Annotated in this window: 41 protein-coding genes (3 of these 41 cut by a window edge); 26 read left to right on the forward strand and 15 right to left on the reverse strand. The window is 43.3% G+C overall.

The features are described from left to right. From AC2A4J_RS09335 to AC2A4J_RS09355, 5 genes are all read left to right on the forward strand, one after another. Nucleotides 1–6,401: the 3' portion of a beta strand repeat-containing protein gene (locus AC2A4J_RS09335; RefSeq protein ID WP_484175799.1), read on the forward strand. It extends 5,200 nt beyond the left edge of the window; the window shows 6,401 of its 11,601 coding nt (coding positions 5,201–11,601); its start codon lies off the left edge, out of view; it ends in the stop codon at nucleotides 6,399–6,401. Nucleotides 6,402–6,484: 83 nt separating this feature from the next. Next, nucleotides 6,485–8,617, forward strand: coding sequence for a tetratricopeptide repeat-containing sulfotransferase family protein (locus AC2A4J_RS09340; RefSeq protein WP_484175800.1), 2,133 nt, complete (start codon nucleotides 6,485–6,487; stop codon nucleotides 8,615–8,617). Between the two features lie 62 nt (nucleotides 8,618–8,679). Continuing rightward, nucleotides 8,680–9,900: a TolC family protein gene (locus AC2A4J_RS09345; protein ID WP_484175801.1), complete on the forward strand. Its 1,221-nt coding sequence runs from the start codon at nucleotides 8,680–8,682 to the stop codon at nucleotides 9,898–9,900. Nucleotides 9,901–9,923: 23 nt separating this feature from the next. After that, nucleotides 9,924–12,101, forward strand: a complete 2,178-nt coding sequence (locus tag AC2A4J_RS09350) for an ATP-binding cassette domain-containing protein (protein ID WP_484175802.1) — start codon at nucleotides 9,924–9,926, stop codon at nucleotides 12,099–12,101. Beyond that, nucleotides 12,091–13,302, forward strand: a complete 1,212-nt coding sequence (locus tag AC2A4J_RS09355) for a beta-barrel domain-containing protein (protein WP_484175803.1) — start codon at nucleotides 12,091–12,093, stop codon at nucleotides 13,300–13,302. The genes AC2A4J_RS09350 and AC2A4J_RS09355 overlap by 11 nt, the downstream gene beginning before the upstream one ends. A 35-nt stretch (nucleotides 13,303–13,337) precedes the next feature. Here AC2A4J_RS09355 and AC2A4J_RS09360 read toward each other — a convergent pair whose 3' ends face one another. Continuing rightward, a complete protein-coding gene (locus AC2A4J_RS09360; RefSeq protein ID WP_484175804.1) occupies nucleotides 13,338–14,327 on the reverse strand; it encodes a 2-hydroxyacid dehydrogenase in 990 nt (329 codons plus the stop codon). Between the two features lie 257 nt (nucleotides 14,328–14,584). Here AC2A4J_RS09360 and AC2A4J_RS09365 point away from each other — a divergent pair, with 257 nt between their 5' ends. Then, nucleotides 14,585–18,919, forward strand: coding sequence for a PAS domain S-box protein (locus AC2A4J_RS09365; protein WP_484175805.1), 4,335 nt, complete (start codon nucleotides 14,585–14,587; stop codon nucleotides 18,917–18,919). A gap of 104 nt (nucleotides 18,920–19,023) precedes the next feature. Here the strand turns inward: AC2A4J_RS09365 and AC2A4J_RS09370 are convergent, their stop codons facing one another. The 5 genes from AC2A4J_RS09370 to AC2A4J_RS09390 form a co-directional block, all read right to left on the reverse strand. Next, on the reverse strand, nucleotides 19,024–19,482 hold the full coding sequence (locus AC2A4J_RS09370) for a MarR family winged helix-turn-helix transcriptional regulator (protein WP_255825602.1): 459 nt from the start codon (nucleotides 19,480–19,482) through the stop codon (nucleotides 19,024–19,026). 131 nt (nucleotides 19,483–19,613) lie between these two features. After that, the gene (locus tag AC2A4J_RS09375) at nucleotides 19,614–20,933 is read right to left on the reverse strand and encodes a TRAP transporter large permease (RefSeq protein ID WP_484175806.1); all 1,320 of its coding nucleotides are present in this window, start codon (nucleotides 20,931–20,933) and stop codon (nucleotides 19,614–19,616) included. Beyond that, entirely contained in the window at nucleotides 20,926–21,429 is a 504-nt protein-coding gene (locus tag AC2A4J_RS09380; protein ID WP_255825600.1) for a TRAP transporter small permease, read from the reverse strand. Before AC2A4J_RS09380 ends, AC2A4J_RS09375 begins: the two co-directional genes overlap by 8 nt. A 33-nt stretch (nucleotides 21,430–21,462) precedes the next feature. After that, nucleotides 21,463–22,500 (reverse strand): TRAP transporter substrate-binding protein, encoded by a 1,038-nt coding sequence (locus tag AC2A4J_RS09385; RefSeq protein WP_484175807.1) that lies wholly within the window; start codon nucleotides 22,498–22,500, stop codon nucleotides 21,463–21,465. 345 nt (nucleotides 22,501–22,845) lie between these two features. Continuing rightward, nucleotides 22,846–23,880, reverse strand: a complete 1,035-nt coding sequence (locus AC2A4J_RS09390) for a TRAP transporter substrate-binding protein (protein WP_255825598.1) — start codon at nucleotides 23,878–23,880, stop codon at nucleotides 22,846–22,848. Nucleotides 23,881–24,229: 349 nt separating this feature from the next. Here AC2A4J_RS09390 and AC2A4J_RS09395 point away from each other — a divergent pair, with 349 nt between their 5' ends. The 10 genes from AC2A4J_RS09395 (at nucleotide 24,230) to AC2A4J_RS09440 (ending at nucleotide 36,505) form a co-directional block, all read left to right on the forward strand. Then, nucleotides 24,230–25,798, forward strand: coding sequence for an acyl CoA:acetate/3-ketoacid CoA transferase (locus AC2A4J_RS09395; protein WP_484175808.1), 1,569 nt, complete (start codon nucleotides 24,230–24,232; stop codon nucleotides 25,796–25,798). Between the two features lie 31 nt (nucleotides 25,799–25,829). Next, the gene (locus AC2A4J_RS09400) at nucleotides 25,830–27,032 is read left to right on the forward strand and encodes a thiolase family protein (protein ID WP_484175809.1); all 1,203 of its coding nucleotides are present in this window, start codon (nucleotides 25,830–25,832) and stop codon (nucleotides 27,030–27,032) included. A gap of 72 nt (nucleotides 27,033–27,104) precedes the next feature. After that, nucleotides 27,105–27,863, forward strand: a complete 759-nt coding sequence (locus tag AC2A4J_RS09405; RefSeq protein WP_114411901.1) for a crotonase/enoyl-CoA hydratase family protein — start codon at nucleotides 27,105–27,107, stop codon at nucleotides 27,861–27,863. Nucleotides 27,864–27,913: 50 nt separating this feature from the next. Then, complete coding sequence (locus AC2A4J_RS09410; protein ID WP_484175810.1) at nucleotides 27,914–28,681, forward strand: 3-hydroxyacyl-CoA dehydrogenase; 768 nt, start codon at nucleotides 27,914–27,916, stop codon at nucleotides 28,679–28,681. A 13-nt stretch (nucleotides 28,682–28,694) separates the two neighbouring features. Then, the gene (locus tag AC2A4J_RS09415) at nucleotides 28,695–30,443 is read left to right on the forward strand and encodes an acyl-CoA dehydrogenase family protein (protein ID WP_484175811.1); all 1,749 of its coding nucleotides are present in this window, start codon (nucleotides 28,695–28,697) and stop codon (nucleotides 30,441–30,443) included. 134 nt (nucleotides 30,444–30,577) lie between these two features. Next, complete coding sequence (locus AC2A4J_RS09420) at nucleotides 30,578–32,431, forward strand: feruloyl-CoA synthase (protein WP_114411904.1); 1,854 nt, start codon at nucleotides 30,578–30,580, stop codon at nucleotides 32,429–32,431. Between the two features lie 11 nt (nucleotides 32,432–32,442). Further along, nucleotides 32,443–32,859: an acyl-CoA thioesterase gene (locus tag AC2A4J_RS09425; RefSeq protein ID WP_205114110.1), complete on the forward strand. Its 417-nt coding sequence runs from the start codon at nucleotides 32,443–32,445 to the stop codon at nucleotides 32,857–32,859. Between the two features lie 20 nt (nucleotides 32,860–32,879). Then, the gene (locus tag AC2A4J_RS09430) at nucleotides 32,880–33,629 is read left to right on the forward strand and encodes an electron transfer flavoprotein subunit beta/FixA family protein (RefSeq protein ID WP_255825592.1); all 750 of its coding nucleotides are present in this window, start codon (nucleotides 32,880–32,882) and stop codon (nucleotides 33,627–33,629) included. Further along, nucleotides 33,629–34,561, forward strand: coding sequence for an electron transfer flavoprotein subunit alpha/FixB family protein (locus AC2A4J_RS09435; protein WP_484175812.1), 933 nt, complete (start codon nucleotides 33,629–33,631; stop codon nucleotides 34,559–34,561). Before AC2A4J_RS09430 ends, AC2A4J_RS09435 begins: the two co-directional genes overlap by 1 nt. Nucleotides 34,562–35,050: 489 nt before the next feature. Next, complete coding sequence (locus AC2A4J_RS09440) at nucleotides 35,051–36,505, forward strand: TrkH family potassium uptake protein (RefSeq protein WP_484175813.1); 1,455 nt, start codon at nucleotides 35,051–35,053, stop codon at nucleotides 36,503–36,505. A 19-nt stretch (nucleotides 36,506–36,524) separates the two neighbouring features. On the opposite strand, the gene fdhD is transcribed toward AC2A4J_RS09440, so the two are convergent. Beyond that, nucleotides 36,525–37,367 (reverse strand): formate dehydrogenase accessory sulfurtransferase FdhD, encoded by an 843-nt coding sequence (gene fdhD, locus AC2A4J_RS09445; protein WP_255825584.1) that lies wholly within the window; start codon nucleotides 37,365–37,367, stop codon nucleotides 36,525–36,527. A 424-nt stretch (nucleotides 37,368–37,791) separates the two neighbouring features. Between fdhD and AC2A4J_RS09450 the strand changes: the two genes are divergently transcribed. Continuing rightward, the gene (locus AC2A4J_RS09450; protein WP_484175814.1) at nucleotides 37,792–39,243 is read left to right on the forward strand and encodes a peptidoglycan DD-metalloendopeptidase family protein; all 1,452 of its coding nucleotides are present in this window, start codon (nucleotides 37,792–37,794) and stop codon (nucleotides 39,241–39,243) included. Nucleotides 39,244–39,360: 117 nt separating this feature from the next. Here AC2A4J_RS09450 and AC2A4J_RS09455 read toward each other — a convergent pair whose 3' ends face one another. Further along, nucleotides 39,361–41,484: a TRAP transporter permease gene (locus AC2A4J_RS09455; protein WP_484175815.1), complete on the reverse strand. Its 2,124-nt coding sequence runs from the start codon at nucleotides 41,482–41,484 to the stop codon at nucleotides 39,361–39,363. Between the two features lie 96 nt (nucleotides 41,485–41,580). Beyond that, nucleotides 41,581–42,609: a TAXI family TRAP transporter solute-binding subunit gene (locus tag AC2A4J_RS09460; RefSeq protein WP_255825579.1), complete on the reverse strand. Its 1,029-nt coding sequence runs from the start codon at nucleotides 42,607–42,609 to the stop codon at nucleotides 41,581–41,583. 280 nt (nucleotides 42,610–42,889) lie between these two features. On the opposite strand from AC2A4J_RS09460, the gene AC2A4J_RS09465 reads away from it, so the two are divergent. The 4 genes from AC2A4J_RS09465 to AC2A4J_RS09480 all read left to right on the forward strand — a co-directional run bounded on the left by AC2A4J_RS09465 (nucleotide 42,890) and on the right by AC2A4J_RS09480 (nucleotide 47,079). Beyond that, nucleotides 42,890–43,522 carry an HAD family hydrolase gene (locus tag AC2A4J_RS09465; RefSeq protein WP_484175816.1) on the forward strand — a complete coding sequence of 211 codons (633 nt, stop codon included), beginning with the start codon at nucleotides 42,890–42,892 and terminating at the stop codon, nucleotides 43,520–43,522. 77 nt (nucleotides 43,523–43,599) lie between these two features. Further along, the gene (locus AC2A4J_RS09470) at nucleotides 43,600–44,340 is read left to right on the forward strand and encodes a class I SAM-dependent methyltransferase (protein ID WP_484175817.1); all 741 of its coding nucleotides are present in this window, start codon (nucleotides 43,600–43,602) and stop codon (nucleotides 44,338–44,340) included. 99 nt (nucleotides 44,341–44,439) lie between these two features. Next, nucleotides 44,440–46,398 carry an acetate--CoA ligase gene (gene acs / locus AC2A4J_RS09475; RefSeq protein WP_255825573.1) on the forward strand — a complete coding sequence of 653 codons (1,959 nt, stop codon included), beginning with the start codon at nucleotides 44,440–44,442 and terminating at the stop codon, nucleotides 46,396–46,398. A 27-nt stretch (nucleotides 46,399–46,425) separates the two neighbouring features. Beyond that, on the forward strand, nucleotides 46,426–47,079 hold the full coding sequence (locus AC2A4J_RS09480; RefSeq protein WP_484175818.1) for a LuxR C-terminal-related transcriptional regulator: 654 nt from the start codon (nucleotides 46,426–46,428) through the stop codon (nucleotides 47,077–47,079). Here AC2A4J_RS09480 and yidD read toward each other — a convergent pair. After that, a complete protein-coding gene (gene yidD, locus AC2A4J_RS09485; protein WP_255825569.1) occupies nucleotides 47,076–47,330 on the reverse strand; it encodes a membrane protein insertion efficiency factor YidD in 255 nt (84 codons plus the stop codon). The two genes, AC2A4J_RS09480 and yidD, sit on opposite strands and share 4 nt — an antisense overlap. A 112-nt stretch (nucleotides 47,331–47,442) precedes the next feature. On the opposite strand from yidD, the gene AC2A4J_RS09490 reads away from it, so the two are divergent. From AC2A4J_RS09490 to AC2A4J_RS09500, 3 genes are read left to right on the forward strand one after another with little or no spacing between them, the layout of a single operon-like run. Next, complete coding sequence (locus AC2A4J_RS09490; protein ID WP_484175819.1) at nucleotides 47,443–48,309, forward strand: prephenate dehydratase; 867 nt, start codon at nucleotides 47,443–47,445, stop codon at nucleotides 48,307–48,309. A gap of 5 nt (nucleotides 48,310–48,314) precedes the next feature. Then, nucleotides 48,315–50,360, forward strand: a complete 2,046-nt coding sequence (locus AC2A4J_RS09495; RefSeq protein ID WP_484175820.1) for a TonB-dependent receptor plug domain-containing protein — start codon at nucleotides 48,315–48,317, stop codon at nucleotides 50,358–50,360. A gap of 17 nt (nucleotides 50,361–50,377) precedes the next feature. After that, entirely contained in the window at nucleotides 50,378–51,280 is a 903-nt protein-coding gene (locus AC2A4J_RS09500; RefSeq protein ID WP_484175821.1) for a hypothetical protein, read from the forward strand. 3 nt (nucleotides 51,281–51,283) lie between these two features. On the opposite strand, the gene AC2A4J_RS09505 is transcribed toward AC2A4J_RS09500, so the two are convergent. Further along, nucleotides 51,284–52,045 (reverse strand): alpha/beta fold hydrolase, encoded by a 762-nt coding sequence (locus AC2A4J_RS09505; RefSeq protein ID WP_484175822.1) that lies wholly within the window; start codon nucleotides 52,043–52,045, stop codon nucleotides 51,284–51,286. A gap of 85 nt (nucleotides 52,046–52,130) precedes the next feature. Between AC2A4J_RS09505 and AC2A4J_RS09510 the strand changes: the two genes are divergently transcribed. After that, a complete protein-coding gene (locus tag AC2A4J_RS09510; RefSeq protein WP_484175823.1) occupies nucleotides 52,131–52,736 on the forward strand; it encodes a CDP-alcohol phosphatidyltransferase family protein in 606 nt (201 codons plus the stop codon). Between the two features lie 16 nt (nucleotides 52,737–52,752). Here AC2A4J_RS09510 and yfaE read toward each other — a convergent pair whose 3' ends face one another. The 4 genes from yfaE to AC2A4J_RS09530 form a co-directional block, all read right to left on the reverse strand. Further along, nucleotides 52,753–53,049 (reverse strand): class I ribonucleotide reductase maintenance protein YfaE, encoded by a 297-nt coding sequence (yfaE, locus tag AC2A4J_RS09515; protein ID WP_484175824.1) that lies wholly within the window; start codon nucleotides 53,047–53,049, stop codon nucleotides 52,753–52,755. Next, nucleotides 53,033–54,166 carry a class Ia ribonucleoside-diphosphate reductase subunit beta gene (gene nrdB, locus AC2A4J_RS09520; RefSeq protein ID WP_484175825.1) on the reverse strand — a complete coding sequence of 378 codons (1,134 nt, stop codon included), beginning with the start codon at nucleotides 54,164–54,166 and terminating at the stop codon, nucleotides 53,033–53,035. The genes yfaE and nrdB overlap by 17 nt, the downstream gene beginning before the upstream one ends. A gap of 164 nt (nucleotides 54,167–54,330) precedes the next feature. Beyond that, on the reverse strand, nucleotides 54,331–56,595 hold the full coding sequence (gene nrdA, locus AC2A4J_RS09525; RefSeq protein ID WP_484175826.1) for a class 1a ribonucleoside-diphosphate reductase subunit alpha: 2,265 nt from the start codon (nucleotides 56,593–56,595) through the stop codon (nucleotides 54,331–54,333). Between the two features lie 299 nt (nucleotides 56,596–56,894). Then, nucleotides 56,895–57,671, reverse strand: the 3' portion of a protein-coding gene (locus AC2A4J_RS09530) for a heparan-alpha-glucosaminide N-acetyltransferase (RefSeq protein WP_484175827.1). The gene runs 3 nt beyond the window's last position; only the last 777 of its 780 coding nucleotides appear in the window; its start codon lies beyond the right edge, outside the window; its stop codon occupies nucleotides 56,895–56,897. After that, nucleotides 57,644–57,671, forward strand: the 5' portion of a protein-coding gene (locus AC2A4J_RS09535; protein ID WP_484175828.1) for an alpha-ketoglutarate-dependent dioxygenase AlkB family protein. Its footprint extends 530 nt past the window's final position; 28 of the gene's 558 nt are visible here — the first part of the coding sequence; it begins with the start codon at nucleotides 57,644–57,646; its stop codon lies beyond the right edge, outside the window. The genes AC2A4J_RS09530 and AC2A4J_RS09535 overlap by 31 nt on opposite strands.

A 57,671-nucleotide genomic window follows, 5' to 3' on the forward strand; every position in this document is an offset into this window, starting at 1 on the left:
CATACGGCGCTGGTTCAATTCAAGTTAAACAAACTGATTTGGCAGGCAATGAGAGTCTTGTCTATCAAAATAGCAGTGCGATCACGACTGATACGCTGCCTCTGGATGCACCTTCCTTTAGCTTAAACAGCGATTCAGGTTCTAGCGCAGTCGATAATATTACCAATGATTTGCTTATTAATGTTGAGTTATCGGAAGACGCTGTCAGCTGGCAGTACAGCACGGACACCGGTTTGACTTGGCAAGAGGGGACTGGAACGAGCTTTGAATTGGCTGCTAATACCACCTATGCCGTAGGCGATATTCAAGTTCAACAATTAGACGCGGCGGGGAATGTTAGTGCTTCAGCCTTGAACGAAGCGACTATTGAAATAGACACTTCTGCAATCACACCGACCTTCGCCTTAAATCTAGATTCTGGATTGAGTGATTCAGATGGTGTCACCAATGATGTCCTAGTGAATTTTGATTCTAATGGCGAGACAAGCACACAAAGCTGGTCGTACAGTTTAGATGCTGGAGAAACATGGGCTGAGGGTATGGGATCAAGCTTCTCGCTTGCTGACAATACCACTTACGCTATTGGTGACATCCAAGTGAAGCAAGTAGATGCGGCGGGAAATGAGTCGGTCGTTGGGTCTAACGATTCAGAGATAGTGACAGATTCTATTGCACCTGCAACGCCAAGTTTTGCTCTGCATGCTGACACGGGCGACTCGGATAGTGACTTTATTACTAGCGATACCACTATTGATGTGACCTTGTCTGATGATGCTGTTAGCTGGGAATACTCATTAGACAGCGGCGTTACGTGGGTAGTAGGTTCTGGCACCAGTTTCGAAATGGGCACTTTACAAACCTATGAAATTGGTCAAATTCAAGTTCGCCAATTAGACCTTGCAGGTAATGTTAGTGTGGCAGCTAGCAACGAAGTGGTGTTTGAGTCCGACTCTTTACCTGCTCCAGAAGTGGTATTAGCTGAAGATACTGGTTTGTCAGACAGTGACAACATCACTAGCAGTCTCATCATGAATGTTACTGTGGATGTGAATGCAACCAGCTGGCAATACAGTCTGGATGGCGGAGCGACTTGGGTTGATGGAGAAGGAAGCAGTTTTGAGCTGGATGCGAATACGACCTATGCGGCAGAAAGCATTCAGGTAAAGCAGTTTGACGCTGATGACAATGAAAGTGCGATCTTCAGTAATGACAGTGATGTAACGACAGACACAGAATCTCAATTGGAAGGAGACATTTATCTCGCATCGGATAGCAGTATTGATACGGTTATCGCTGAAGGAGATGACAAGCACTATGACGTAGAGCGGTATCGTCTTGGTGAGAATGGCGATTTTGTGGTTTCTTGGATCAAAGATGACGAAGATGCAGGTGACACTTTATTGATGGTTCAACGGTATAACGCCGATGGTTCAGAAATGAGCTTGCCGTTTGCGGTCTCTATTCCTATAGAAAGTGCAGAATATCATTATTACAGCATCGAAGACATTACTCCTGTGGGTGCTGATGGTGCCGTTGTCATCACATGGGTTGGCGAAACCTATAACGAGGACGAAGACTATTACGATGAGACGAATCTGTATTTTCAGATGTTTGATGCCGATGGACGACCTGTTGGTGATTTCCAGCAAACCACGGCAACAGATGAATGGATCAGAGACTCGCAAATTATATCGTTAGCGGATACAGACCAATTTATACAGTCTTGGACTGAGGATACAGCCGATGACACAGTTGCTTATTTGCAGTTGTTTGATGCGACAACAGGGGAAGAGGGGGCGTTGCTAACGTTCGAAACTAGCGTCGTCGCGAGTGTACTTCCGACAGGAAATAATGGCGAGTTCATAGTGTTATGGAATGAAGTGGTTAGCTTTGAGGATGCCTCTGCCATTGTCAAAGCACAGACTTATTCATCGGATGGGACTCCAATCGGCTCAACCATTGTACTGAACCCAGAAGCGGGTGAATACAGCGATGGTATGCGTCTACTTGGCGAAGATGGTGCCTTTATTGCCTTGATGATTAACGAGCAAGACATGACCATGAGTCTGCAATTGGTCAATGACAATGGCAGCTTAGGTGCGCGAGTGGACCTGAGTGAATTCAGCGATTTAGTGGACTTGGAAGTAGGCATTGCCGTACTAAATTCAGACAATGATTTTGCTGTCACTTGGATTGGTGTGAATGAGGCGGATGAGCCCGTTATTTACACCCAATCCTTTATGGCGGATGGAACGCCGCAAAACGATCCGATTGCCTTGCCATTCGAATTTGATGCTGATAAAGATTATGACTTGTTTATCGAATCTGTCAGTGCTGAAACAGACGAAGGGTATTTCATTACAGCCGACTATTATGCCGAAACAGGCGAGGGCGATGACTTTATTGCTGGTGGTGTGTATTTCGTTGATGGTAATGACGTTACAGAAATTGCAGTTAGCGAAGAAAACGACGAATGGGCTTATTTTGACATTCGTGTGCTGAATGATAATAAGGATGTGTTGATCTTTAAAGAAGGTCACGACGACGAAACATGGGAAGCGGATTCTTGGGTGCAAATTTACAACCCAGATGGCACAGAAAAAACAGAGAAGATTGAATTCACTGGCAACATCAATGACGTTGTGTGGACACAGCTAAACAGTGACGGTGACTTCTTTATCTCTTGGGTCGAATACAATGGTTACTATGATGACGACAGCGCGAGTTGGGTTAATGAAACCACCCATCATTTACAAATGTTCAATGCAGATGGCACATCGATTACACCAATAGATATTGAACAGGGAGATGATTTACCAGTATCGGTGGCTGAAGCTGGGGCAGCTTACCTTGTTAGTCTTTCAGACTCCGCCTCCATTACGACATTGTCAGATATTTTAGCGTTAGAAGAAGGCAGCTGGAGCAGTGTCGAAGTTGGTGCAGATACTGACCATGCTTTGAGTACAGATGGACTTCCTGCTGGTCAATATGTTGTGTACGCCACGGATGTTGCTGGCAATATTACGCTAAACACAACGGTTGTTACGATCAGTACTGAGTTACTCGCTGAACCAGACGTTGAATTAAATGAAGACACTGGAACGTACGATGACGATGAAATCACCAATGATACGCAGGTCAATGTCACCTTAACGGATGACGCTGTGCGTTGGGAATATTCTCTAGATCATGGTTCAACCTGGACAGAAGGGGAAGGAACGTCTTTTAATCTGACAGAAAATACCACCTTCAATTACTACGATATCCAGATTAGACAGTATGACACTGATGGTAATGTCAGCGAGATTGCCACTAACTCGGATGGCTATGTTGTCACAGATAACATCATTTCTGACCCTCAAATTGAAGTCGTCGGCAACTCAGTTTTGGTGACATTAGATGATGATCAAAATGAATGGTATTACTCCCTTGTTGGTGGAGGAGAAGATGAAAACAACTGGACTCAAGGCGTTGGCGATAGCTTTACATTAGCACCGAACACCACTTATAACGCAGGCGATATTGTTGTCTATGTTGAAGATATTGCAAGCAATGAAGCTGAATTTGTGTACCAACAACAAGTGGTGACTGGTGACGCCTATGAAGCACCAAGCTTCGAATTATTTGAAGACTCAGGCTTTTCCGACAGTGATGGCGTAACCAGTGAAGGTTCCTTGAACGTACAGTTATCTGATGATGCAGTGGCGTTTGAGTACTCCTTAAATGGTGGTGAGACTTGGCAGTTTGGTTCAGGTGCCTATGTGTTGCTTGGTGAGGTTGAATTCGCCATTAGTGATTTTGAAGCCTATCAATATGACGCAGAGGGCAATGAGTCCGAATTGATACTGGATTATGGTGATGATGAATATGTGGACTTTGCTATTGGTTTTGACCTGTTAGAAGATACCGTACGTTGGAACTATTCTATTGATGGTGGCGAAACTTTCACTGAGGTCGCTTGGGCTGATGCCGATGGTCGTTTTATCGATTTAGATTATGACGAGGAATACGCCATTGACGATATCCAAGTTCGACAAATCAGATCAACGGGCGAAGTCAGCGCCATTGCGACCAATGATCAGGTCATTATTACCGATGAAGACAGCCCCTATGACCGTGTTTTGGCAAGTAATGAATCACCTTACGATGACATTATTGAAGAGTCTGGCTTTGATAAGCTGGATGGTGGCTTAGGCGACGCCACAGTTGCCAGTTTGGATGAACAAAGAAGCATTCAGCTTGGTGACACTGGAACGTACGTGTCTATGTGGTACCTCAATTCAGAGTCCGAAGACGTTAATTCTCAGTTAGTGGTTCAAATGTTGGATGCAAATGGTGAACCCACTTCAGACTACATGCGAATAGAGCATGAGAACATCACCGAATATCTGGATCTGATGGCGGCGATACCATTAGCAGACACTGGGTCTTTTGTGGTGACCTGGGAACAGTACGACGACGAGTCCGATATCTCTGATTATTACTACCAAATCTTCGATGAAAATGGTGCGGTTGGCGACCTGCAAAGTTTAGAAAACTACGTGGGTTATTACGGGCAATTTACAGATTCTTTTATCCTTCCTGTTGGCAGTGAAGGTAACTTCGTGGTGACCGACAATTATTATGATGAAGACCAAAGTGTCAGAATGTTAACCGCGACACTAATGAATGCGGATGGCGAGGTAATTGTTGAAATTACAAACTCAGATGACACTGGTGACGAATATCAAGCCCACGTTAAAGCAGTAGGCGAAGACGGAAGTTTTATTGTCGTTGGCAAGAAAGATGTCCAGTTGTACTCGGCTGCAGGTGAAGCTATAGGTGAATCCTTGCCAACACTTCAAGATAGCCCAAGTAATTATTTTGAGTATGAAGGCGCAGTGGCTATTGGCGATACCGGCTCTTATGTTGTGGTGACTTCTGCATATCAATATGACAGCTATGTAGATGACGATAACTATGAAAGGTATCCGGTTGTATTTGCTCAGGTATTTACTGCTGAAGGTGCGTACCAAGGCGAAAGTATAGAGATTGCTACTGGCGGTCTAAATCTAGGAATGCATCACTCTCGCTCAGCGGTTGAGTGGATCGGCGGAGATAAAGTCGTTGTTGTTTGGACCGAGAGAGATAGAGAAACTGGTGGCCCAGGATCAAATATAACCTACCTGCAAACGATTAATACCAGCGATGGCACCTTGTCCGGTGAAGCGATTGCGCCTTTTGAAAGCATTGGTGAAGAGGAAGAGATCTCGGTTCGAATCGCTGACATTATGCCGGTTGGTGAGCAGGGTGCATATGTACTATCAGGTCGTGTGGAGTATGCTGACTCAGGCGATAGAGAGTATTATGCCAAGTTTGTAACGGCGGATGGGGATGTTGTAAATCTGGATGATGTTGGTCTTTCTGCGGATAGCAATCCTCGCTTTACAGTTGAGTCGGTCGGAGACGAAGGTGCGTTTGTTGTTGCTTGGAATCAAACCAACCAAGACGGCTGGGGCGTCAGTGTTCAGTTGTACAATGTGGATGGTGAAGCGATGGGGGACACGGTTTTATTGGAAGCCGATCCGTTTGGCTCTTTTGACAGAACGCCTTCTATTATTGAACTAAGCGGCGGGGAATACATAGTGACATGGATCGGTGATACCTATGATGATTCCGAAACCTTCATAGATGTGTATTCTCAGAAATTCAACGCAGACGGCACCTTGGCAAATCAATCGACGGTTTACTCGGACGGTGATATTCCAGTAGAAAGCAATGAAGATGGCTTTGCCTATTTGGTCAACAGCAGTCTGTTTGCATCGGATTTCTTGTCTGACTACGATCAATGGTATGACGGATTGTTTGATACCGTATTGAACGCGGATCCATCTTACTGGAACAGTGTTGAAGTGACGGCAGGCGTTGAAACTAGCGTCTCGACAGACGGTCTCGAAGGCGGAACCTACTATATGTTAGTAACGGATCTGGCGGGTAATGTGAACGTCAATGATGTAGGTATTGTGGTGGCGGAAACCGTGGTGTTTGACCTAACCACAGGTGAATCGACTGACCTTGATGGGCGGGTGTTTGACGTAGATGAAACCTACGATATTTACATCAATGTGGGTGATGGTTCTAGTTTGACTCTCAATGAAGGAGAGGGATGGTCCGGAGCCGATAATCTTGGCGGCGATGACCGAATCACTTTGGTGAGTGATGATACAGTGACGAGTTTCACGGCCGATACCGTCGACAATATTGTTTGGACGACGGCTGATAACACGGTCACTTTAAACAGTGACGGTGAATTCACGATCGCGGCAGAAACGGCCGATCTTTGGGAGAACGCATGGGCGTCAAATCCAGATCTAGGATTGTCTCTGTCCCAAGTCACCGCCACTGAAACGCCAGATGTTTAGATAAAAAGGAGTGATCAAAGTGGACTTAATGATGACACTCATGGAAGAGTGTTGGGTTAAGTTCCATTTTGGTGTGATCATTTATGGATTCTAAACTTACTTTACTTCGCGAAATGGCGGAGCAGCAAGAATATTCTGCGCTGCAGCAAGCCTGTCGTGAACTGCTAGTACAGGTCGACTCTCGTCCTGTACAAATCTTTTTGGCCTTATCTTTTGCGCATTTAAATGAATCTGAATCAGCGCTTAAAATGCTGTCTTGTATACTAGAAACAGCGATATCTGAGCCGCTTACTTTTGTTGAACAGCAAGATATAAGTGCTGTGTATATTGCTATATCTGATTACGAATCCGCAGAACTGACTCTGGATAGTTTATTAGAACTAGTGCCATCTAACGGGCTTAATTTGGCGAGAAAAGCTTACTGCCGATTAATGCAAGACGATAGTCGAGGCGCTTATCAGCTATATACTCGCTCTATTGAACATGACCCTAGCAAAGTAGAAATATGGGTGAACCTATGTTTGTTGTTATTAGCAAACCAATCCGACAATAGCGAATGCTTATACTCTGATATAACCGACACTCTTGATCTAGTTTGGTCTCATTTAGCGCGAGCCGAAGCGCTATTTACTGAATCGCAAAATAACTATACAGCCCAACGATGTGAAAGCTTAATTCGCCAGCTAGGCGCGGTACGCTTAGAATGTTGGGTGTTGGAGAGCAAGTTTGCAGAGGCGGAAGCTTGGTTAAACGCTTGCTTGGGTGAGAGCGATTATCACCGCGACTATGTGCTTTGTTATGCAGAATGCCTTTTTCAATATGGAAAGCCATTTGTTGCCGAGGTAGCTTTACTAAATGCGGTCAAGCAGTATCCTCATGATGCTGAGTTTTATCGGCAATTAGCTATTTTTGCTTACAATCAAAATCGAATAGTTGATGGGCAATATTATCAAACTCAGTATGATGCTCGAATTCTTAATCACAATGAGCGCTGGGTCTTTGAACAAGGTGTCGGTGTTCTTCCTATTGTGGACTTTAAAGACAGCGCCAGAATAAGGACTCGTTTTAGTCGAGGCTTTTTATCTACTCGTTTTTCACATATTGAACAACAATATGCTGCTGTTGAAGAATTCCATCCTGCATTTATCGTTGGTATATCATTTTCTGGGTTATCTCTTGTCGAACAAATATTAGTGTGCAGTGATCAAGTGGCATCACTTGGGGCTTCTTCCCATTTTCCAGTATTGGTGGAAGCGTTAAATTACCAGCATAGAAAAAAAGGCTCTAGTCGCTATTATCCAGATCTTGTTGATACGCTGAGCCTTGAGCAATTGGGTGACATAGCACAGGATCTGCATTCACTTTATTACGGCAAAGTCTCTGATGCGCCAGTGGTGATAGATAAAAGTATCCATAACATTTGTCATATCGGTCTGATAAAAAGCGTCTTTCCGAATGCAAAAATCATATCCGTTCGCCGTGATCCAAGAGCGCTCGCCTTGTCTTCTCGAGTCGCCCATTGGCTAGAGCCACATACAATTCAGAATGCAGAGACTTCTGGCGATACGGAATTTACTGGTACGGCATCTCTTGTAGGTCAACAGTTGGCGCAATACAACGTTTTAATGTCGCATTGGAAAAGCCTTTTTGCAGATTCAATATTAGAGGTATCGTTTGAAGAACTTACTTTGAAAGGTAATCTTGTCGCATCTCGACTGTTTGATTTTCTGAATTTACCCGTGCCGAGTAATATAGATCAAATGGTAAAAAAGGTTGCGCAATATGCCCCTGAAGACGCTTCCATAAAATGGTCTAATCATAAGCAGGAATTAACTTTTCTATTACGAGCTATGAGTAAAAAATCTCCATTAGCTGTTGATGACATGGGGACTTTACCTGAGCCTAATATGTTGGCTTTAGCTTATGAGCATTATACACAAGGCGCTTATCGAGAATCAGAGTATCAATGCAAAGTTTTATTACACCATTTGCCTGATTTTGCACCTGCTCATTATTTATTAGGGGAAATTTATGTCCGCAATGGTTTAATCTTGTTGGGTGTAGAATATTTGAATAGGGCGATTGATCTTGCTCCATGGAAGCGTCAGCAATGGCAGATAAACTTAATGAGAGCAACACAACTTTTAGAGTCTCAAGAATCTACTGAGGAGCGATTTAAATTGAAAAGCTCAGAGTTTTCTATGGAAGTAAAATGATGCGATGTATTTTATCGATTATAAAACATTCAAAATTTATAAAAATAATTTTTGGTTTGTTAATGGTGGCATTTTCTTCCGCTGCAATGAGTAAAAGTGATGGCAGTACGAGTTTTGCAAAAGCGCTAAACGCTATGTTAGAGCGCCATCCTGCGCTACTTGGCAAGCAGGCTCAGATCGAATCTAAAGAATTTCTACTTAAAAGTGCTGAAGCTGAGCGTTATCCAAGTTTGAATGTCTCTTACGGTGAAGATAGAGACAATAACCAAGAAGGGGCTTTTATCTTGAAACAACCTTTATGGGCATTTGGACGAATTGATGCGGGTATTGACTATGCCAATATTGATGTCACAGCAGAATCCATTGATAAACTAAGATTAACTCGCCAACTGTTGGAAGATACTGCGATTGCTTACGCCAAAGTTATTGGAGTGCAAGATCAGCTGCATATTATTAAAGAGAATATTCTTAAGTATCAGGAGTTTGTAGAGCAGGTAGAGCGCAGAAAAATAGGGCGGTTAGCGTCGGAAACGGATACCCAGTTAGCCGCATCTCGGTTAATTCAAGCCCAAGCTCAAGAAATTCAAACTCAAGGTGATTTAAGAGACGCCTTAATGGTTTTGCAGACGTTAACACAGTTACCGATTGAATCAGTCCATCCTATATCGAGCGATGTATTCCAGTATTTATCTGATGATACCGCTATGAGGGAGATAATTTTAAAACAAAGTGCCGAAGTGCAATATAAAGAACAACTAGTGGATCTGGCATTAAAAGATGTACATCGTAAGCGATCAAACTTTATGCCGACTTTGTATGTTAAGTTTTCTCATGAATACAGCGATAGCGCCACTTATCCTGATGAGTCTCGCCTAACCTTAGTGATGGAAGGCTCTTTGGAAGGAATGGGATTAATTAATATGTATCAAGAGCAGTCTTCGGCATCTCAGCTTCATGCCGCCCAGAGAGATGTGGAAGTGACTCAGTTTGATTTAAGAAATCGTCTTAACACTTTGTTATTGAATCGAAAAACTCAACAGTCATTGATTGATATACACCAATCTTCCATTGATACCTTGAATGCCACTTTAGCTTCTTACCAAAGACAATATCAAAGCGGGCGTAAAGAGTGGCTTGACGTACTGAATGTACAGCGAGAAATAACGGAACAAAAAATTTCTCAGTCAAAAGCAAAAAATAGTTTATTAATTAATTTGCTAAGCTTAGTCGCATTAACTGGCGGTTTAGATGCTGTGCCGTTCTCCAATTTAGTTGTCCAATGACGCTGTATTAAAAGGTGGTTTAGGTGAGCGATCAACCTATTGAACAAAAATGTGTACTAACAAGTGGAGCTCTACATAACCTATTTAAGGTTTTGAGAATTGGTGTTTCCCTTGGTGATGTCGATATTGCAATGCAGCGTCAAGATATCGTGTCTTTGGCATTATTAGATCAGATTCAAGCAATCTTGCATGACTTTAATATCAAAGGTGTGAAAGGCGGCATGGTGGCATGGCGTCGTTTTGATCGTCGACAACTGCCAGCGCTGGTGCAATATGATGGGCAATGGTGGTTGGCTAAAAATGACCAGCAAGCGGATAGCGTATTGCTTGAACAAGGAGAGGGTACATCGGCGCAAGAGGTGTCTAGTGAGGAGCTGACAGAGTCATCGGTATTATGGTTGCAACGTACTAAGCCTGATCGTGGAGAGGGAAGTGAAGGTCAAGATGTTCCTACTGCTCGAAAATTGATTCTTAGCGCCTTATTTCAAGACAAGCTTTGGCTAGGTAATGTGTTAGCCGCCACGGTGGTAATCAATTTGCTTGCCATTGCCACGTCACTATTTGCCTTGCAAGTTTATGATCGAGTCGTGCCGACGTTAGCTTATTCAACGCTTGCGACCTTAGTTGTAGGAATGTTGGGGATCGTATTACTTGATTGGATGCTTAAAGGCATTCGTGCCAAGGTACTGGATAGTTTAGCGGCAGATGTAGACATGCGTTTGTCTAAACAAGTTTTTCATCATTTGCTTCATCTTCGCCTGGATAAACAACCGAATAGCCTTGGCACTCTCAATGCTCAAGTCAATGGCCTAGAATCCGTCCGACAATTTTTCACATCAGGTATCGTGTTTGGCCTGATAGATTTGCCTTTTGCCCTCATGTTCATCGCCTTTATTGCAGTAATTGGTGGTGTTGTGAGTTGGGTGTACGCATTGCTATTCCCCTTAGCAATACTCTTAGGCGTGGTCACACAGATCCGTCTAAGAACTTTAATTAAAAAACAAATACTGCGTTCTAATGAACGGCAGGGTTTGTTAATAGACGTGATCCGAGGGTCTGAAACCATTCGAGCTAACAATGCTGGTTGGCGCTTTTCTAGCGAATGGGAGCAAATTACCCAATCACTGGCAGGTTATCAAGTTCATCAAAAAACCATTAGTCAAGTCAGTACCGCTACGACTGGAAGTTTATCGACCATTGCCTATGTGTCTGCGGTAGTGGTTGGTGTATTTCAAATTGAAGCGGGTAATTTGACAATGGGCGGCATGATTGCCTGTAGTATTTTAGGTGGGCGTGTTATCAACCCGGTAGCGCAAGGTGTGCAATACCTAGTGCAATGGCAGTCGGTTTCGCAATCTTTGACCATGGTAGATCAACTGCTCGCATTGGATTTAGAGCGAAAACCTTCTCAGCATCTTTTGGTTGGCGAGCAACATATTAGTTCAGTATCGGCTGAGCAAGTACGATTTGTTTATGGCGATTCGCCAGTGAAACATTTGGACATAGAGCTGCTTACTTTCAATGCCGGAGATCGCGTGTTACTGGTTGGTCCAATTGGTTGCGGAAAATCTACGTTGCTTAAGGTGCTGGCTGGATTGTATCGGCCAACTGAGGGGCGAATTAAACTGGGTGCGTTGGATTTATGGGAAATAGATCCGCAGTTCGTGACGTCGCACATCAGCTATTTGCCTCAAAATGTGCATTTGTTCAAAGGCACTTTAAAAAGTAATTTAACATTATCTGGAACTGTGAGTGACACAGAAATGATGCAAGTTGCCACTGAGCTAGGTGTCGATGCCATTGCTCAGAGTAGCCCAAAAGGAATGGAGTTAGACATTTCTGAAGGCGGTGAAGGCTTGTCTGGTGGGCAGCGCCAATTGGTTGCTTTATCACGTACTATCACTGCAAAACCAACTGTTTGGCTTCTGGACGAGCCAACAGCATCCTTAGATGCTGAAAGTGAAAAACGTGTTTGGGAGGTTCTGGAAAAACGCATTAAACCTGACGATATTCTAATTGTATCAACTCATCGTCCGATGCTTGCCGCGCATATTGCAAACCGAGTTTTGGTGATGCAGCAGGGTAAAGTGATCCGCGACGGTGCACCTACCGCTGTTTTTCCATCAATGATGAATAGCACTAAGCAAGTTACTCCTAAAGAAGCTCAATCTCGAATTAAGCGAGGCTTCAATGCCATCTAATGCCGTTATTTCTAATACCGAAAATGGCCAAAGTGAGACGGCGATGTTTGGTTATCATAAAAAAAAGCGCTCTTTGATTGTTTGGCCAATTTTCATTGCTTTGGTGGCGTTTGTGATTTGGGCGGAGCATTTTTACATTGATGAAGTGGCGCAAGCGCAAGGTGAAGTGATTGCCAGTAGTCGAGTACAGTTGATTCAATCTGTTGATGGTGGTGTTATTTCTGAGCTAAATGTTCGGGAAGGCGATCGAGTTCAAGCCGGACAAATTCTAGGGCAGCTTGATCAGACGCGTCTAAGCGCTTCAGTAGGAGAAATAGAATCCCGTGTTTTTGCATTAAAGGCCAAGGCTATTCGATTGCGGGCGGAAATTCTTGGAGAGGCGAAGCTCAATTTTTCTCAGGATATGATGAGCCGTTATCAAGACATAGCGCAAGTAGAGAAAGCACTTTTTGAACAACGTAAAACAGGCATTAAAGAAGAGCTTAGAACTCTGCAGGTATCAGTATCACTCGCACAGGAAGAACAAGATATTGTTAAACATCTTCAAGCATCTGGCGACGTCAGCAGTAGTGAAATGCTCAAAGCAAGAGAAGCGCTAAATGCGGCAGAAGCAAAATTAATTAATCGAAAAAATCAATTCCTGGAAGAAGCCAGTGCTGAATTAGCAAAAGTTGAGGATGACCTAGGGCAAAGTGAACAAATTCTAGCGAGAAAGCAGCAAGAGCTTCAAGACAGTGTTTTTATTGCTAAAGTCCCCGGTATTGTCAAAAACGTAAGTGTCACTACTGTTGGTGGTGTTTTACGTGCAGGCGAAGAAATCATGCAGATCATCCCTATTGATGATGACCTAATTGTAGAGGCGAAAATTCGACCAGCAGATATTGCAAGGGTGAAAAAAGGCATGGACGCCAATATTCGTCTCGACCCTTTTGATTACACTATTTATGGCGGTGTGGAAGCTAAAGTTATCTATGTGAGCGCTGATACTCTTAAGGAAGAGTCTTCTCAAGGCGAAGAGATTTATTACCGTGTTCATGTCATTCCACTGCAGTTGCCAATAACGACCACCATAGGCCGAAAAGTAGAGATGCTGCCTGGTATGACGGCTCAGGTATCGATTAAAACGGATAAACGAACGGTTATGGATTATTTGCTGAAACCCCTTCGTAAAACACTGAGCCAAGCTTTTGGAGAGAAGTAACAGACATTTTTTGTAGGTTGCTGTTTTCCTTAAGCTTACGCCAGCTGCCTTGTTCCACTGCTGTCGCTTTGGTGATGCAGTAAGTTGTCGACGGTGGTTTCGGCTATATGGTTAAGTGCTTCAATGGTGAAGTAGCCTTGGTGACCGGTGACGACGACGTTAGGGAAGGTGAGCATGAGTTGGAAGACGCTGTCTTGGATGATGTGAGATGACATGTCTTCAAAGAAGATTTTGTTTTCTTGCTCGTAAACATCCAAACCTAGATAACCAATTTTACCGCTGTACAGGGCGTCTATAGCTTCTTGAGCGTGGACGAGTGCGCCGCGACTGGTGTTGATGATCATCACGCCGTCTTTCATTTTTTCTAGGCTGTGCTTGTTGATTAGGTGATGAGTCGATTCGTTTAAAGGGCAGTGCAGGCTAATAATATCGCTTTGTTGGTAGATTTCATCGAGTGTGAGGTATTGGCAACCTTGGTCGATGAGCGCTTGTGACGGATATAGGTCATAACATAACACTTTGCAGCCGAAGCCTTTCATGATGCGACAAAACGCCGCGCCAATTCGCCCTGTGCCAATGCAGCCAACGGTTTTTCCCTCTAGGTTAAAGCCCATCAATCCTTCAAGTGCAAAGTTGCCTTCTTTGACGCGATGATAAGCTCGATGAGTTTTGCGGTTTAATGTCATGATGAGAGCAACAGCGTGTTCGGCAACCGAAGTCGGGCTGTAGTCGGGAACGTGAAATACTTTTATGCCTTCTTTTTTTGCAGCGTCTAGATCGACGTTATTGAAGCCAGCACACCGCAGGGCGATGGTTTTTACACCTTGTTGCTTTAAAAGATGAATGACCTCGGCATTAACATCATCGTTAACGAAGCATGAGACGGCATCAAATCCTTGTACTAGGCTAATGGTTTCCATGCTAAGCCGACTTTCAAAGTAGCTCATTGATAATGCTTTCTCATTGGCGAAGGTGGCTAGTGTTCTTTTGTCGTAAGGTTTGCATGAGAAAACAGCGACTTTCATAAAACGTGATCCTGTCGTTTTGATCGGAAAATAATGTATTTATAGCCTAAAAAGAAGATAAACGCTCAGGTTGTGACTGTTCTGTTGATACAGGACAAGGTTATGGAATGTTAAATAGTAGTGTTCAGGTGAAACGTCGAGAGTGATTTTACCATACGTAACGTTATGTAATTTCTTTGTTTTTTATGACTCAGTTGCTTCTAAAAACCATTAGTTAATCTACACTTATCGGTAGATAATTTTGCTAGGAGGCAAATGTGAATTGGTTGTCATCTGAAAACATATTCAATCGCTGGGTGATGATCACTTTGCTTGTCGGGACGTTAATCACTTGTGCTGTGGCTTATGACGTTTATTACTCAAATGAGAAAAGAATTAATCAGGCGGCTTACGATACATCGGTTACTTTAAAGCAAGAAGTGACGTCTAGAATAGAGCTATACCAGTATGGATTGCGCGGTGCTCGCGGAGCTGTGCTTACAGCAGGTGAAAACACGATTACACGCGATATTTTTAAGCGATATAGTCTATCGAGAGATATTGACGACGAGTTTCCAGGGGCTCACGGTTTTGGTTTTATCCGACGAGTACCACAATCAGACATAGCGAGTTTTACATCGTTGGCTCGTCAAGATGGCTGGCCAGAATTTTCCATAAAAATGCTTAACCCCAACTTTAACGAGCATTATGTTATTCAGTATATTGAACCGGTAGAGCGTAATCGTCAGGCGGTTGGGTTGGATATAGCATCAGAAAGAAACCGCAGAGAGGCTGCTACATCGTCGCTATACACTGGCGAAGTGCGTTTAAGCGGTCCAATTACTTTAGTGCAAGCCACGGGAAAACCTCAGCAATCTTTTTTAATTCTTATGCCAATTTACCGTGGAGGTAGTACGCCAAATACTCAATCAGAGCGAATAAACAAAGGTTCCGGTTGGAGTTATGCGGCGTTGATAACGGAAGAGGTTCTCGACAGCCTAAGTTATGATCCTAATAAAGTTCATTACCAACTTTATGACATTACAGATTTAGATGATCAAGTGCTTTTTTATAACACAGGTGAACTGAAACATAGAGGTTATGAGCAAGTTCAAACGACAGTTGTTTATGGTCGGAATTGGAAGAGTAAATTAAATGTCTCTCCTGCCTTTATTGCAGATCTACACCTTCCAGATCCTTTGTTTTTTTTAGTAGTGGGCTTTTTTATCAGCTTACTGGGTGCTGGTTTTGTGGTGGTGGTTCGAGTAAACATCGTACGTCAGCGTGAAGTGATGGCTCATCAATCCAGAATCACCGCGTTAGTAGAAAGCTCTGCTGATGGTATTGTTAGTCATAGTTTAGATGGGCTGATTGTCAGTTGGAATAAGAGCGCCGAGCGTATTTTGGGTTTCACCCATGAAGAGGCCATAGGACAATCTATTTATGATCTACTGGTGCCAGAAGACCTTAAAGAGGAAAATTTTGATACGGTTTCTAATCTAATAGCGAATAAAGAAGCGCACTCCATTGAGACTCGTAGAAAGACGAAATTCGGTACGGAAGTCCCCGTTTCACTGACGTTGTCCCCCATTTTAGATGCTAAAAATATCATCATTGGTGTGTCTAAAAGTGTGCGAGATATCTCTGAGCGTAAAAAAGCAGAGGCTAGAATACAAGAATTGAATACCAATTTAGAACATCAGGTTAAGGAGCAAACAGCTGAGTTACGTGAACTTAATGTATTATTAAATGATGTGCTAAATGCGTCATCTGAGGTTTCAATGATCGCAACGGATATGAGTGGTTTTATTACACTCTTTAACTATGGCGCAGAGAAAATGTTGGGTTATACCGCAGAGGAAGTGGTTGGTAAGTTGACGCCAGCTGTATTCCATCTTCAATCGGAGATGGACCAGAAGTGTGTGACAATATTTGAAACGACCGGAGTGCAAGTTGATGAACGTGAAGCGTTCGTTTATTTCGCGTTACGTGATGGTTACGATAGCCAAGAATGGACCTATATTGATAAACAGGGGAATCATATCCCTGTTTCTATATTGGTTACACCAATGAAAAATAGCGATGGTGAGTTGATTGGTTTTCTTGGGATGGCCATCGACATTTCGGAACAAAAAAGAGCTCAGCGAGAGTTGATCTATGCGAGAGACCAAATGTTAATGGCGGCGGAAGTCGCTAAATTGGGGGTTTGGCATTTAGATATAGAAACCGGGAAGTCGGAATGGAGCGATTTGATGTTCGATATCTATCAGCTACCTCGTTCCATAACGAATAAAGGACTGTCACTCGAAAAATGGCGGGAATTTATTCATCCTGAAGATTTAGCGTCTGCTGAAGCTTCATTCAATGCTGCCATTGCAGGGCAAGAACACGAAGAAGTCATTATTAGAATCATCGTATCCGATGGCAGTATTCGTTATATTTTGGGGCGTGCCATTTTACAAAAAAATTCAAATGGCAAAATGACAAAATTAATGGGAATAAACCGCGATATTACCAAAGAATATGAATTAGAGAGTTGGCTGCGAAAAGCCAAAGAGGAAGCGGATGCGGCTAGTGCGGCGAAATCAAACTTTCTTGCCAATATGAGTCATGAAATTCGTACGCCCATGAATGCCATTCTGGGGATGCTGCATTTAGTCAAACGTACGACGTTAACTCATCAACAAAATGATTATGTATCAAAAGCGCAAATATCAGCGAAATCACTATTGAGTTTAATTAATGATATTTTGGATTTTTCTAAAGTCGATGCTGGAAAGCTGGTTTTAGAGAAAGCGCCGTTTGAAGTCGAAGAATTATTATGCGAACTGTCTACTGTTTTGTCTGGAAGTTCGTTAGGAAAAGACGTTGAGCTGATTTTTGACGTTGATAAAGATATACCAGAATATCTCATCGGAGATAAATTACGCCTATTGCAGATACTGATTAACTTAGTCAGCAATGCTGTCAAATTCACCCTAGAAGGCAGTGTTGTTTTGCAAATCAAGTCGCAGGCTGTTGAGGGCGTATCACGTTTAAGTGTTTCTGTTAATGATACGGGTATTGGTATTGCGAAAGATCAAATAGACGCTATTTTTGATGTGTTCTCGCAAGCTGAATCCTCTACTGCAAGGCGTTTTGGAGGGTCGGGTCTAGGTTTGGTCATTTGCCGCCGATTTGTTGAGCTGATGGGCGGGGAGTTGAACGTAGATAGTGTATTGGGGGAAGGCAGTCGTTTTCATTTTACTGTTGATTTGCCAACTGCTGATAGTCCGCTTGAAACAAGACCACATTCATTACCCTCAAAAACACTGCGTATTTTAATTGTCGATACCAATGTGGCGACACAAGTTGTTTTGACTCGTATGGCATCGACTCTCGGCTGGTATTGCGAAAAAGCGGAGTCTATTGAAGAAGCTGTGCAATGTATTCATTTAGCTGCCAAACAGGATGATTTTTATGATGTGATTTTGTTGGATACAAAGACTGTGGACTTCATCGATCAGAACAGCATTGAAGATCTGCTGTCTAGTACCGGTGACTTTAAAATAGCACCCAAAATAATAATGCTGTCCAGCATGCAGAGTAATCAATCAGGCAATGAGCTTAAAGCAGTCTCCAGCTACTTATTGAAACCTGTTACTTTGAGCAAATTATCAGAATCTGTATACCAATCTCTTTCAGGTACGACTACCGATATAGAAAGGTCTCAGGATAATCAGCAAGAAGAAAGTCTAATGGGACTAAAACTACTACTGGTGGAAGATAACGCTTTTAATAGACAAGTCGCCACGGAGTTATTGAGGGCGGAAGGGGCTATCGTTTCCGTTGCTGAAAATGGCATAGAGGGTGTCGCAACAGTATTAAACCATGATGAAGTCAGCTTTGACTTGGTTTTAATGGACATGCAGATGCCAGAAATGGACGGTTTAGAAGCGACTAGGCAAATTCGTAAAGTGTCGAAATTTGCTCCACTTCCTATTATCGCCATGACCGCAAATGTGTCAGAAACAGACCGTCAGTCTTGCCTTGACGCTGGCATGAACGATCATATTGGTAAACCTTTAGATATAGATCAGATGGTTGGCTGTATTCTTAAACACACGACGGCTAAACCGGCGAATCAAAGTAACTCAGCGGTTGTGATTCATGAAGAAGAGAGCGAATCACCTGAGTGTATTGAGCCAGCAGTCATAACACCTGAAAGCAATGCTAGTGAAAACAATGCTAGTGAAAACAATGCCAGTGACAACAATGGTGATGAATACGAAGACATAGAATCCATCTTGAACCGATTTGGTGACAGTGTGGATCTTTACCGAAGCGTTGTCGAAGGCTTTACTCTTGAGGCAAAAGATTTATTAGACAAGATAAAAGAAGCGGCCGATAAGAAGGATCAGGTGGCAACGCGTGAGAACCTTCACACTCTAAAAGGTGCAGCACTGACGATGGGATTGTTGAAATTTTCCAATAGAGTGTTTGCCTATGAAAGTGTGTTAAAAGTGTCAGAAGACATAGCTGAAATAGAAGCCTGCATGGCGTCTATTAATACGACCGAGTTGAATGTTGAGCTAGAAGAAGAGCTCGCTATCATTTTCGCAGCATTACCGTAATTAGAACGGTAGCGAGTATATTACAAAAAAATAACCCAACCATTTTTGATGGTTGGGTTATTTTTTATGACAAGATAAGAGAGTCAGATTTTGCGCTACTTTGTCTAGCCATGAGACAAGGTGTCTAGCGTTTTCAAAAGCCACTCCAATTCATTTTCACCTTCTAAGCGTGCAGCCATGATTTGTTCATGTTCCATGACGCGATCGCTTAACGTTAAGAAAAACTTTTCACCTTTTTTAGTCATAAATAAAGCATAAGAACGGCGATCATTAATGGCTGGTCGACGTTCAATAATGTCCATTTGCTCTAGCTTATCGACCGCGGCCACCATGGCCGATCTGTCATTACCGAGGGCTTGAGCGACAGCCGTTTGAGTTAAGCCAGGGTTACGTTCCACGATGGCAATAATGGCAAATAAACCAGGACTAATGCCAAGATCAGAACACACTTCAGAAAACTTGCTAAAGAAATTCATTTGAGCGCGACGTAGGCGATAACCAACTAAGCTATTGAGTATCCCAAAGTCCACTGGTTGGTCTGTTTTTTTTGTGTCGTCAGCCATTTAAGTCTCATTTTTAATCAGATGAACCCGTATTGTAATATAAAAAAACTAATCTGGTGTAATGCTAAACAGTTTAGAGTCTTCTCTATGCAACAAGAGCCGGCATAATTCCCGGCTCTTGTTGGTTTTCATTAGCCAATTAGGTGAACCAAGCCGAGGGTAATACTTGGGAAAAGTATCAACAAAGCCACCCTGACAAAGTCAGAGAGAAGGAATGGAATCACACCTTTAAAACACTCTTTTAGTTTCAGCGAATCATCAAACGATTTGATAATAAAGACGTTCATACCAACAGGGGGGGTTATTAACCCCACTTCAACAACGATCAAGGCGAGTATGCCGAACCAAATACCTAAATCGGCTTGTGGAATACCAAAGTCCATTGCCATAACCATTGGGAAATAAATTGGAATGGTCAGCAAAATCATCGCCAAACTGTCTAAGAAGCAGCCCATGACCAAATAGGTAAGCAGCATGCAAACCAATATAGTGTATGGCGACAAACCTGAGTTCTGAATCAGCTCGACGCCTAAGTCTGGTAATCTTGATAGCGCAATAAAGACACTAAATAGATCCGCACCTAATACAATGAAAAAGATCATTGCAGAAGAAACAGCCGTTTTCATTAAGCAGACTAACAAGCCATCAAGACGCATTTTACCGTGAGTGAATGCTAGGATTGCTGTCAGGATAACCCCAACAGACGCGGCTTCAGTGGGTGTGAAAATACCTAAATAAATGCCACCCAAAACGATTAAGAAAATCCCCGTGATGTGCCAAACATCCTTGGTGGATTTAAGTTTTTGGGCAAAGGTCGTTTTTTCACCGCGTGGACCAGCATCTGGGTACAAACGCACATAAATAGCAATGGCAAGAATATAACCGCCAGCTGCTAAAAAGCCTGGAACAAAGGCTGCAATAAACATCTTAGAGATGTTTTGCTCAGTCAGTACCGCAAAGATGATGAGTACCATTGATGGCGGAATCAAAATCCCTAATGTACCGCCTGCCGCTAGTGCGCCAGCAGCAAGACTGCCAGAATAATTAAGACGCTTCATTTCAGGAAGCGCTACTTTCCCCATAGTGGACGCTGTTGCTAACGAAGATCCACAAATAGCGCCAAATGCAGCGCAACCTGCAATAGCCGCCATGGCAATACCACCACGTTGACGGCCTATCCATGTATTACAGGTTCTAAAAAGTTCTGCTGTAATACCAGAGCGTGTGGCTAACTCTCCCATTAGTAGGAAAAGCGGTACAACCGATAAATCATAACTAGAGAACTTTGAAACGGGCGCGGTGCCTAAATATTCCAATAGAGCAGGGAAGCCACCGATCATGGCGTAACCAAATGCGCCACACACTAACATGGACAATGCAATCGGAATGCGGATGCTCATTAAGACCATCAGCACAGCCATCATTAAAAAGGCCAGTTCGATATTACTCATGATTACCTCCACGAAGTGTTGCGGACAAGCGATATAGGCCGCACAGACCACAAAGTGTCATAGCAATGACACCAACAATAAAAGTCCACCAAGTGGGAAGTTCAAGTAGCATACTTTGCTCTAAATATTCTTTTGCTTCAAAGCCACTTAGGGTCATTCGATAAGCAAAAGTAAACGAAACAAGGGTAAACACAAGGTCACTAATTATTCCTAAAGTGAGCAAGGTGTTTGGTTTGCAGTTAGCCGTAAACAAGTCAACAATGACGTGGCCTTTACGGATATAACAAGTAGGGAGAAAGAGAAAGATGGCCATGGCTAGCCCCATTTCTGTTATCTCATAATCTCCCTCAATTGATTGACCAATCGTGGTTCGACCAATAATGCTAGCGACGGTAACCGCCGCTACCACTAACATGATAAACCCACCTGTCAGTGCTAATATGTCAGAAGCGCGCCCTAGGAAAGAGCGCTGTAAGTCGGTAGTAAAACGTATCATGTTAAATCATCCTACGTACGGTAACGGTATGGCTTAGAAGTTTTCGTATTTCTTGATAAGGTCTTTGGCTTCGTCTAATAGACGTTGTCCGTCATAACCATCATCATTCATTTCTTCTACCCACTCCTCAGTGACAGGAGCTAACTTCTCTTTCCAGCGATCGTATTCAGCCCCTTCAATCGTGCTAAACGTATTACCGCGTTTAACTGCATCGCCACGAGCGCCTACTTCATACGCATCGAATGCATCACCGATAAAGCCGGCTAGATTAACCCCTGAGTTTCGGTCTATGACGGCTTTCAGGTCCTCTGGAAGTTTTGCGTAAGAATCATTATTCATCGCGAAAATGAAGAATTGAGTGTAGAGGCCACGATCACCTTTGAACTCAGTATGGTGTGGTGCTAATTCATCAATTTTTAATGGCTTAACGACTTCAAATGGTAGCGCAGCTACATCGATAACGCCTTTTGATAGGGCGCTTGGCATGCTAGGAACCGGCATGAAAACCGTATTGCCACCCAAAATACCGAAAGCATCAGCCATCATTTTGTTTGGCGCACGTACTTTTAGTCCATCAAGGTCTTCAAGAGATTTGATGTCTTTATCACGGGAATGGAGGGAGCCTGGGAAGTGGGTGTGCATGGCAAGTAAGTGAACGTCTTTTAGTTCATCCTGCATTTCTTTTTCTGCATATTCTTGTAAAGCCATGCTTGTGGTACGAGCGTTTAGAGGCATAAACGGCAGTTCAAATACAGTGGCCTTCGGGAAGCGTCCGGGAGTATAGCCGCCAACCGTCCAAGTAATATCAACAACCCCTTTACGAGTTTGATCGAATAGCTGGGGTGGCTTGCCGCCTAATTGCATGGCTGGATAAATATCAATATGGATGCGGCCGTTAGATTCTTCTTCTACTTTATCTGCCCAAGGCTGTAGAAAGTTTGTGTGTGCATTAGACACTGGTGGAAGCATGTGGTGAAGTTTGAAAGTGTATTCCGCCTCCGCCGCTAGGGCATTGATGGACATGATAGAGCCTGCGATTAATGCCAAGCTTTGTAGTTTGAATTTTCTCATTTTGATCACCTTTATTTTTTTTGTTATACGAGTCTTGCTTTTGGAATCGTTAATGACATTTTAGGTATGTCATCATCCTAGATGACAAAGTCATGCAGGCATCATTTCCTTATTATTGCCTAAAACTCACTCCTTTTTGACATAGATTGTTGTGCATTTCAACAATCTGGAAGATAGATTTTTTACCCAAGGTATTCAAAATAGGTATGGTTGCTTAAAAAAGGGTGAAAGTGACCTATTTAGATTATTCCTAATCCTTCGTTATAACAGTGTTTTGTGAGATATCCCTATATAGAGCAGCGCTCTAAGGGAAGAGCGCTGTTTTCAGGTTAACAATGATGCTTCTTAGAGGTCATTATATTTTTGAATCAAGGATTTCGTTTTATCAAGTAAGCGCTGGCCATCATAGCCATCCTCATTCATGTCTTTCACCCATTTTTCTGCGATTGGGGACATGGCTTTTTCCCAATGTTGATGTTCTGCTCCTTCGATATAATCAAAAGTATTACCACGATCCACAGCGAATTTACGTGCAAATAATTCGTAGTCATCGAAAAGCTTGCCAATGTGGCCCGCTAACGTAATGCCTGAGTTATTGTCGATCACTTTTTGTAAGTCGAGAGGCATGCTGTCATATACTTTTTTATTCATCGAAAAAATAAAGGTATTTGTGTATAAGCCGGTGCCTTTAAACTCAGTATGGTGCCCAACAAGTTCATGGATTTTCATTGGTAGAACCACTTCATATGGCAATACAGCTACGTCTATTACACCTTTAGAAAGAGCGCTGGGCATTTCTGTTACGGGCAAAAATACCGTATTGGCGCCCACAAGATCGAATGCTTCTGACATGGCTTTATTTGGCGCACGTACTTTTAATCCTTCTAGGTCTTCAAGCGTTTTAATTCTTTTATCACGTGAGTGAAGAGAGCCCGGTGTGTGAGTATGAACCGCCAGTAGATGAACATCTTTTAGTTCATCTTGCATTTCTGTTTCGGCATATTCCTGTAAAGCCATACTGGTTGCTTGAGCCGAGCCTGGGATAAAGGGCAGTTCAAAAGAGGTCATTTTAGGGAAACGTCCAGGAGTATAGCCTGCGACAGTCCAAGAAATATCGACAATACCTTTGCGAGTTTGGTCGAAAAGTTGAGCCGGTTTGCCGCCTAATTGCATGGCAGGATAAATATCAATGTGAATACGGCCATTCGATTCTGCTTCCACTTTTTTTGCCCAAGGTTCTAGAAAGTTGCTATGGGCATTAGATGCTGGTGGCAGCATGTGGTGTAGTTTGAGCTTATATTCAGGCTCTGCTGCGAAAGCAGTCATAGACATCATTGAGCCAGCTAATAAGGCCAAGCCTGCTAGAGGGATTTTTTTCATTCTATTCACCTTTGTTTTATTTTTATTAATCGAGACCTAGCAACAGTGTGGTGACTACGTTACATAGCTTTTTTATGACGCTACCAAGAGCGTTTACGCAATATCGAGTCGACTGCCATCAAACTATTACTTTCTAGATCATAGTTTGTTTTTCACATAAATTGTTGTTTCTTTCAACATTTACACTTATTGGATTTTTACACTGGCTATTCAAAAAAAGTAACGCCAACATAAAATGTTTGTAAAAAAAATAGTTGTGGTGTACAACATAATTATGTCTGGCAAAGTAACGTCAGCAAATTAAAGCCCAACTTACTAAACAATTATAAAAGACATGTGAGGGTAGAAAATGAGCAAGGTTATTTCCCTAGCGCAAGCTGCTGACTTAATTCCAGATGGTGCCAACGTCGCTTGGTCTACCGTAGGAATGTCTTATTTTGCAGAGGCGATCGCCAAAGCCGTTGAGCAGCGTTTTGAAAAAACAGGTCATCCGCAGCAATTAACGCTTATTCATGACTGTGGTTGTGGTGATGGTAGAGATGCAGGCATGTCACATATGGCGCATCCAAATTTGGTGAAGCGTTTGATTTCTGGTCACACAGGTCAAGCACCAAAGATGGCGCAGATGATTACTGATAATGCCATTGAAGCTTATTTACTACCTCAAGGTGTATTGACCACCATGTGGCGTCAGATCGCTGGAAATAAGCCAGGCGTGATTACCAAAGTTGGCATGGGAACCTACGTCGATCCTCTGATTAGCGGTGGTAAAGTGACATCTATAACCACTGAAGATCTAGTGAAACGCATCGATATTGAAGACGAAGAGTGGCTACTTTATAAAAAATTCCCGTTAGATGTGGTGGTTATCCGTGCCACTACGGCTGATGAAAATGGCAACTTGTCTGTAGAAGAAGAAGCCATGTTGGCGGAAATTTTGCCTATGGCGCAGGCAGCGAAAAACAGCGGTGGTATCGTTATTGCGCAAGTGAAATACATTGCTGAACGTCATTCAATACATCCTAAAGAAGTCAAAGTACCCGGCGTATTAGTGGATTACGTTACCGTTGCTCCAGCCGAAGATCACAAACAAACCATCACTACAACCTACAACCCAGGTTTAGCCGGTAACTCACGTGTACCGTTAAACGCTTTGCCACCTATGCCGTTCAGCGACCGAAAAGTGATTGCTCGCCGTGCTGCTATGGAGCTGAAAGCGAATGTCATGGTGAACCTTGGTATTGGTATGCCTGACGGTGTCGCCGCAATTGCCGCAGAAGAAAAAGTCTCCCATTTATTTACTCTAACAACCGAGCTCGGCACTTACGGCGGTATTCCCGCGTCTGGCGGTGATTTTGGTGCGGCGTGGAATGCGGATGCGATTATTGAGCATGAAGCTCAGTTTGATTTTTATGACGGCGGAGGTTTGGATATTGCTTTCTTAGGACTGGCTCAAGCGGATAAAAATGGCAATTTAAACGTCAGTAAATTTGGCCCTAAAGTGGTTGGGCCTGGTGGTTTTATTAATATTTCCCAGAGCGCTAAGAAAGTGGTGTTCTGCGGCACATTAGTCAACGGTGCCAAACTTGGTTTCGAAAATGGCAAGATGAAAGTGTTGGAAGAAGGTAAGGTGCAGAAGTTTGTTGAAGCCGTTGATCACATTACTTTCAGTGGGTCTGTTGCGAGAGAAAATCATCAACCTGTCGTGTTTGTCACTGAACGTTGTGTGTTGGAGCTGCGCCAAGAAGGCATGGTTCTAACCGAAATTGCACCGGGACTAGATCTAGAAAAAGACGTGTTAAGTGTGATGGCGTTCCGTCCAATCATCGCTGATGACCTTAAAAATATGCCAGCAGAAATCTTTGCTGAGCAGTGGGGCGGTTTGGGCGACATCATGGCAGCAGCTAACCAACAGTAAAATAACAAGAATAAATAAGCGAGGACACTTTATGTCTATCAAGAATGTAGAAATTCCTTACGGCGCTTACTGGAGTACACCGTTTACCAAATGGCAAGGTTCACTTCAGCACTTGCACTCGATGAAATTCGCTGCGCACGTAGCGAAAGCTGAATTGGCAAAACGCAACATTGATCCAAAGGTGTTCGATTCAGGCGTATTGGGCATGACGGTTAATCAGTATCAATCTTTTAACGGCGCACCTTGGCCTTTGTATGACATTGGTGCGGTAAATACAGCAGGTCATGCGGTTAACCAAGTGTGCGCGACCAGTGCCCGAGGTTTGTTTGCTGCTGCGTCGGAAATCGTCTGTGGCATGGCAAATGTGTCCCTTTTGATAACTGCAGATCGTTGCTCAAACGGCCCGCATATTTATTACCCAAATGCGAAAGGTCCAGCTGGAGCATCTGAAGACCAAGTAACTTATAACATGATGAACGATTGTGTTGGCGGCCATTCGATGATGCAAACGGGTGAAAACGTTGCCAAACGTTTTGATATTACTCGTGAAGAATTGGATTTAGTAACTTATAGACGTTATGAACAATATCAAGATGCTTTGAAAGACGATCAAGCTTTTCAAAAGCGTTATATGACGCTGCCTTTGTCTGTGCCAACGGCTAACTTCAAAAAAGAAGACACGGTAATTACTGGCGATGAAGGGGTTTTCCCAACGACGCTGGAGGGCTTGCAAAAACTAAAACCCATTCAAGAAGGTGGCGTGATTACCTTTGGTAACCAAACGCATCCTGCTGATGGTAATGCCTCTGCGATTCTTTGTCGTTCTGAAGAGGTTGCTTCACTCACTTCTCGCCCTGAAATTAAAGTCGAAGTGCTAGGTTTTGGCCAAGCCCGAGATGATCTTGCTTACATGCCAGCGGCGCCAATAGAAGCGGCAAAACGCGCTCTAGCTGTAGCGGGAGTTGATATTAAACAAGTCAAAGCGATCAAAACACACAATCCATTTGCTGTGAACGATGTGGCTTTTGCCAAAGCCATGGATGTTGATGTGATGACGATGAATAACTACGGCTGTTCATTGATTTGGGGACACCCTCAAGGGCCAACTGGCATGCGCGCCATTATTGAGCTTATTGAAGAATTGGTCATCAACGGCGGCGGTTACGGTTTATTCACGGGTTGTGCTGCTGGAGACACTGGCATGGCCGTGGTGATTAAGGTTTCTGACCGATAAAAACGGCATGACTACTGCGCTCGCCAATAAGAGTTTGAGGCGTTCCATAAAGAATTTTAAAGGTAATCCGAGATGACTTATCAATTTATTAACTATTCCGTAGAAAATGGCGTGGCGCATTTGCAGCTTAATCGCCCAGAAAAGAAAAATGCCATCAATGACAGCTTATGTCTTGAGATTGAACACGTGTTTTTGAATTTAACCGATGACGTTAATGTCATTGTGTTTTCAGGTAGCGGCCCGGAGTTTTGCTCTGGTCTGGATTTGCAAGAGCACAAAGCCCGTGAGCCATTTGAAGTGGTGAAGCACTCTAATATGTGGCATCGCGTGTTTGGTCATATTAGTGATTCAGGCATTCCTGTCGTGGCTGCTATGCATGGCGCGGTGATTGGCGGCGGTTTGGAATTGGCGATTTGTGCCCATGTTCGTGTCAGTGAAGAAAATACCTTTTACCGTCTGCCTGAGGGTAAACATGGCATCTTTGTTGGCGGTGGCGCATCGGTAAATGTATCCAATGTGATTGGTGCCAGCCGCATGACAGAAATGATGCTGACGGGACGTGATGTAAGAGCCGAAGAAGGTTTGCGTATTGGCTTGGCACATTATGTTGTTGGCAATGGTGAAGCCTTGGCAAAAGCCTTTGAAATCGCAGAAGGCATCGGCAAAAACTCGAAATACTCCAACTGGGCCATGACCACAGGTCTGAGCCGTATTAGCAATATGTCGGCACAAGATGGTCTGTACACTGAATCATTGATTTGTGGCATTACGCAAACCAGCGATGAAGTAAAAGCACGTATTGATGCGTTTTTGAATCGTAAAAAAAGCTAAGAAGTTTTGCCCTTTGTCATAAAAATAACAGCAAGGTAAGGAGTATTAAGATGCAAATTCAAGATAAACATTTTGTGGTGACAGGTTCAGCTTCGGGTATTGGCGAGGCGGTTGCCCGTCGTCTACATGGTTTAGGAGCAAAAGTGACCCTAGCCGATGTGAATGAAGAAGGTTTGGCACGCGTTAAATCTGATTTAGGTGAGCGCGTACAAGGTTGCGTGACAGACATCGTTGATGAGAATTCGGTACAAAGTGCGATTGATCAAGCCGTTGAAGCCTTTGGTCCTATTAGTGGTTTAGTGAACTGCGCAGGTATTCCAGGCGCAGAGCGTATTGTCGGTCGTGAAGGGCCACATCGCTTGGCATCATTTCAACGTGCGGTATCGGTTAACTTAATTGGTACTTTTAATATGATTCGTTTGGTTGCTGACAAAATGCAGCATAACGAGCAAGAAGCCAATTTAGAGCGCGGCGTAATTATTAATACAGCGTCTGTAGCGGCGTTTGATGGTCAGATCGGGCAAGCAGGTTATGCCGCTTCCAAAGGTGGTGTGTGCGCCATGACCTTGCCAATTGCTCGTGAATTAGCACGCTTTGGTATTCGAGTGATGACCATTGCTCCGGGATTATTTAAAACGCCAATGATGGATGTTTTGCCGGAAGAAGTGCAAAAATCTTTGGGTGAATCTGTGCCATTTCCACCGCGTCTTGGTGAGCCTGATGAATACGCGTCTTTGGCACAACACATCATCGAAAATGGCATGCTGAATGGCGAAGTGATTCGTCTTGACGGTGCGATTCGTATGGCTGCGAAGTAATACGGAGTTGATGATGAACTATCAAGCTCCTTACAAAGATATGCAGTTGCTGGTGGCACAAGCCTATCAACAGCAAGGTCTGGCTGGCGTTGAATCGTTAGACGGTTTCGACCCTGAATTGGCCAATGCGGTAATGGAAGAAGCGGCTAAGTTCGCTACTGGTGTACTTGCTCCACTGAACCAAGTTGGTGATGTGCAAGGTTGCCGCTTTCGGGACGGGAAAGTGATTACAGCTGATGGTTGGAAAGAGGCGTATCAGCAATTCGCCGAATCTGGCTGGATTGGTTTGGCATTGCCTGAGGAGTTTGGTGGTCAAGGTCTGCCAAAATACATTGCCCAGCCTGTAAACGAAATGTGGCTGTCAGCGAATTTGGCCTTTGTGATGTTTCAAGCTTTGGCGCAAGGTGGTTCAGAAATTCTTTTAAATTTTGCCAATGAATCGATTCAAAATCGTTATTTACCAAAGATTGTTAGCGGTGAATGGACGGTGGCGATGGCTCTGACAGAACCCAATGCGGGTTCAGATCTCGGCGCATTGAGTACCAAGGCCATTCCTCAACAAGATGGCACTTATAAAATCAAAGGCCAGAAGATTTACATTACCTATGGCGATCATGATCTTACCGACAATATTGCCCATTTGGTTTTGGCTAGAACACCAGATGCACCAGCAGGCAGTCGCGGTATTTCGCTATTTATCGTACCTAAACATCGTGTTGCTGATGATGGTGCATTAGGAGAGTTTAACGATGTTCGCTGTACCGGTATTGAACACAAAATGGGACTTCATGGTAGCCCAACGTGCTCTATTAGTTACGGTGATCATGATGACTGTATTGGTGAATTAGTCGGTGAGTTGAATCAAGGCCTAATGGCGATGTTCGTCTTGATGAACGAGGCTCGATTAAGTTGTGGCCTGCAAGGTGTGGCGTTAGGTGAATTAGGATACCAGCGAGCATTGGAATATGCCCAAGAAAGAACTCAGGGTGCCAATAGCCAAGGTGAAAAAGTGGCCATTGTTGAACATGCTGATGTAAAACGGATGTTGTTAGAAATACGTTCGGAAACCTTTGCGCTGCGTGCCTTGGGTTATCAGATTGCGGCGCAAATTGATGCGACTGAAGTGACAGATGATCCGCTGAAAAAAGACCGAGTGGCTTTGCTAACGCCGATCTTTAAAGCCTTTGCAACCGAACGTGCGAATGTCATGGCGGGTCAAGTGGTTCAGGTATTTGGTGGTATGGGCTTTGTAGAAGAAACTGGTGTGGCGCAAATTATGCGTGATGCTCGAGTGACGACGATTTATGAAGGCACCACTGGTATTCAAGCCCGTGACTTGATGTTTAGAAAAGTGCGCGGCGATCAGGGTAAAGCCTTAACTGAGTTATTAGCAGAAGTAACTCAGTTGGCTCAGTCTTTTGAGTCCGACGAGGTATTTGCCTCTATGGCGCAAGACTCTCAGCAAGTGATTAAAAAGATGACGTCGTTACTGCATTCACATTTGCTGAATCCTGATATGGACCATGAAGATTTACTGGCTGTGTCTGTGCCCTTCTTGGAAGCCATGGGGATCTTATGTTGCACATGGCAGTTATTGAATGTGTTGGCTTATCAGCAAGCGCAAGAAAATACGGATGAGTCTTACGTGCAGAATATTAAGGCGCTATCCGTATTTTACGGTGCTTATCGTTTGCCGTCTGCCATGGCGGCATTGATGGTCGTTGAAAACGCTGGGTTAGGTCTTGGCAAATATAAATTTTGAAGCAGGCCATTTAGGTCTGAAGTCGAGATAAAAATAACAATTCGGCAGTGGTTAATAAACCACTCCCTAAAACTCTAGCCATAAAAATAATCATAGAGCCCTGAAGGGCAAAAGATGAGAGTGGGAGCAAAAAAATGAACGGTGAATTTCATCCAATAAAAGTTGTAGCGCATCCTATCGACATTGAAAATCGCGACGGCGGAGTGCAAATCATCAATAGCCAAAAAGCGCTCGATGAGTATGCTCGTTGCTGGACAGATCAGCTTGAATACTGGGCTGATAAAACCCCCGATCGAATATTTGTTGCGCAGCGTGATGAGCAAGGTGACTGGCAGGAAGTTACCTACTCACAAGCGGTAGCCCGAGTACGAAAAATAGCATCTTGGTTAATCACTCAGCCAGTTTCTGCTGAGCGTCCCATCGTTTTTTTATGTGGCAACAGCGTTGAGCATTTGATGCTTGCTTTGGCTGGTATGTATGTGGGTGTGGCTCATTCTCCTTTGTCGCCTGCTTATTCTCTTATCGCGACGGATTATTCTAAGCTGCAAGGTATTGTGGATATTTTGACACCCGGCATGATTGTGGTGGATGAGTTGGCACCTTATGAAAAGGCAATTAAAGCGGTTTGCCAAGATACGGAAATTCCCGTAGTGGTGATCAAAGGGGATACCAAGGCACAACAAATTGACAATCCAATTGTGGCTTTTCAATCCTTTTGGGACTTTCCTGAGTCGGCTTTGATTGATGAAATGAACGAGCAAGTGAATGGCGATACGATTGCCAAAGTGCTTTTCACCTCTGGTACCACAGGTATGCCAAAAGGCGTTATCAATACTCAGCGTATGATTTGCGCCAATCAGGTGATGATTCATCAAGTAATGCAGTTCTTGCAAGATCAGCCGCCTATTATGGTTGATTGGCTACCTTGGAACCATACTTTTGGCGGTAACCATAATATTGGTATCGCTTTGTATAACGGCGGTAGTTTGTATCTTGATGATGGCAAGCCAACTGAAAAACTGTTCGCTAAGACATTGCAGAATTTGGCGGAGATATCTCCAACCGTGTATTTCAATGTGCCAAAAGGTTTTGAGTTATTAGTGAAAAATTTGAAAGCGGACAGTGAGTTAGCTGAGAAGTTTTTTGCGCGCTTACAGTTTACCTTCTTTGCCGCTGCAGGTTTGGCTCAGCATATTTGGGATGATTTGGATGCGCTGGCGATTCAATATACTGGCAAGAAAATCCCTATGGTCACTGGGCTAGGCTGTACCGAAACAGCGCCGTCAGCGACGTTTGCTTCTGTTGAAGAATCAACTTCTGGTGTTATTGGTGTTCCTGCGCCAGGTGTGTCTATCAAGCTTGTTCCAAACGAAGGTAAGTTAGAAGCGCGTGTGAAAGCTGAAACTGTGATGCCGGGTTACTGGCGTCAACCAGAATTGACCGCAAAAGCGTTTGATGAAGAAGGCTATTATTGCTTAGGCGATGCGATAGCATATCTTGATGAAAATGAACCGCAGCGAGGCTTCCGTTTTGACGGGCGTGTATCGGAAGACTTTAAACTCGATAGTGGTACTTGGGTCAGTGCAGGTACATTGCGTGCTAAATTTATCAGTGCCTTTGCGCCATTTGTACAAGATGTTGTGTTATGTGGTACGAACCGTGGCTATATCAGTGCATTGATCTTTCCTGATTGGGCTCATTGTCAGGCGATTCTTCCTCATGATTTGGTGGAGACGAACGAGCAAGTTATTGCACACTCAGCAGTACGTGATGCTTTTCAGCAGAAGTTAAGAGATTTTGCTAAAAACAGCACCGGTAGTTCGACTGTGGTTCAACGTATTTTGTTGCAAGCTGTGCCACCGAGTATTGATGCAAATGAAATTACTGATAAAGGTTCGTTGAATCAGCGTGCGGTGCAAGCTCATCGAGAAGACCAAATTGAGCTTTTGTATCAAGAGCCTCTTTCTGATTTGGTTATCAGTTTATAAGGAAGAGCGTCATGTTTAACAATGAACGCCAAGTACAAATTGAGTGGGGTGACTGCGATCCCGCCGATATTGTTTTTTACCCGCGTTATTTTGCCTATTTTGACGCGTCAACGGGGGCTTTATTTGAGGCAATGGGCGTTTCGCTTAGATATATTCGCGATGTATTAAAGACCGTTGGTTTTCCAATGGTTGATACGCGCTCTCAATTTTTTAAACCTTCTAAGTATGGTGACAAGGTTACTATTAAAAGTGAGTTTACTGAGGTTGGTCGTGCCAGCTTTGGGATTCGTCATCAGCTTTTTAATGATGGTGACTTAGCGGTCGAATGCACGGAAAAACGTGTCTGGGCCTGTCTAAATGCAGAAGGTGATCTTAAAGCTAAGACAATTCCAGATGACATTCGAGCAAAAATGTTGAGTCATGGTTAAACAGAAAGGTCAGTGAAAGAATGAAAATTTTAGTAGGTGTTAAACGCGTCATTGATTACAACGTTAAGGTTCGTGTTAAAGCAGATCAAAGCAATGTGGATTTAACCAATGTCAAAATGGCAATGAATCCATTTTGCGAAATCGCTGTTGAAGAAGCGGTTCGCCTGAAAGAAGCTGGCGTGGCATCTGAAGTGATCGTTATGAGCGTTGGAACGACGCAAAGCCAAGAGCAACTTCGTAATGCCCTGGCGTTAGGCGCTGACCGTGCCATTTGGGTTGAAGCTGAAAGCGACATTGAGCCTTTAAATGTCGCCAAAGCCTTTGCCGCAGTCGTTGAAAAAGAGCAACCTGGATTGGTGATTCTTGGCAAGCAGTCGATTGATTCTGATAACAATCAAATGGGACAGATGTTAGCTGCCTTGATTAAATGTCCACAGGGAACCTTTGCTTCTAGGCTTGTTATCGACGGCGATAAAGCGCTTGTTACTCGTGAAATCGATGGCGGGCTACGTACTGTTGTCCTGACATTGCCTGCGATTGTAACGACGGATCTACGTCTTAATGAACCTCGCTATGCCAAATTACCCGATATTATGAAGGCTAAACGTAAACCACTCGATACCTTATCCTTGGCAGACTTGGGCGTAACGCCAAAGGCTCATTACCGATTAGATAAAGTGGAAGCGCCTTCAACTCGTAGTGCGGGCATTAAAGTGGCGTCGGTGGATGAATTGATCAGTAAATTGAAAGATGAAGCGAAGGTGATCTAATGACGACTTTATTAATTGCAGAACATAATTCGAGTACGCTTTCGCCTGCTACTTTATCTGCTCTGACAGCCGCTCAAGCTATTGGCAATGATGTCCATGTGCTAGTGGCAGGTAAGAATGTTGAGTCCGTTGCCGATGACGCGGCGAACCTTTCTGGTGTTACTAAGGTGCTGTGTGCCAATGCGGATGTTTATGAATATGCTTTGGCTGAGCCAATGGGCGATTTGGTTGTGCATTTAGCGGCAAATTATTCGCACATTATTGCGCCGTCTAATTCAGAGTCAAAAGACTTTATGCCGAGAGTATCGGCTCTATTGGATGTTGGTCAGGTGTCTGATATTTGCGCTGTCTTGAGTGCTGAGCAATTTAAACGCCCGATTTATGCCGGTAATGCGATTGCAACGGTCACCGTGCTAGATGATAAAAAAGTCATAACAGTGCGTGGGTCTTGCTTTGATAAAAATACTCAAAAAAATGATCAAGCTTGCGCCGTCGAAGTGGTCGATTTTGTGGCTGAAAGTGGTTTGTCTAGTTGGCAATCTGATGACATTACTGAATCGGCAAGACCTGATCTTGCCAGCGCTAGCCGTATTGTGTCAGGTGGTCGTGGTGTCGGTAGTGGTGAGAACTTTGTGTTGGTCGAGGCGTTAGCCGATAAACTAGGCGCAGCGGTTGGTGCATCTCGTGCGGCAGTGGATGCGGGTTTTGTATCGAATGATTTACAGGTTGGCCAGACGGGTAAAATCGTCGCACCTGATTTGTACATGGCTTTTGGGATTTCTGGTGCTATTCAGCATTTAGCAGGCATGAAAGACTCCAAAGTGATTGTGGCGGTAAACAAAGACGAAGACGCACCTATCTTTCAGGTGGCTGATTATGGCTTGGTAGGTGATCTTTTTGCAGTGCTTCCAGAAATGACAAGTAAGCTGTAGGTATACTTGTACCTAAAAAATATGAGGCAGTCTAACATCAAGTTAGACTGCCTGTTTTGAATTTGGTGATGTTAACCGAGCCCTAGCTCGGTTTTTTTATTTGCTTGAATTAGATTGAGAGCAAAGCTCAATAACGCGTTTTCCACTGATAACCAAAAAACAGCAAACCGTCGTAGCTAAAGCGGTAAGGTGAAAAAAATCAACAAGTAGCATGTTTTCCATAGGAGATTCCTTTTGTGAATACTTTATATTTATTGTTATTTTGTTTAATAAAAGCACAAGATTCATAATTCGTCCATACTGTTTGCAAAATAGACTTATCGATAAGCATTTATTTGCAGTAATGAAAAGTTTTGAATTTTGCTTTATTGGCTTATAGTGTGCGTCTGGATTTATTGTATACCTCGATCCTATGGCCCTTTTGAAATACTCCCTCTATTTAAAGATGCTTTATACTGTGCAGATTGTTTATAGGAGTCGTGAAGACTCATGATTCGCCCATTGTTGATTATGCGATTGCTGACTATGCCGTGTTTATGGATGAGCGTCGTGCAGTTTGTGTTTGGTGAATTGTCCTTTATGTTTTTTAAGGATGATGTTGGGCGTGCTTTTGCCCTGCCTGCCTTGATTACGTTTAGCATCTCCTTAGTTATTTTACTGGGTTTTAAAAAGTACCCTTTACCTTCAGTGAATTCTCGTGAAGCCATGTTGTTTGCTACTTTAACGTGGTTGGCTGTTGGTGTGCTTGGTGCGATTCCTATTATTTCGATAACGCATATTTCTTTCACTGATGGGGTGTTCGAATCCATTAGTGCGTTGACTACCACAGGTGCAACTGTGTTATCTGGCCTAGATGACATGCCACCTACTTTTTTGATGTACCGTCAGTTTTTGCAATGGATGGGGGGGCTTGGTGTTGTGATCTTTGTGGTAGCCATTCTTCCAATGTTGAACATTGGTGGCATGCGCTTATTAAAAGCAGAAACGCCAGGACCGATTAAAGACGATAAACTTTCTCCACGAGTATCCAGTACAACTCATTATCTATGGATGGTGTATTTGGCCATTACCGGTTTTTGTGCGCTGAGTTATTACCTTGCAGGTATGTCAGCGTTTGATGCCATAGGTCACAGTTTTACCACGGTATCGACTGGTGGGTTTTCAACCCATGATGCCAGTATGGGGTACTTTAACAGCCCGTTGATTTTGTGGATTTGTAATCTTTTTATGGTATTGGGGGCGGTGAATTTCGCGTTGCATTACCGTATTTATATTGCCCGTAGTATTAAGTTGTATTGGCAAGATGAAGAGACACGAGGTTTCTTGAAAATCATTGCTTTTGTGGCTTTATTATTGGCTTTGTTTCTTTTCCAAACGGGTTCAGAAGATGGACTTTGGGTTTCTATCACACAGTCTTTTTTCCATGTTATTTCGTTTATTACCAGCACGGGGTTTGCAGCAACAGATTTTGGTGCTTGGCCTGCAGTGACTTCTATCATACTGATTTTTGTTGGTTATATTGGCGGTTGCGCAGGGTCGACAGCGGGTGGTAATAAAGTCATCCGGAATATTATTTCTCTAAAATCTATTTCGTTGGAATTGAAACGTTTAGTACACCCAAATGGTGTGTTTGCGATGAAGTTTCAGGGACGAACTATCAGTGCCGATGTCCGCCACTCTGTGATGGGTTTTATGTGTCTTGCCGCTATGGTTACGGTTTTATTTACTGTCTTATTGATGATGACGGGCATGAGTTTTATGGCTTCTCTGAGTGCCACCGCAGCTTGCTTGAATGTGCTTGGCCCGGGGTTTGCGGAGCTTGGGAATAACTTTTCCCCGCTAAGTGATACAGGCACTTGGCTGATGAGTTTTGCGATGATCTTGGGGCGATTGGAGTATTTTACTGTGCTAGTGCTTTTCTTACCCGTGATGTGGCGTCATTAAACATATTGCTCTTATGCCGTTATTTGCTCGAAAAGGCGAACACTCGCGGTGTATCGTGCTTGGGTAAATGAATTAATGTGAGCCCATAATGCTGAGCGAGCTTGACGGCTAGAGTACTTGGTGATGCCAAATGGATTAATCTAGAAAGCCCAACCCTCACCGCTTTCTGGACCAGTTCCGTACTGCATCGGCTTGACATCAAAACACTGTAGTTATGTAAGTTTATATCTTGCTGTAGTGCATAGCCGATTATTTTATCTAGGGCATTATGCCGACCTATGTCTTCCATGCAAACAATGGGTTCGCCTTGCGGTGAAATCAATAAAGCGGCATGAACCGCCCCTGTTTTATTGCCCAATGCTTGGAATTCAGATAAACGGCTTCTTAATGTCAGCAAGTCTGTTTCTTTTATCGCTTGGCTTGCTTGAAGCCTTGGTAGTACTGGAATGGCTTGGGTTAATGATTCTATACCACACAAACCACACCCTGTTGCGCCAAGATGTGTTTGTCTTCTTTGTTTGAATTGTGAAAATCGACGTGGGCTTAGCTCTAAATTGATTGCAACACTTTCGATGTCTGGGTGCGTTTGAGAAAGCTGGACATCAATGTCTCGGATATCATTAATATGTTCAATAATCCCCTCACTGCGAGCAAAGCCGACGACAAAGGCCTCTAAATTGACAGGTGTTACCATCATGACGGCATAAGAAATGTCGTTGATACTAAGTGCTAACGGAACTTCTTCAACAAGTTCTGCTGATTCGAATGATGCCTGTTGTTGCGTCGAGTCTATCTGTAACGTATCGCAACGGCCAAATTTTTGGCGCCTGTGGCTAGTAAAAGAAATCGGCGAATGCTGCATGATGTTGAGATCGGTTAATTAAAAAGATGTACTCATAGTACGGACAGTGGCCAAGAGCGTCCAATGCTTTTGCGCTAAGAAAGAGGATGAAAACGACATGAATATTGAATAAATATTGTTTGTTTAATAAAGCAGCAATATACGGCAGGTTTTCAAAGGCGGGAAGTATTTCTTTAGCCGTTAAAATACCGTATCCTACCCCGAAAATTTAAGCTTCGAATACTTTTATCCGTCTGGGTTTTGTAAAACTATGGGGTAAAAGGGTATGGACTGTGATTATTTGCACTCCAACAGTGGCAAGGAAAAAGTGCATGCTACAAAGTGTGGTTCTGTTTTTGTCATATATTGAGAACGTGTACGGTCAAAAGATCAGTACATAGTCAGGTTCTCCGTGAGCCACTTTTGTTTAATGAGTTTTTTATTTATGCAGTTTATCAAACACCTCTCGCGTTGGGCTCTTTCTGGCCCACGAGCTTGGTTATCCATTATTTTTATAGTATTTATTGTACTTTCTTTCGTTTATAAGTCTCTTGTATCTCCAGCTAATGACCTTAATGAATATACACTTCCGAGTGTTACAGACATCATAACGGGTAAGGGGCATACGTCTAAGATCAGTAATAACGATAATGTCATTTTCCCCCAAAGCAGCTCGAACACAGATGAAGATAATAATTATGATTCTCTGGTTACGATGGATCCTCTGCAAAATGTGGAGAAAGTACCGCCTGTTATCCCCTCGATAGAATATGTTATTAAACCCGGCGATACACTGGCTCGTATTTTTGCTCGTTTGGGATTATCTAGAGAGGCCTTATACTCAGTATTGGAGGCCGACCAAGAATACTTGGTGCTTGAGCCATTGTTACCTGATGATAAGTTCACCTTTAAGTTGGATGAGGACGGTGACTTACTTGAAATTACTCGACGCATAGATATCAGTAAAAGTGTGTCTTATGTTCAGCATGATGGCGGTGGTTTTAGCTACCAAGAGAGCATCAAACCCATTACTTATACTCAGAAAGCAGTACACAGTAAAATTGTTGGAAACTTTTATCTTTCAGCAAAAAAAGCTGGCTTATCTGATACGCAAATTTTAATTATTAATGATTTGCTGAAAGGTCGGGTGAATTTTCGTAAAGACCTGCGTGCCAATGATGCGTTTGACTTCGTCATTAAGAGTGGCAGCATTGATGGTGTAAAAGTAGGTGACAGCCAGTTAGAAGCCTTGGAAATCACAGTAAAAGGTGAAACCTATCGTGCATTTCTACATTCAGATGGTCGTTTTTATGACCAAGATGGAAATAGTTTAACGCCGGCTTTATTGCGCTGGCCAACGCATAAGAAATATCGAATTAGCTCACCCTTTAATGCGAATCGTCTACATCCTATTACAGGTCATCCAGCGCCACATAATGGTGTTGATTTGGCGACGCCTTCGGGAACGGAAGTGCTGGCAACGGGTGATGGTGTGGTGACTCGTGTTGCTTCGCATAAATACGCAGGCAAGTACGTTGTAATTGATTATACGGGCCCATATGGTTCGCGCTTTTTACATTTAAGTAAGATATTGGTGAAAAAAGGCCAGAAGGTTAAGCGTGGTCAAGTCATTGCGTTGTCTGGTAATACTGGACGTACAACGGGTGCTCATTTGCACTATGAGCTACATATAAGAGGTCGTCCCGTGAATCCAATGACCGCAGAAATTCCGACGACTCAGTCCATCCCTAAGAGTGATAAAAAAGAATATTCTAACAATGTTAAGCGTTTGTTGAATATGATGATGGGGAATCAGGTAGAAGACCAAAATGCCACGGATGCTCAGCTCGGTTCTATGGCAGATTCGCAGTCAACATTAGATGCTGTTGCAAATTAAACTTCGATTTTAAGCTGCATAACGCAATAGAAAAAGGCGTCTTTTCTGAAGAAGAGACGCCTTTTTTGTTGGCTATTTTTTATCTTTAGATACTTTAATGTTGTGTGAATACAGCGCTTACATGTTTTTCTTGTACGATTTGTTACCGATCACGAAAAGCACCAAAAAAATGGCTAAGCCAAGACAATTAATCCAAAGCGCCAGATGTGGCCACAGCATCATCACAGAAGCAACTAAGGCAATCATTCGAGCAAAGATCGACAGTTTATCTTCTAAGTAACCTTCCATTGCCCCAACGAGTGCATACATGCCAAATATAGCAAAGACAGTCAATCGCAGAAGTGTTTCTGTATCACCGCCAATTAATGGCGTATAAGCCATTAACAGAGGAACAATATAAAGGCCTTTAGCCAGTTTCCACGCGGTTAGACCTGTTCGCATTGGCGGCGTTTTGGCTATGGCAGCAGCTGCGAACGCGGTTAAGCAAACCGGAGGCGTGACGTTACTGTCTTGGGAAAGCCAAAAGATAATCATGTGGGCTGTGACGAGAATCATCGCCACACTTTGAGCCCCCAATGCTTGATCCATTAACATGCTTTTGAAGTCGTTAGGAACTTGCGCTAATAGGGCTTGAGCTTGCTCCATTGGCATGCCTTGCGCTAATGCTGCAATAGCGGAAGGGTCAACCAGCATGAAGACAGCGCTGGCGGCTTCAGGTAAATTGCCGGCCGACATCATGTCTAATAGTTGGCTTTCAGCGATAAGGTTAAATAGGGCTGGTGCAGATAATGTCCCTAATACAATGTAAGACGCGGTTACAGGTAAGCCCATACCCAAAATCAAAGACGCGATGGCGACTAAAATAATGGTGAAGAACAGGCTGCCACCAGCCCAATTGGTAATTAATAAAGAGAAAGTATTCCCAACGCCTGTGGTACTAATTACGTTAACTACCAAGCCGATACCAACCAGTAGAACGGCGGTAGTAGACATGTTTTTCGCGCCTTGAGCCATGGCATCGATCACGGCAGCAGGTCCCATTCTATGCTTACTAGACAGGAAAGAGGCAGCAATAACGGCCAAAATACTGATGCCAGCGGCGTAGGTCGGTGTAAAACCCTGTACTAACAAGGTAACTAAAACGCCAAGCGGCACAATATGATGCCAGCCATCTTTAAGTACTTGTGAAATTTTGACGGCATCATCACTTTCTGTGGCGATGACTTTGCTTCGTTTTGCTTCGACACGCACGAAAAATCCAACAGAAAGGAAATACAATAACGCTGGAATCGCGGCAACACTGATAATAGTGACGTACGACACTTGTGTATAAGAAGCCATAATGAACGCCCCAGCGCCCATTACTGGTGGCATCAATTGCCCACCGGTAGACGCGGCCGCTTCCACACCTGCGGCAAATCGTGCTGGAAAGCCAGCTCTGCGCATCAATGGAATAGTGATGACACCAGTGGATACCGTGTTCGCCACTGATGAGCCAGAAACAGAGCCCATCAAACCAGAGCCTAATACCGCGACAAAACCAGGGCCACCGATCATTTTGCTAGCAAGAGATCGAGATAGGTCAATGATAAAGTCGCCCGCACCGGACTTGACTAGAAATGCACCAAATAAAATGAACATGAAGACAAAGCTCCATGAAATACGGGAGATGGAACCGAACATACCGTCGGTGCTAAAAAAGCTACGATACAACAAGGTTTCTAAACTGAGTCCAGGAAAGTTAAACATTCCTCCCAGCCAACTTCCCCATAGCACCACATAAGTTAGTGCGACGATGATCAAAAAAGGGATAAACCAGCCGCTGGTGCGACGAATAAGTTCGAGGGACAGTAAAACCGCGACACTTGAGACAATCCAATCTGAGGTATTGAAGGTAACACCTCGGGCGTAAAGGGCGTCTTCAAAAAATACAATGTAAAGCACCATTCCTATGAGCGCGAGCACAATAGCGCCATCAAAAAATAGGGCTACCTTGCTGTCTTGCCATTTAGGGTGCGCTGGAATCAGTAAGGCACATAGGGTACCGAAGCCTGCAAAATGAAAAGCAGAGACCCAGAGTTCTGGCAGCGTTGCGATTGTGTTGATGTAAATATGGGCAACAGCTAAGAAAACTGACAGTGTGAATACAAAACGGTTTAGCCAAGGGCCAGAGCGGTGTTTGGTTTCGAAATCTTCAAGATTGACGTCTTGAGGTTCTGTTGGTTGCGATGAAGCAGTCATAGACAGGCTACCTTTGTGTGTGCAAAAAGCGGGTCGTGCAAAGAGGTAAAAAGCGCGCCGTACTTAGGTACGGCGCTAGAACGAGATGGAACCTTGTTATTGAGTGATTAGACGAGCTGGGATGTTAATACCGCGTTCACGATAATAACGAGCCGCACCAGGATGCAATGGCACTGGAAGGCCAGCGATGGCTTTCTCAATTGACATAACGGATGTCGCTTTATGAATAGCGCTTAAATACCCTAAGTTCTCATAAAGTGACTTGGTGAGTTCGTAGACATCGTCATCTGATAAGTCGGCGCGAGTTGCCAAGAAATTTGGTTGAGCAACCGTATTGATGTCTTTCGTTTGACCTGGGTAGGTATTGGCCGGAATGACATAGCGAGTCCACAATTCGTAGTTACCGTTTGCTTCTTTGATTTGCTCGTCCGTGAAATCTAATACTTTGACCTTGTCGCCCATGGAGGCATACAGTCTTGTTACAGCACTGACTGGAACACCTGCAGGTGTGTTCATGCCATCGATATTACCGTTTTGCATTGCATCAGCACTTGCACCGTAGCCCATGTAAGCAAGAGCGAACTTATCTGGGTCAATATTCAGACCTTTAAGCTGCTGACGACCAGAGCCTTCCGTTCCAGAATTTTTAGTACCAATGGAAAACTTATTATTGGTTCCTTCAAGAGCTTTTAAATCTGACATAGTGCCGGTTTTGGTTAGGTCAGTTTTTAGCACAAAATGCTCTACGTTCTGCCAAAGCATGGAAACTGAACGTAATTCAGTCTGTTTGCCTGAGCTTTCAAATGGGCCTTCACCGTCCCAAGCCCAAGCACCATAAAGACCTTGTAAGATGGCAAATTGTGCTTGGTTTTCACGCAGAAGTTTGATGTTCTCACCGGAACCTGCTGAACTAATGGCAGAAACTGATAAGCCAAATTTAGGCTCTAGTTTTACTTTACTTAAGGTGGCGATAGCGACACCCACTGGGTAATAAGTTCCCCCTGTCGATGCTGTCGCTAAGATATAGTTGCGGTTGTCTGCAGCGGATACACCAGATGCAGATAACGCAATAGCAGCCGCTGTTGCGCTGGTAAGAATCGTTTTAGTAACAAAGCCCAATTTCATATTATTTTTCTCCTATTGATGGGGTGTTGACATACTCTATAGCGATTATCATGCCAAATATATATCTTATTGATTTATAGGTGTTTTATTTTATCCTTAGTATTTCCTTTGTTTTAATATACACATATGCGCTATTTATTGCTTATGGTTGACGTTTCACTGTCGGCAATAAATTGCTTACGATGTAAGCGAGTAAAACCCCTTACAAACATGCTATTTTGTGTCATGGCGTTTTATATCATGAGCAAAATATTGCCGATGGACTTAGAGCGAGAGAATAATGAAACAAGATCATAATATTCAGGTTGTATTGTTTGATTTGGGAAATGTCTTAGTCGACTTAGGTGATGTTTCTGAAATGCATGCTATGTTGAATACGCAAGGTGAGGAGTCTGAGGTTTGGTTGAAGTGGTTAAGATCTCCAACCGTCGCTGCCTTTGATTCAGGTAAAATCACTTTTGACCAATTTGCTGATAGCTTATTAAAAGAGGTTGGCAGTAGTATTGATAAGGAAATATTTAAAGCGTCTTTTAAAGCATGGCCAAGAGGATTATTTGACGGCGCGCTTGAATTAGTTGACGCTGTGAAACCTCAATATCATCGTGCTATTTTATCCAATACTAATGCGGCGCATTGGCCACGTTTAATGGGTGAAATGGGACTGGCTGGTAAATTTCACAGTTATTATGCTTCTCATATGGTGGGGTTTGTAAAGCCGGATGAGGCGATTTATCAGTATGTGATACGACATTTACAAGTGGCGCCTGAGCAGATACTTTTCATTGATGATAATCAGATAAACATTGATACAGCGAATGCATTAGGTATGAAAGCGTTTCGGGTTAAAGGAATAAAGGAGGCGCGTCTAGTGCTTCATCAACATGGGGTGTTGTCCGGCGAGATTATTGCTTGAGATAAGCGGCAATAGAATTGCTTGAAGCCTTAAATTAAGCTGTAGAGGTGTAAATGCTATTTGGTCTAGAGGTTTCTATGCGTACTTTTGATGGGCAATCTTCTACAAGTTATTCGCGGACTCGGCCCATGTATCCGGCTGAGCTTTATTATTGGTTATCACAGCAAGTACCAGCATCAAGTACTGTATGGGATTGTGCATGTGGCACAGGCCAAGCGTCGGTAGATCTTGCTGCGTATTTTGATCGCGTAGAGGCGTCTGATATTAGTGAGTCTCAGGTCACCGCAGCGACACCGCACCGCAAGGTGAATTATCAGGTTTTTCCCGCTGAGAAGACGCTTTATCCCGATGATTATTTCGATGTGGTGTGTGTTGCCCATGCACTACATTGGTTTGATTTAGATGCGTTTTGGGCTGAGCTCAAGCGCGTATTAAAACCCGGCGGAATGTTTGTTTGCTGGGGTTACAACTGGCTGCAGGTTGGTGAAGCAGAAGATAAGGCGATTGCAGAGAATGTCTTGCCGCACCTTGAAACCTATTGGCCTGCTGAAAGCCGTTTGTTGTGGAATCAATATCGTGATATTAAATTTCCTTTTGAATTAATAGAGGTTCCAGCTTTTGAGCTGAACTGTCACTGGTCTGTTACGCAAACGCTGGACTTTATTCGGACTTGGTCTGCGTCTCAATTGCGCATTCAGGAAGAAGGTGATGACTTTTTAGTAAATGCTTCACCTATTATTCGTGACGCTTGGTCTGAGCCAACAAAGAAACAAGAAATACGCTTGCCATTCTTTGTTAAGGCGGGGCGTTTCGCTTAGGTCCGCTTTTGCAATAAGACTAAAGTGGAATAGATTGGAACCTCTGGCAGGTTATAGTAGTTCAGCATCCGAATAAAAAATTTAACAATGGAGCGGGTTATGAAGTCATTATATAGCGCAACCTCAAATGAGGCGGCAAAAAATGCCAATGTGAGTCAAGCAGAATTTGAAAAACGCTATCAAGAATCGATTGAAAACCCAGACGAATTTTGGGGCAAAGAAGGTCAGCGTTTAGATTGGTTTACACCATATACAAAGGTTAAAAATACCTCTTTCAAACGCGGTGAAGTTGACATTAAGTGGTTTGAAGACGGTGAGCTGAATGTAGCTTACAACTGCATTGACCGCCATTTAGCCCACGCCGCAAATAAAGTCGCTTACTACTGTGAAGGCGACCAAGAAAGTGATGAAAAAACCGCAATTACCTATCAGACATTGCATGATGAAGTCGGGCGTTTAGCCAATCTATTGAAGCGCCAAGGCGTTAGTAAAGGCGATCGTGTCGCTATATATATGCCAATGATCCCCCAAGCAGCCTATGCCATGTTGGCGTGTGCTCGAATCGGTGCTATTCACTCTGTTATTTTTGGTGGTTTTTCTGCCAACGCGATCGCTGATCGATTAAATGATTGTGGAGTGAAGCTCGTTATTACCGCAGACGAAGGCCGTCGCGCAGGTAATACTATTCCCCTTAAACATAATGTCGACATGGCCCTAGACAAGAATGCTTGTCCGTCGGTTGAAGGTGTTGTGGTTTATCGCTATACCCAAAAAGATGTACCTTGGTTTGAGGGTCGTGATTTGGATTGGGCGGCTGAAGTAGAAAACGAAAGCACTGAATGTCCAGCTGAGCCCATGAATGCCGAAGACCCGCTGTTTATTCTCTATACTTCAGGTTCAACGGGTAAGCCAAAAGGCGTTGTCCACACAACAGGCGGTTATTTAGTCTATGCCTCGTTAACTCATGAGTTGGTATTTGACCTTAAGCCAGACGATATTTATTGGTGTGCTGCCGATGTAGGGTGGATCACAGGTCACAGTTATATGGTTTATGGGCCACTTGCCAATGGCGCAACCAGCATCTTATTTGAGGGTGTTCCAACCTATCCAGATTCTGGTCGTATCGGTCGCGTGGTAGACAAATTTGGCGTGACTCTTTTATATACTGCACCAACGGCAATTCGTGCTTTGATGGCGAAAGGTGATGAAGCGACTCGCTCCAGCAAACGTGATTCTTTACGAGTGTTGGGTAGTGTCGGTGAACCAATTAACCCTGAAGCGTGGTCTTGGTATTACAACGAAATTGGTAATGCCTCTTGTCCTATTGTTGACACTTGGTGGCAAACAGAAACTGGCGGCATGATGATGTCACCTCGTATTGTTCAAGGTGATGTTAAGCCTGGGTCATGTACTGGTCCTTTGTTCGGTGTGCAGCCTGCCTTGGTTGATGCGCAAGGTGTCTTGCAAGAAGAGCAAGGTGTGTTGGTTGAAGGTGGTTTGGTTATTACCGATTCTTGGCCTGGTCAGGCGCGTACCGTGTATGGCGACCATGAGCGTTTCGAGCAAACTTACTTCAGTACTTTCGAGGGTATGTATTTCACTGGTGACGGTGCTTCTCGCGATGAAGATGGTCATTATTGGATCACTGGCCGTATGGACGATGTATTGAACGTATCAGGGCATCGTCTAGGGACCGCTGAAATTGAAAGTGCGTTAGTTGCTCATCCTTCCGTCGCTGAGGCCGCTATTGTTGGCTACCCTCATGATATTAAAGGGCAAGGCATTTATGTTTATGTTAGTGCTGTCGCTGGTGTGACGCCAGATGAAGAGCTGACTAAGTCATTGAAGCAGTTTGTTCGACAAGAGATTGGGCCCATTGCGACACCAGACCTTATTCAGTGGGCCAGCAAAGGGCTACCGAAAACTAGATCTGGTAAGATCATGCGCCGAATTTTGAGAAAAATTGCTGCGAATGAACATGATCAATTAGGTGATACAAGTACATTAGCTGATCCAAGTGTGGTTGATGATTTAATTGAAAACCGTTTAAATGTGTGACGGTTTACACATTTAAAAGGATACACAGTGATTTCACTTGTTATCGCGGATGATCATCCCTTGTTCCGTAGTGCGCTATGTGGCGCACTACGGTCAGAAATTGAGGGTATTACCATAGTCGAATCCCATGATTTGGATTCGACGTTGCAGTGTTTGGATAGCCTAAATGATCTTGATTTGCTGCTGCTGGACTTGAATATGCCGGGAAGCGGTGATTTATATGGGCTCATACGAATTCGTAAAGACTTTCCTGATGTGCCCGTAGCCGTTATTTCTGGTAGCGAAGACACCACCATGGTTGCCAAGGTGATTGATGCTGGCGCTTTGGGGTTTATTCCTAAAACGAGTGAGCCCGCTACTTATGTGCAAGCCATTCATGCGATTTTGGCTGGTGATATTTGGCTACCTGATGGACTTAGGGAAGAGGTTGCCAAGCAACCTAAGCCTGATTTATCAATGCAGCATAAAGTCACTGAGTTAACGCCCCAGCAATATAAGGTCTTGTGCTATCTGCATGAAGGTCTGTTGAATAAACAAATTGCTTATGAATTGTCTATTTCTGAAGCAACGGTAAAGGCTCATATTACAGCGATTTTCCGTAAATTGGAGATTAATAATAGAACTCAGGCGGTCTTAGTTGCGAGTGATTTGAAGTTGCAAATGAGCGCGACACAAAGCTAATTCTTGTCTTTTTCTGTTTTCTCGCTTTTGCAGTGGCATGAGTCTGGAACTGGATCCATGCCACCTTCGTGCCATGGATGACATTTAGACAATCTTCTCAAGCCAAGCCACACTCCCTTAAAAATTCCAAAGCGTTCAATGGCTTGGATCATATACTGTGAACAGCTAGGATAAAAGCGGCAGTTATTCCCCAATAATGGACTGATTAAAAACTGATAGCCTTTTACTAATAATATGAAGAATCTTTTCATGAGCCGCTTACTTTAGTGAAGAGTTTGATGGGGGGGAAGTGTGTCATTTTTGTGTAAATGGTAGCGTCTATTTGTTACTGTAGCGGAAATATATCACAGAATCGATTCTACTATGCCAGATCAACATCTTACTCTTGATGCAATGCAGGTTGTTGCTTATCAAGGCGAGCCTGGGGCTTACTCTCATCTTGCTTGCAAACATACCTTCCCAGATTGGACCAGTATTCACTGTGCGAGCTTTGTTGATGCTTTGCAGATGGTGGAGCGAGGCGATGCTTACTACGCAATGATTCCAGTAGAAAATTCCACCGCTGGTCGAGTGGAAGAAATATATCGAGAACTAAAGCGTACCCAGCTGTATGTGGTGAAAGAGCATTTTGAGCCTGTCAATCATTGTCTGATTGCCCGTCACTCGATGACACTGGATCAAATTACACGAATTGGTAGTCACCCTCAGGCATTGGCGCAATGTGATGCCAATATCAAGGCGTTAGGGGCGAAGAGTCAGGCTATGTATGACACGGCTGGCGCGGCTAAGCATATTGCTGAGTTCGATGAACCCGGCTTGGCGGTTATTTCGTCTGAGTTGGCGGCAGAATTGTATGGTCTAAATGTATTAAAAACTTTTTTCAATGATACGGTAGGCAATACAACACGGTTTTTGGTCTTCTCCCGTCAGCAAAAAATGCCCGTTTATGAAGACGGTAAAACCTATATCACTTCTTTTATGTTTCGCGTGCGAAATATCCCTGCTGCACTGTATAAAGCGATGGGCGGTTTTGCGACACAAGGTATTAATATGCTGAAGTTAGAAAGTTATATGGTGAATGGTAATTTCACCGCGACTCAGTTCTATGTAGACGTTGAGGCGCACTTTCAATCATCTTCTATGCAAGCGGCACTTGAAGAGTTGCGTTTCTTCTCTGAAGAAGTGCGGATATTAGGAACCTATTTGGCGGATGATTATAGGTTGAAGTGACAATGATGACTCGTTGGTTATGTGTTAGTTTATGTCTGCCTTTTAGTATGAGTACTTGGGCAGAAATGGATGATTCCTCTTTCAGGGGTGATGCCTTGTATGAAAACACTGCTGGTGGCAGCTTTTCCGATATGAGTGCATATGATGGTTTTTTTGATCATATTCCTGTGGTGGTAACTCCGTCTAAAATGTCTCAACCTAGAGTGGATGTGTCTTCTACTTTATCGGTATTGGATGGTGAGTTCATTCGACGTATTAATATGCAATACGTGGAGGACCTCTTGCAGTTTGTCCCCGGTTTTTCTGTTGCACCTTATAAATCATCCAGTCAAAAAGAAGCCTCATACCACGGTACTCAGTTAGACCAATATCGCCGAATTCAAGTCTTGGTTAATGGGCGCTCTGTTTATAGCGTTGGGCTAGCACGTGTTGAATGGGCGACTTTGCCGCTTAGTATTGAAGATGTTGCTCGTGTGGAGGTTAACCGCGGACCAAATGCTGCCAGTTACGGTATTAACTCGTATTTTGCTGTAGTGAATATTATCACCCGATCTCCTTTAGAGACTCTGGGTGATAGTATTACTGCGTATTCTGGCTCTCGTGGAGATTATCGTTTATATGGGCAGCATAGTGGCTTAAATGGGGATTGGAGTTATCGTGCATCTGCTTCAACAAATGCTGTGCATGGTTTTGATAAAGATTACTACGGTGAAGACAGGCACGATGGCCATCGTTCAACGATGGGAAATGTTTTCATTCAAAAAGAAACGTCGAACAGTTTTTTTGATTTAGATATTGGGGCGAGCAGTTTAAGAGATAAAGTGGATCCAACTGAATATGAATCAAATTCTTCAACGGGGTCGTACGATACAAATAATCCTATGCGCTTGGTCGATCGTGAGCACATCAAGTTCAGTTATAGTAAGCAAGTTTCACCAACGCATGAGCTTAAAGTTCAGTATTACTATGATCAATCTGACTTAAGTGAATATCATGAAGCGCGGTTGAGTGGTGCTTTTTACAGTTCTGCTTTTGATGTGACACCAGCTGTCGGTGATACTGATGTTTCATACTTGATTGACCTTTTAGAAACGCGTCACGATATTGAACTTCAGAGCACGTGGGAGACATCTAAAAAACTTAGGTTAATTTCTGCGATAGGCTATCGTTGGGACGAAGCAGAATCCGAGAGTTTCTTGTCAGGAACAGCGAGTGATGAAGTGTTTCGTCTTTCCTCGAATATGGAGTATCGAGCGAGCGATCTTTGGGTCGTTAATGCGGGAGCAATGTTCGAGCGTAGTGAAATGGGAGGTGAATTTTTATCTCCTAAGCTTGGTATGACGTATAAACTATCTGAACAGGAGTCGGTTAGATTTAATGTTTCCAAAGCGGTGAGAACGCCCGATTTGTCAGATCAATACTTCAAATGGCATTATGTGTTGTCGAATGGAGAGGAGTCCTACACAACTTACGCGGTGAATGGTGAAGAAGAGGAAAAAATCACTTCTTATGAAGTTGGCTACTATCAATATTGGCCAAGTCATGGACTCTCATTGGATTTGAAGGTCTATCATGATGAAGTTCAAGATATGGTGTTAAGTAACAAATTATTTACCGCTTTTAGTGCCGATTCACCTATCGAAGAAGGTGTGGTCGAAGATGTTAATATTAACGGGCTTGAGCTTGAACTTGACTGGCGCTTTCGATCTGGTGCCATTACTCGTTTCACTTACGCATATCAAGATACTCAAACAGACAACGTCAGCCTTTTGAAGGCCACAACACCTGTAATGTTGTCTTTTTTTGGAAGTCTTCCGTTAGCGGAGCGCTGGGCTATTCAAAGCTATTACTGGTATGGAAAAGAGTTAGGTGGGAAAGATTACGAGCTTCTTAATACTTGGTTGTCTTATCGATTGTCTTTAGGGGGATACTCAAAAGCAACCATGGGATTTGGGGTAGAAACGCGTTTGGATAATAACGCACTTGTCTCTAGGCATAATAATATAACGGAAGATACATTTGCTTATGTTTATACGAATATCACTTTCTAGCTTGGATAAATAGAAAAGTGAAAAGGATTTTTTCAATTATTTTTTTGCTGCTGACATCCATGCATGTGTCTGCAGCGATTTATATTGTCCATGATATTGAAGAAAGCTCAGTACGTTCTCTATCATTCCAACTTTCTAAATTACTGCCTGAAGATAGTCTGCTGATACCAGTGCGTCGTTCCTTATTTATGCAAAATGTGTCTTCTCTGAAAGAAGGAGATGTCATGGTGGCAATTGGAGTGGATAGCTTTAATCAAGTTTGCTCATCTGTATCTGAAGGAGCGATTATGGCCATTTTTATCGGTAAAGAGGAATACCTTAAGGCCCAAGCACAATGTTCAATACCGAATACAGCCGTGTTTTCCGGAGCACCTTTGGATAAACGATTGGCATTGTTAAAAGCGATTTGGTTTGACCGTAAACCGCTGGCCATGCTTTACAGTGATAATCTCTTGGTTGATGAGCAAGAAATGCAGGATCAGGCTGCTCAGTATGGTTTTGAGTTCCAGTTTATGAAAACAGAAAGCGACCGACTCTCTGTTTTGAAGGCCATCAATTTGGTTTTAGAAAATTCAATAATGGTGTTTTCATTGGTTGATACGGAGCTGTATAAGAACCGTGTAGCTCAGGATGTATTAAAGTTGCTGTTTCATAAGCAACGGGTCATGATTGGGCCGTCTTTCGCTTTTGTTCGAGCGGGTTCTTTATTTGCTGTTTATTCTGATACAGAAACGAAGCTAGGTATATTGGCAAATCAAATTAGTGTATGGCAGACAAGAGAGATTCTTTTGCCTGCTGTATACCCTGACAAGTTGCGGGTGAGTTTTAATCCTTATCTTATCAAATCTCACGGTGTCGTATTGCCGTCCCCCTCTTATTTGAAAGATAAATATGGTCTTTGTTCGGAAATGGCATGTTAGTGCTTATTGCAAAAAACGTTTTACAAGACTGGTGAAGGGTAGTGGCTTTTCTGCATGTAGCCAATGACCAGCGTCTGTGATGATTTTAAAGCTAGCATTAGGGAAAAGAGCCATGATCGCTTCTTGGTGCTGTGCCACGATATAATCTGAGTTCTCGCCTTTGATAAACAGCGTTGGTATGTCTACTGTATTTTCCATAACTGGCTTTTTCAAGATGGTAGAATAACTATCCGCTATGTTGTTTACGGAGAGTTCCAGCGTAAAGCCTTGTTCACTTCTCACTAGGTTTTTCAGTAAGAACTGTCTGACTGCTAAATTTGATTCGTATGTGCTTAGCAGGGCATCGGCTTCTTTTCTTGAGGCTGGCTGTGATTTCTCAATAGCCTTTAATCCTTCTAAGATACGAGTATGACTTGGTTGGTAATCAACTGGAGAGATATCAACCACGATGAGTTTTTCAATTTTTCCCGCAGGTGCGTTTGCTGCCATCTGCATAGCGACTTTTCCACCCATTGAGTGCCCGAGAAGGTAGAAAGTATTGATCTGATTGAGCTCAGCCCAGTCGAGTATTGCTTCTGCCATTTTTGGATAGCTGGCTTCAGACATACTGTCTGATTTACCATGGTTAGGAAGATCGATACAGTGCACAGTGAAGTGTTCAGCCAAGCTTTGTGCAATGGAGTGCCAGTTGTCAGCATTACCAAATAAACCATGTATGACAATAAGATTTGGGCCTGATGAGCCATATTGCTTTGCGTGTATCATAGGAACCTTGTGTGGAAGTAAATATACCTACATTGTATCAAGTCTTGGAAAGTTTCGTCCCTATAGAATCAAGGTAGTTGATTGAATGTTAGACACATTTTTTATAAAGAGCTTGAAACACCCTTTGCGGATTACGGCTGTGGTGATCGATAAATTGGGCATTAAAGCCAATTGGATTACCTTATTTGGCTTTGCTTTTGGCATGATGGTGTTGCCTGCTTTGTATTTTGGAAATACGTCATTGGCGTTGTTGTGCGTGATCATTAACAGAGTGATGGATGGTTTAGACGGTGCTGTGGCGAGAGTGCAGGGGCCAACAGATTTGGGGGGCTATTTAGATATCACCTTAGATTTTATTTTCTATTCGGCTGTGATTTTTGGTTTTGCTCTGATGAATCCGTTGGAGAATGCGCTGGCTGCGAGCTTTTTGATTTTTTCTTTTATGGGAACAGGGAGCAGTTTTTTAGCATTTGCTATTATGGCAGAAAAGCAAAAAATAGAACGTTTAGAGTATGGTCGTAAATCACTGTATTTTTTAGGTGGTCTAGCGGAAGGAACAGAAACCATAGCGTTGCTAATATTGATCTGTTTGTTCCCTAGCTACTTTGCTGTCATGGCGTATATTTTCGGTACGATTTGTTGGATAACGACGGCAACCCGAATTTATGCAGGTTACCGAACATTATCTTAAGCTCTCTGCGCAAGCTTTAATCGAAAAAAGCGATTTCAATGTCACTTTTGACAATGGCACAGCAAGCTAATAAATAACCGCTTTGCACCCACGCTAGAGGCTCAAATGGGTACATAACATTTCCCCATAAGAGCTTGATTGAGCAAGAAGAACAATATCCCTCACGACACTGGTACTCGACGTGAATGCCAGCTCGTTCAAGTTGTACCAGTAAGGGCTCGTCTTCAGTGACGAGAATTTGTTTTTTCCCTAACAGTACTCGATGCACTTGGTCTTTCTTTTCGAGTGCTTTTGGATCAGAGATCGAAGTCATCGAAGTCTGAATCGTCTAAGCTGTTGTCTGTTTGTCCTACTAGGTAAGAGCTGATTTCTGCTTCTTGTGGAGCCACTTGAACATTGTCACTCACCAACCAAGCGTTAATCCAAGGAATTGGGTTGTGCTTCGTCGAAAAGTAGGTTTCAAGCCCAACGGCTTGCATACGCACGTTAGTAATGTATTCCACATATTGGCCTAAGATTTGAGCGTTAAGGCCAATCATTGAGCCGTCTTTAAATAGGTAGGTGGCCCATTCTTTTTCTTGCTCTGCGGCTTCAATGAAGATTTGGCGAACTTCGTTTTGGCATTCTTCAGCAATAACCGCCATTTCTGGGTCATCTCTACCGGAAGCCATTAGGTTCAACATGTGCTGAGTGCCTGTTAAATGCAAAGCTTCATCGCGAGCGATCAGTTTGATGATCTTAGCGTTGCCTTCCATTAGTGTGCGTTCAGCAAAGGCGAAGCTACAAGCAAAGCTTACATAGAAGCGAATCGCTTCTAACACATTGACGGAAGCAATAGTTAGATAAAGGGCCTTTTTAAGTTTAGGCATAGAAATTTCAATCTCGCCTTTCCCCGGAATATCAAAGGTCCCCATGCCCATGGTGTTATACAAATTGACCATTTCGATTAGGCGGTCATAGTAGATAGAAACACTATCAGCACGCTTGGTTATTTCTTCATTTGTCACAATATCATCAAAAATCTTAGTGGGATCGTTAACGATGTTACGAATGATGTGTGTGTAGGAGCGGCTGTGAATCGTTTCACTGAAAGACCACGTCTCGATCCAGGTTTCTAATTCAGGCAAAGAGACAATCGGCAATAAAGCAACGTTTGGTGAACGACCTTGTACGCTGTCTAGCAGAGTTTGGTATTTCAGGTTACTTAAGAAGATGTGTTGTTCGTGCTCTTCTAAACGTTGAAAGTCTTTGCGATCAGTAGATAGGTCGACTTCTTCAGGGCGCCAAAAGAAAGACAGTTGCTTTTCGATTAGTTTTTCAAAAATAGGATGCTTTTGCTGATCATAGCGAGCAACGTTGACATTTTCACCAAAGAACATAGGTTCTTTTGTGCTATCGAAGTGCTTGCGGTTGAAAGTCGAGTAACTCATGTTTCAGGGTATTCCTCAAAAGCGTAGGGCATGTTCCGTGAGAAAATGCCTTCGTTATTAATAGATTTTAGGTTTCATTAAAGCGGTAAACGTAGCAAAGCCTCATTGGTATGAGGCTTTGCTTGTCAGATCATGCAATAGATCTTTGTGCCATGGCTGACAGGTTAGATTTTACAAGCACCGCCAGCGCAATCGTCCATATCTTCTTGTTTATCATCAGCACCATCGCGAGTGTTATGGTAGTAAAGTGTTTTTACACCAAGTTTGTAAGCGGTTAGTAGGTCTTTCAAAATGACCTTCATCGGTACTTTTTGTGACTCAAATTTTTGTGGATCATAATTCGTGTTGGCAGAGATCGCTTGATCGACAAATTTCTGCATGATACCAACTAATTGTAGATAACCATCGTTTGATGGGATAGTCCACAACAGCTCATAATTGTCTTTTAGGCGTTCAAACTCGGGCACTACTTGCTTCAATATACCGTCTTTACTTGCTTTAACTGAAACGAAGCCACGAGGAGGCTCGATACCGTTAGTTGCGTTGCTGATCTGAGAAGAGGTTTCAGATGGCATTAATGCTGTCAGTGTTGAGTTACGTAGACCATGAGTAACGATCTCTGAACGTAACGTTTCCCAATCATAGATCAATTCATTAGAAACAACATTATCGATTTCTTTTTTGTAAGAATCGATTGGCAAGATGCCTTTAGAGTAAGTTGTTTCGTTAAAGGCTAAGCATGGGCCAAACTCTTTCGCTAACTTGTTAGAGGCTTTCAGTAAGAAGTACTGAATTGCTTCAAACGTTTTGTGAGTAAGGTCGTTTGCGCTGCCGTCAGAGTATTTAACGCCGTTTTTCGCCAAGTAGTAAGCGTAGTTAATAACACCTACACCTAATGTACGGCGCAATTCCGTTGCACGTTGTGCTGCTGGAATTGGGTAGTTCTGGTAATCCAGTAGTGCATCTAGCGCACGGACGATTAGCTCAGACAATTCTTCAAGCTCGTCTAGGTTTTCTAGGGCACCTAGGTTAAACGCAGACAATGTACAAAGTGCAATCTCGCCTTCTGGGTCATCAATGCGATTTAGTGGCTTGGTTGGAAGCGCGATTTCCAAACACAAGTTACTTTGTTTGACTGGTGCAACTTTTGGATCGAATGGGCTGTGAGTATTACAGTGATCCACGTTCTGTAGGTATATACGGCCAGTGCTTGCACGCTCAGAAGCAAACAAAGTAAATAACTCTGTCGCTTTAACGGTTTGCTTGCGGATGGAAGGATTTTGCTCATACATGGTGTATAGGCGATCGAATTCTTCTTGGTCGGCAAAGAAAGCGTCGTATAGACCTGGGACGTCAGATGGGCTAAACAATGTGATGTTGCCGCCTTTAATCAAACGTTGGTACATCAAACGGTTGAACTGAACGCCATAGTCTAAGTGGCGAACGCGGTTTTCTTCTACACCACGGTTGTTTTTCAACACTAATAGGCTTTCGACTTCAAGATGCCAAATTGGATAGAAAACAGTCGCTGCACCACCACGAACACCACCTTGAGAACAGCTTTTCACGGCTGTTTGGAAATGTTTGTAGAAGGGGATACAGCCAGTGTGGAAGGCTTCGCCACCACGAATAGCACTACCCAATGCACGAATAGCACCCGCATTTACACCAATCCCAGCACGTTGACTAACGTATTTGACGATAGCGCTGGAGGTTGCATTGATAGAGTCTAAAGAATCACCACACTCAATTAGGACACAGCTACTAAACTGACGTGTCGGAGTACGAATACCGGACATGATAGGTGTTGGTAATGAAATCTTAAATTTAGAAACGGCATCGTAGAAACGACGAATAAGATTCAAACGATCTTTTAGGTCGTACTCAGCAAACAGGCAAGCTGCCACTAGGATGTAGATAAACTGAGGGCTTTCGTAAATATCGCCGCTTACACGGTTTTGTACTAGATATTTACCTTCAAGCTGTTTGACGGCCGCGTAGGAGAAATTCATGTCACGAGAATGGTCAATGAATTCATTCAGCTGATTGAAATCTTCTTCAGAATACTTGTCTAGCAATTGAGCGTCATATCGCTTTTGTTGAACTAGGTTTTTTACATGCGCATAAAGGTGTGGAGGCTCAAAATCACCAAAGGCTTTTTTACGTAAGTGAAAGATAGCTAGGCGAGCAGCCAGATATTGGTAATCAGGCGTATGTTCAGAAATCAAGTCTGCAGCAGACTTGATTAGAGTTTCGTGAATGTCTGTAGTTCGAATGCCCTCAAAGAACTGAATTCGTGCTTTTAGCTCTACTTGGGAAACGGAAACATTGTCTAGACCTTCAGCCGCCCATGCGATGACTTTATGAATCTTTTCTAGGTTGATGTTTTCCGTCGTCCCGTTACGTTTAGTAACTGTGAGAGTACTCATGCATTGACTTCCCATTAGTGCGATATAAAAAGAGGTGGTTTACTCTATGTAGTGTGTTTGTTTTTTTTGACACACTACATATAGTGTTTTGTTAATAATCTGTGACGAACAATAGTGCTCATTCAAGTGAAAATCAAGGCTTGAAAAAAACTCTAAAATGATAATTAAATAATAGCTAAGTGCTTACTTACTTTACTTGCCTGAAGAAGCGTAAAGTTAGCAATTGGCAATACCGTTAGGGCTATTTTTATCTATTTTTTGATGAAAAAAACTCACCTCTCTGAATGCACGAAAAGTGATCAAGAAATGAAATCGAGCACCATTTTGAACGCTGCCACTAGTATAAATAAAATGATTTGATGGATAAGGTATATAGGCAGAGCGTAGCGTCCCATAAAGGCCAGGATGTCTATTATTAGCGCGTTTGGTGTTGGGCACTTGTGCCAGTTCAAGTAGCCAAGAAGAGGGCCAATTAAAACAACGCCTATCCATGGAAATGGAAATACAATATCTAAGGTTCTTTGCGGCAGCTCTACATAAGAAGTAATGACTGAAAATGCGTTTGGGAAATGTAGCCAATTTGTTGAATGGTAGATAATTATGATGACTGCGCCAGCCAGCGCTGAACTAATTGGCCATTTGGCACATGGTCTGGTGATCAAAGAGGCTATAAAGATAAAGTGTAATATGCCAAAGTATATCCATTGGTTAGGTGCGGCAAGATATGTGGCGAGTGAAATTGCAGCCGCGGAAATAAACAGTTTGGTATCGCGTTTCCAGAATGAAGGGTGTTTGGCTTTGGTTAGCGTGAGGTAAGTGGACCAACCGATGGCCGTAAGAAAAAGTGTTAAAATAACGCTGCGAAAATACACCCAAAAAGGGTCATAAATGGAAAACTCCATAAACCCAAAATTCCGTAGATCCCAGCAGAAGTGAAAGATCATCATTAGTAGAACAGCAGATCCGCGATATACATCTAAAAATGCGCTGCGTTTGGTTGGCTCGAAAACGGAAGAGGTTTGCATTGAAGTCCAAGGTGAATAATTAAATGGAAGCTCGGCCATCATACCGATACT

The organism is Marinomonas sp. ATLA20 (assembly GCF_057180105.1).

Bases quoted from the DNA above. Each gene is read 5' to 3' on its own strand.
- AC2A4J_RS09340 (WP_484175800.1), top strand. From the start codon at position 6,485: ATGGATTCTAAACTTACTTTACTTCGCGAAATGGCGGAGCAGCAAGAA.
- AC2A4J_RS09345 (WP_484175801.1), top strand. From the start codon at position 8,680: ATGGTGGCATTTTCTTCCGCTGCAATGAGTAAAAGTGATGGCAGTACG.
- AC2A4J_RS09355 (WP_484175803.1), top strand. From the start codon at position 12,091: ATGCCATCTAATGCCGTTATTTCTAATACCGAAAATGGCCAAAGTGAG.
- AC2A4J_RS09360 (WP_484175804.1), bottom strand. From the start codon at position 14,327: ATGAAAGTCGCTGTTTTCTCATGCAAACCTTACGACAAAAGAACACTA.
- AC2A4J_RS09370 (WP_255825602.1), bottom strand. From the start codon at position 19,482: ATGGCTGACGACACAAAAAAAACAGACCAACCAGTGGACTTTGGGATA.
- AC2A4J_RS09375 (WP_484175806.1), bottom strand. From the start codon at position 20,933: ATGAGTAATATCGAACTGGCCTTTTTAATGATGGCTGTGCTGATGGTC.
- AC2A4J_RS09380 (WP_255825600.1), bottom strand. From the start codon at position 21,429: ATGATACGTTTTACTACCGACTTACAGCGCTCTTTCCTAGGGCGCGCT.
- AC2A4J_RS09385 (WP_484175807.1), bottom strand. From the start codon at position 22,500: ATGAGAAAATTCAAACTACAAAGCTTGGCATTAATCGCAGGCTCTATC.
- AC2A4J_RS09390 (WP_255825598.1), bottom strand. From the start codon at position 23,880: ATGAAAAAAATCCCTCTAGCAGGCTTGGCCTTATTAGCTGGCTCAATG.
- AC2A4J_RS09395 (WP_484175808.1), top strand. From the start codon at position 24,230: ATGAGCAAGGTTATTTCCCTAGCGCAAGCTGCTGACTTAATTCCAGAT.
- AC2A4J_RS09400 (WP_484175809.1), top strand. From the start codon at position 25,830: ATGTCTATCAAGAATGTAGAAATTCCTTACGGCGCTTACTGGAGTACA.
- AC2A4J_RS09405 (WP_114411901.1), top strand. From the start codon at position 27,105: ATGACTTATCAATTTATTAACTATTCCGTAGAAAATGGCGTGGCGCAT.
- AC2A4J_RS09410 (WP_484175810.1), top strand. From the start codon at position 27,914: ATGCAAATTCAAGATAAACATTTTGTGGTGACAGGTTCAGCTTCGGGT.
- AC2A4J_RS09415 (WP_484175811.1), top strand. From the start codon at position 28,695: ATGAACTATCAAGCTCCTTACAAAGATATGCAGTTGCTGGTGGCACAA.
- AC2A4J_RS09420 (WP_114411904.1), top strand. From the start codon at position 30,578: ATGAACGGTGAATTTCATCCAATAAAAGTTGTAGCGCATCCTATCGAC.
- AC2A4J_RS09425 (WP_205114110.1), top strand. From the start codon at position 32,443: ATGTTTAACAATGAACGCCAAGTACAAATTGAGTGGGGTGACTGCGAT.
- AC2A4J_RS09430 (WP_255825592.1), top strand. From the start codon at position 32,880: ATGAAAATTTTAGTAGGTGTTAAACGCGTCATTGATTACAACGTTAAG.
- AC2A4J_RS09435 (WP_484175812.1), top strand. From the start codon at position 33,629: ATGACGACTTTATTAATTGCAGAACATAATTCGAGTACGCTTTCGCCT.
- AC2A4J_RS09440 (WP_484175813.1), top strand. From the start codon at position 35,051: ATGATTCGCCCATTGTTGATTATGCGATTGCTGACTATGCCGTGTTTA.
- fdhD (WP_255825584.1), bottom strand. From the start codon at position 37,367: ATGCAGCATTCGCCGATTTCTTTTACTAGCCACAGGCGCCAAAAATTT.
- AC2A4J_RS09450 (WP_484175814.1), top strand. From the start codon at position 37,792: ATGCAGTTTATCAAACACCTCTCGCGTTGGGCTCTTTCTGGCCCACGA.
- AC2A4J_RS09455 (WP_484175815.1), bottom strand. From the start codon at position 41,484: ATGACTGCTTCATCGCAACCAACAGAACCTCAAGACGTCAATCTTGAA.
- AC2A4J_RS09460 (WP_255825579.1), bottom strand. From the start codon at position 42,609: ATGAAATTGGGCTTTGTTACTAAAACGATTCTTACCAGCGCAACAGCG.
- AC2A4J_RS09465 (WP_484175816.1), top strand. From the start codon at position 42,890: ATGAAACAAGATCATAATATTCAGGTTGTATTGTTTGATTTGGGAAAT.
- AC2A4J_RS09470 (WP_484175817.1), top strand. From the start codon at position 43,600: ATGCGTACTTTTGATGGGCAATCTTCTACAAGTTATTCGCGGACTCGG.
- acs (WP_255825573.1), top strand. From the start codon at position 44,440: ATGAAGTCATTATATAGCGCAACCTCAAATGAGGCGGCAAAAAATGCC.
- yidD (WP_255825569.1), bottom strand. From the start codon at position 47,330: ATGAAAAGATTCTTCATATTATTAGTAAAAGGCTATCAGTTTTTAATC.
- AC2A4J_RS09490 (WP_484175819.1), top strand. From the start codon at position 47,443: ATGCCAGATCAACATCTTACTCTTGATGCAATGCAGGTTGTTGCTTAT.
- AC2A4J_RS09495 (WP_484175820.1), top strand. From the start codon at position 48,315: ATGACTCGTTGGTTATGTGTTAGTTTATGTCTGCCTTTTAGTATGAGT.
- AC2A4J_RS09505 (WP_484175822.1), bottom strand. From the start codon at position 52,045: ATGATACACGCAAAGCAATATGGCTCATCAGGCCCAAATCTTATTGTC.
- AC2A4J_RS09510 (WP_484175823.1), top strand. From the start codon at position 52,131: ATGTTAGACACATTTTTTATAAAGAGCTTGAAACACCCTTTGCGGATT.
- yfaE (WP_484175824.1), bottom strand. From the start codon at position 53,049: ATGACTTCGATCTCTGATCCAAAAGCACTCGAAAAGAAAGACCAAGTG.
- nrdB (WP_484175825.1), bottom strand. From the start codon at position 54,166: ATGAGTTACTCGACTTTCAACCGCAAGCACTTCGATAGCACAAAAGAA.
- nrdA (WP_484175826.1), bottom strand. From the start codon at position 56,595: ATGAGTACTCTCACAGTTACTAAACGTAACGGGACGACGGAAAACATC.